This window comes from Agrobacterium tumefaciens (assembly GCA_025560025.1).
GTDB lineage: Bacteria > Pseudomonadota > Alphaproteobacteria > Rhizobiales > Rhizobiaceae > Agrobacterium.
Map to the genome: position 1 here is coordinate 171,134 of CP048485.1, position 57,482 is coordinate 228,615.

General features: G+C 59.1%; 59 protein-coding genes and 1 tRNA gene (2 of these 60 running past the window's edge). 28 read left to right on the forward strand and 32 right to left on the reverse strand.

Annotated features, from left to right (window positions below; all coding sequences use genetic code 11):
- The 3 genes from FY152_00850 to FY152_00860 all read right to left on the reverse strand — a co-directional run.
- Positions 1-279 carry the 5' portion of a Na+/H+ antiporter subunit C gene (locus FY152_00850; protein ID UXS30705.1) on the reverse strand. The gene continues 57 nt to the left of window position 1, outside the view, so 279 of the gene's 336 nt are visible here — the first part of the coding sequence; the start codon lies at positions 277-279; its stop codon lies beyond the left edge, outside the window.
- Positions 279-3,197 carry a monovalent cation/H+ antiporter subunit A gene (locus FY152_00855; GenBank protein ID UXS30706.1) on the reverse strand — a complete coding sequence of 973 codons (2,919 nt, stop codon included), beginning with the start codon at positions 3,195-3,197 and terminating at the stop codon, positions 279-281. The genes FY152_00850 and FY152_00855 overlap by 1 nt, the downstream gene beginning before the upstream one ends.
- A 106-nt stretch (positions 3,198-3,303) precedes the next feature.
- Positions 3,304-3,681: a hypothetical protein gene (locus FY152_00860; protein ID UXS33171.1), complete on the reverse strand. Its 378-nt coding sequence runs from the start codon at positions 3,679-3,681 to the stop codon at positions 3,304-3,306.
- Positions 3,682-4,249: 568 nt separating this feature from the next.
- Between FY152_00860 and FY152_00865 the strand changes: the two genes are divergently transcribed.
- From FY152_00865 to FY152_00925, 13 genes are all read left to right on the forward strand, one after another.
- The gene (locus FY152_00865) at positions 4,250-5,794 is read left to right on the forward strand and encodes a globin-coupled sensor protein (protein UXS33172.1); all 1,545 of its coding nucleotides are present in this window, start codon (positions 4,250-4,252) and stop codon (positions 5,792-5,794) included.
- Entirely contained in the window at positions 5,794-6,093 is a 300-nt protein-coding gene (locus tag FY152_00870) for an STAS domain-containing protein (GenBank protein ID UXS30707.1), read from the forward strand. The genes FY152_00865 and FY152_00870 overlap by 1 nt, the downstream gene beginning before the upstream one ends.
- Positions 6,090-6,455, forward strand: a complete 366-nt coding sequence (locus tag FY152_00875) for a response regulator (protein UXS30708.1) — start codon at positions 6,090-6,092, stop codon at positions 6,453-6,455. The genes FY152_00870 and FY152_00875 overlap by 4 nt, the downstream gene beginning before the upstream one ends.
- Positions 6,456-6,471: 16 nt before the next feature.
- The gene (locus FY152_00880; GenBank protein UXS30709.1) at positions 6,472-8,739 is read left to right on the forward strand and encodes a chemotaxis protein CheA; all 2,268 of its coding nucleotides are present in this window, start codon (positions 6,472-6,474) and stop codon (positions 8,737-8,739) included.
- 13 nt (positions 8,740-8,752) lie between these two features.
- Complete coding sequence (locus tag FY152_00885; GenBank protein UXS30710.1) at positions 8,753-9,661, forward strand: protein-glutamate O-methyltransferase; 909 nt, start codon at positions 8,753-8,755, stop codon at positions 9,659-9,661.
- Positions 9,658-10,713 carry a chemotaxis response regulator protein-glutamate methylesterase gene (locus FY152_00890; protein ID UXS30711.1) on the forward strand — a complete coding sequence of 352 codons (1,056 nt, stop codon included), beginning with the start codon at positions 9,658-9,660 and terminating at the stop codon, positions 10,711-10,713. The genes FY152_00885 and FY152_00890 overlap by 4 nt, the downstream gene beginning before the upstream one ends.
- Positions 10,713-11,102 (forward strand): response regulator, encoded by a 390-nt coding sequence (locus FY152_00895; protein ID UXS30712.1) that lies wholly within the window; start codon positions 10,713-10,715, stop codon positions 11,100-11,102. Before FY152_00890 ends, FY152_00895 begins: the two co-directional genes overlap by 1 nt.
- Complete coding sequence (gene cheD / locus FY152_00900) at positions 11,099-11,644, forward strand: chemoreceptor glutamine deamidase CheD (protein UXS30713.1); 546 nt, start codon at positions 11,099-11,101, stop codon at positions 11,642-11,644. Before FY152_00895 ends, cheD begins: the two co-directional genes overlap by 4 nt.
- Positions 11,645-11,658: 14 nt before the next feature.
- A complete protein-coding gene (locus FY152_00905) occupies positions 11,659-12,042 on the forward strand; it encodes a hypothetical protein (protein ID UXS30714.1) in 384 nt (127 codons plus the stop codon).
- A 129-nt stretch (positions 12,043-12,171) separates the two neighbouring features.
- Positions 12,172-13,854 (forward strand): flagellar M-ring protein FliF, encoded by a 1,683-nt coding sequence (fliF, locus tag FY152_00910; GenBank protein UXS30715.1) that lies wholly within the window; start codon positions 12,172-12,174, stop codon positions 13,852-13,854.
- 371 nt (positions 13,855-14,225) lie between these two features.
- Positions 14,226-14,957, forward strand: coding sequence for a helix-turn-helix transcriptional regulator (locus FY152_00915; GenBank protein UXS30716.1), 732 nt, complete (start codon positions 14,226-14,228; stop codon positions 14,955-14,957).
- A 52-nt stretch (positions 14,958-15,009) separates the two neighbouring features.
- On the forward strand, positions 15,010-15,711 hold the full coding sequence (locus FY152_00920) for a helix-turn-helix transcriptional regulator (GenBank protein ID UXS33173.1): 702 nt from the start codon (positions 15,010-15,012) through the stop codon (positions 15,709-15,711).
- A gap of 145 nt (positions 15,712-15,856) precedes the next feature.
- Complete coding sequence (locus FY152_00925; GenBank protein ID UXS30717.1) at positions 15,857-17,704, forward strand: HAMP domain-containing protein; 1,848 nt, start codon at positions 15,857-15,859, stop codon at positions 17,702-17,704.
- Between the two features lie 52 nt (positions 17,705-17,756).
- Here the strand turns inward: FY152_00925 and FY152_00930 are convergent, their stop codons facing one another.
- Positions 17,757-21,266 carry a hybrid sensor histidine kinase/response regulator gene (locus FY152_00930; protein UXS30718.1) on the reverse strand — a complete coding sequence of 1,170 codons (3,510 nt, stop codon included), beginning with the start codon at positions 21,264-21,266 and terminating at the stop codon, positions 17,757-17,759.
- Between the two features lie 283 nt (positions 21,267-21,549).
- Between FY152_00930 and mscL the strand changes: the two genes are divergently transcribed.
- The 3 genes from mscL (at position 21,550) to galE (ending at position 24,645) form a co-directional block, all read left to right on the forward strand.
- Positions 21,550-21,978 (forward strand): large conductance mechanosensitive channel protein MscL, encoded by a 429-nt coding sequence (gene mscL / locus FY152_00935; protein UXS30719.1) that lies wholly within the window; start codon positions 21,550-21,552, stop codon positions 21,976-21,978.
- 153 nt (positions 21,979-22,131) lie between these two features.
- Positions 22,132-23,298, forward strand: coding sequence for a pyridoxal phosphate-dependent aminotransferase (locus FY152_00940; GenBank protein ID UXS30720.1), 1,167 nt, complete (start codon positions 22,132-22,134; stop codon positions 23,296-23,298).
- A gap of 315 nt (positions 23,299-23,613) precedes the next feature.
- Positions 23,614-24,645, forward strand: coding sequence for a UDP-glucose 4-epimerase GalE (gene galE / locus FY152_00945; protein UXS30721.1), 1,032 nt, complete (start codon positions 23,614-23,616; stop codon positions 24,643-24,645).
- 12 nt (positions 24,646-24,657) lie between these two features.
- Here galE and FY152_00950 read toward each other — a convergent pair whose 3' ends face one another.
- The 10 genes from FY152_00950 to FY152_00995 all read right to left on the reverse strand — a co-directional run bounded on the left by FY152_00950 (position 24,658) and on the right by FY152_00995 (position 31,512).
- A complete protein-coding gene (locus FY152_00950; protein UXS30722.1) occupies positions 24,658-25,494 on the reverse strand; it encodes a hypothetical protein in 837 nt (278 codons plus the stop codon).
- A 151-nt stretch (positions 25,495-25,645) separates the two neighbouring features.
- A complete protein-coding gene (gene yacG / locus FY152_00955) occupies positions 25,646-25,873 on the reverse strand; it encodes a DNA gyrase inhibitor YacG (protein UXS30723.1) in 228 nt (75 codons plus the stop codon).
- Between the two features lie 3 nt (positions 25,874-25,876).
- Complete coding sequence (locus tag FY152_00960) at positions 25,877-26,500, reverse strand: Maf-like protein (GenBank protein ID UXS30724.1); 624 nt, start codon at positions 26,498-26,500, stop codon at positions 25,877-25,879.
- A gap of 33 nt (positions 26,501-26,533) precedes the next feature.
- Positions 26,534-26,752 carry a translation initiation factor IF-1 gene (infA, locus tag FY152_00965; GenBank protein UXS30725.1) on the reverse strand — a complete coding sequence of 73 codons (219 nt, stop codon included), beginning with the start codon at positions 26,750-26,752 and terminating at the stop codon, positions 26,534-26,536.
- Between the two features lie 143 nt (positions 26,753-26,895).
- Complete coding sequence (locus FY152_00970; GenBank protein UXS30726.1) at positions 26,896-27,384, reverse strand: low molecular weight phosphatase family protein; 489 nt, start codon at positions 27,382-27,384, stop codon at positions 26,896-26,898.
- Positions 27,385-27,386: 2 nt separating this feature from the next.
- Complete coding sequence (locus tag FY152_00975) at positions 27,387-27,860, reverse strand: UPF0262 family protein (GenBank protein ID UXS30727.1); 474 nt, start codon at positions 27,858-27,860, stop codon at positions 27,387-27,389.
- Positions 27,861-27,863: 3 nt separating this feature from the next.
- Positions 27,864-29,162 carry a histidinol dehydrogenase gene (gene hisD / locus FY152_00980; protein ID UXS30728.1) on the reverse strand — a complete coding sequence of 433 codons (1,299 nt, stop codon included), beginning with the start codon at positions 29,160-29,162 and terminating at the stop codon, positions 27,864-27,866.
- A gap of 134 nt (positions 29,163-29,296) precedes the next feature.
- Positions 29,297-29,737: a DUF2948 family protein gene (locus tag FY152_00985; protein UXS30729.1), complete on the reverse strand. Its 441-nt coding sequence runs from the start codon at positions 29,735-29,737 to the stop codon at positions 29,297-29,299.
- Between the two features lie 113 nt (positions 29,738-29,850).
- Positions 29,851-31,143, reverse strand: coding sequence for a UDP-N-acetylglucosamine 1-carboxyvinyltransferase (gene murA, locus FY152_00990; protein UXS30730.1), 1,293 nt, complete (start codon positions 31,141-31,143; stop codon positions 29,851-29,853).
- Positions 31,144-31,245: 102 nt separating this feature from the next.
- Positions 31,246-31,512 carry a hypothetical protein gene (locus FY152_00995; GenBank protein ID UXS30731.1) on the reverse strand — a complete coding sequence of 89 codons (267 nt, stop codon included), beginning with the start codon at positions 31,510-31,512 and terminating at the stop codon, positions 31,246-31,248.
- Positions 31,513-31,667: 155 nt separating this feature from the next.
- On the opposite strand from FY152_00995, the gene FY152_01000 reads away from it, so the two are divergent.
- Positions 31,668-31,742: transfer RNA gene (locus FY152_01000), tRNA-Thr, on the forward strand.
- Here the strand turns inward: FY152_01000 and FY152_01005 are convergent.
- The 18 genes from FY152_01005 to FY152_01090 form a co-directional block, all read right to left on the reverse strand.
- On the reverse strand, positions 31,721-31,888 hold the full coding sequence (locus FY152_01005) for a hypothetical protein (protein ID UXS30732.1): 168 nt from the start codon (positions 31,886-31,888) through the stop codon (positions 31,721-31,723). The two genes, FY152_01000 and FY152_01005, sit on opposite strands and share 22 nt — an antisense overlap.
- Before the next feature lie 60 nt (positions 31,889-31,948).
- A complete protein-coding gene (locus tag FY152_01010; GenBank protein UXS30733.1) occupies positions 31,949-33,280 on the reverse strand; it encodes a flagellar hook associated protein in 1,332 nt (443 codons plus the stop codon).
- A 259-nt stretch (positions 33,281-33,539) separates the two neighbouring features.
- Positions 33,540-34,730: a flagellin gene (locus tag FY152_01015; protein ID UXS30734.1), complete on the reverse strand. Its 1,191-nt coding sequence runs from the start codon at positions 34,728-34,730 to the stop codon at positions 33,540-33,542.
- A 402-nt stretch (positions 34,731-35,132) separates the two neighbouring features.
- Complete coding sequence (locus FY152_01020; protein UXS30735.1) at positions 35,133-36,323, reverse strand: flagellin; 1,191 nt, start codon at positions 36,321-36,323, stop codon at positions 35,133-35,135.
- Between the two features lie 372 nt (positions 36,324-36,695).
- Complete coding sequence (gene fliP / locus FY152_01025) at positions 36,696-37,433, reverse strand: flagellar type III secretion system pore protein FliP (protein UXS30736.1); 738 nt, start codon at positions 37,431-37,433, stop codon at positions 36,696-36,698.
- Positions 37,430-37,936, reverse strand: coding sequence for a flagellar basal body-associated FliL family protein (locus FY152_01030; protein ID UXS30737.1), 507 nt, complete (start codon positions 37,934-37,936; stop codon positions 37,430-37,432). The genes fliP and FY152_01030 overlap by 4 nt, the downstream gene beginning before the upstream one ends.
- Positions 37,937-37,964: 28 nt before the next feature.
- Positions 37,965-38,684 (reverse strand): flagellar basal body L-ring protein FlgH, encoded by a 720-nt coding sequence (locus FY152_01035; GenBank protein ID UXS30738.1) that lies wholly within the window; start codon positions 38,682-38,684, stop codon positions 37,965-37,967.
- Positions 38,681-39,217, reverse strand: coding sequence for a MotE family protein (locus FY152_01040; protein UXS30739.1), 537 nt, complete (start codon positions 39,215-39,217; stop codon positions 38,681-38,683). The genes FY152_01035 and FY152_01040 overlap by 4 nt, the downstream gene beginning before the upstream one ends.
- Positions 39,214-40,335, reverse strand: a complete 1,122-nt coding sequence (locus tag FY152_01045) for a flagellar basal body P-ring protein FlgI (protein UXS30740.1) — start codon at positions 40,333-40,335, stop codon at positions 39,214-39,216. The genes FY152_01040 and FY152_01045 overlap by 4 nt, the downstream gene beginning before the upstream one ends.
- A complete protein-coding gene (gene flgA, locus FY152_01050; protein ID UXS30741.1) occupies positions 40,332-40,832 on the reverse strand; it encodes a flagellar basal body P-ring formation protein FlgA in 501 nt (166 codons plus the stop codon). The genes FY152_01045 and flgA overlap by 4 nt, the downstream gene beginning before the upstream one ends.
- 20 nt (positions 40,833-40,852) lie before the next feature.
- Positions 40,853-41,641 (reverse strand): flagellar basal-body rod protein FlgG, encoded by a 789-nt coding sequence (gene flgG, locus FY152_01055; protein ID UXS30742.1) that lies wholly within the window; start codon positions 41,639-41,641, stop codon positions 40,853-40,855.
- 18 nt (positions 41,642-41,659) lie between these two features.
- On the reverse strand, positions 41,660-41,995 hold the full coding sequence (gene fliE / locus FY152_01060) for a flagellar hook-basal body complex protein FliE (protein UXS30743.1): 336 nt from the start codon (positions 41,993-41,995) through the stop codon (positions 41,660-41,662).
- Positions 41,992-42,411 (reverse strand): flagellar basal body rod protein FlgC, encoded by a 420-nt coding sequence (gene flgC / locus FY152_01065; GenBank protein ID UXS30744.1) that lies wholly within the window; start codon positions 42,409-42,411, stop codon positions 41,992-41,994. The genes fliE and flgC overlap by 4 nt, the downstream gene beginning before the upstream one ends.
- A gap of 3 nt (positions 42,412-42,414) precedes the next feature.
- A complete protein-coding gene (flgB, locus tag FY152_01070; GenBank protein UXS30745.1) occupies positions 42,415-42,807 on the reverse strand; it encodes a flagellar basal body rod protein FlgB in 393 nt (130 codons plus the stop codon).
- A gap of 254 nt (positions 42,808-43,061) precedes the next feature.
- The gene (locus tag FY152_01075; GenBank protein UXS30746.1) at positions 43,062-43,625 is read right to left on the reverse strand and encodes a hypothetical protein; all 564 of its coding nucleotides are present in this window, start codon (positions 43,623-43,625) and stop codon (positions 43,062-43,064) included.
- Between the two features lie 3 nt (positions 43,626-43,628).
- On the reverse strand, positions 43,629-45,035 hold the full coding sequence (fliI, locus tag FY152_01080; GenBank protein ID UXS30747.1) for a flagellar protein export ATPase FliI: 1,407 nt from the start codon (positions 45,033-45,035) through the stop codon (positions 43,629-43,631).
- Between the two features lie 11 nt (positions 45,036-45,046).
- The gene (gene flgF, locus FY152_01085) at positions 45,047-45,781 is read right to left on the reverse strand and encodes a flagellar basal-body rod protein FlgF (protein UXS30748.1); all 735 of its coding nucleotides are present in this window, start codon (positions 45,779-45,781) and stop codon (positions 45,047-45,049) included.
- Between the two features lies 1 nt (position 45,782).
- The gene (locus tag FY152_01090; GenBank protein UXS33174.1) at positions 45,783-46,562 is read right to left on the reverse strand and encodes a DUF1217 domain-containing protein; all 780 of its coding nucleotides are present in this window, start codon (positions 46,560-46,562) and stop codon (positions 45,783-45,785) included.
- 185 nt (positions 46,563-46,747) lie between these two features.
- Here FY152_01090 and motA point away from each other — a divergent pair, with 185 nt between their 5' ends.
- From motA to FY152_01145, 11 genes are all read left to right on the forward strand, one after another.
- Positions 46,748-47,620, forward strand: coding sequence for a flagellar motor stator protein MotA (gene motA, locus FY152_01095; protein UXS30749.1), 873 nt, complete (start codon positions 46,748-46,750; stop codon positions 47,618-47,620).
- Positions 47,617-48,576 carry a flagellar motor switch protein FliM gene (locus FY152_01100; GenBank protein ID UXS30750.1) on the forward strand — a complete coding sequence of 320 codons (960 nt, stop codon included), beginning with the start codon at positions 47,617-47,619 and terminating at the stop codon, positions 48,574-48,576. Before motA ends, FY152_01100 begins: the two co-directional genes overlap by 4 nt.
- Positions 48,577-48,641: 65 nt before the next feature.
- Positions 48,642-49,181 (forward strand): flagellar motor switch protein FliN, encoded by a 540-nt coding sequence (gene fliN / locus FY152_01105; GenBank protein UXS30751.1) that lies wholly within the window; start codon positions 48,642-48,644, stop codon positions 49,179-49,181.
- 27 nt (positions 49,182-49,208) lie between these two features.
- Positions 49,209-50,252 (forward strand): flagellar motor switch protein FliG, encoded by a 1,044-nt coding sequence (fliG, locus tag FY152_01110; GenBank protein UXS30752.1) that lies wholly within the window; start codon positions 49,209-49,211, stop codon positions 50,250-50,252.
- 126 nt (positions 50,253-50,378) lie between these two features.
- Positions 50,379-51,461, forward strand: coding sequence for a flagellar biosynthesis protein FlhB (gene flhB / locus FY152_01115; GenBank protein UXS30753.1), 1,083 nt, complete (start codon positions 50,379-50,381; stop codon positions 51,459-51,461).
- Between the two features lie 5 nt (positions 51,462-51,466).
- Positions 51,467-51,904, forward strand: a complete 438-nt coding sequence (locus tag FY152_01120) for a hypothetical protein (GenBank protein UXS30754.1) — start codon at positions 51,467-51,469, stop codon at positions 51,902-51,904.
- A gap of 306 nt (positions 51,905-52,210) precedes the next feature.
- On the forward strand, positions 52,211-53,503 hold the full coding sequence (locus FY152_01125) for a flagellar protein FlaD (GenBank protein UXS30755.1): 1,293 nt from the start codon (positions 52,211-52,213) through the stop codon (positions 53,501-53,503).
- 310 nt (positions 53,504-53,813) lie between these two features.
- On the forward strand, positions 53,814-54,464 hold the full coding sequence (locus FY152_01130) for a hypothetical protein (protein UXS30756.1): 651 nt from the start codon (positions 53,814-53,816) through the stop codon (positions 54,462-54,464).
- A complete protein-coding gene (locus FY152_01135) occupies positions 54,461-55,744 on the forward strand; it encodes a MotB family protein (GenBank protein UXS30757.1) in 1,284 nt (427 codons plus the stop codon). Before FY152_01130 ends, FY152_01135 begins: the two co-directional genes overlap by 4 nt.
- Positions 55,741-57,018 (forward strand): chemotaxis protein, encoded by a 1,278-nt coding sequence (locus tag FY152_01140; protein UXS30758.1) that lies wholly within the window; start codon positions 55,741-55,743, stop codon positions 57,016-57,018. Before FY152_01135 ends, FY152_01140 begins: the two co-directional genes overlap by 4 nt.
- A protein-coding gene (locus FY152_01145) for a flagellar hook-length control protein FliK (GenBank protein UXS30759.1) crosses the window boundary here: on the forward strand, positions 57,015-57,482 show its start. 885 nt of this gene lie beyond the right edge of the window; 468 of the gene's 1,353 nt are visible here — the first part of the coding sequence; the start codon lies at positions 57,015-57,017; the stop codon falls past the right edge of the window. Before FY152_01140 ends, FY152_01145 begins: the two co-directional genes overlap by 4 nt.

Genomic DNA, 57,482 nt, shown 5'->3' on the forward strand with positions numbered 1-57,482 from the left:
CAGCACGACGAGGAACAATGCGGTGGTGGCGAAGCCGATGACGATGGCCGTCAGCACCAGCGCCTGCGGCACGGGGTCGGCGAGTGTCGAACTGTCGACGCCGTTGACCAGCACCGGCGGCGCATTGGTCTTGATGCCGCCGACGCCGAAGATGAACAGGTTGACGGCGTAAGACAAAAGCGAAAGTCCGACAATGACCTGATAGGTACGCGGGCGCAGGATAAGCCACACGCCGGAGCCGGTCATGATGCCGATGCCGATTGCAAGAATGAGTTCCATTACACGTCCTCCGCTTTTGCGGCTTCAGGCGTGCGAACGCGGTAGTTACGCAACGATTGGTGTGCCAGTGCTATCAGGATAAGAACGGTGGAGCCGACGACCAGCGAGAAGACGCCGAGGTCGAACAGCAGGGCCGATGCCGTCGGCATTTTGCCGATATAGGGTATCTCCGTATACTGGAAATAGGAGGTCAGGAACGGGTAACCGAAATACCAGGAGCCGATACCCGTTGACGCCGCCATCAAAAGGCCGAAGCCCATCCAGCGCAGCGGCAGGATGCGAATGCGGTCTTCCGCCCAGCGCGCCCCGCCGGCAAGATATTGCAGCAGGAAGGCGATCGCCATGGTGATGCCGGCTGCAAAGCCGCCGCCCGGCATGTCATGGCCGCGCATGAACAGGAAGATCGAGAAGGTGATGATGACGGGGAACATCCACTGCATCACGATCGATGGCACATAAAGATAGTCGCGGACCGTATCGCCCTTGCTACGGTCCGGCCGTTCGGCATCGAAGGCGTTTTGCATCTGCTGCTGTTCCGGCACCCCGATGCTTTCATGGGCGGGGCGGAAACGGCGAAGCAGCGCAAAGACGGTGAGCGCCACGATGGCCAGCACCGCGATTTCCCCGAAGGTATCGAAGCCGCGGAAATCGACGAGGATGACGTTAACGACATTGGTGCCGCCGCCTTCGGTATAGGCGCGTTCGAGGAAGTAGGTCGCAATCGCGTTCGGCACCGGCAGGGTCATCACGGCATAGGCAATGACGGACATGCCGATACCGCTTGCTGCGGCGAGCAAAAAGTCACGCGCGCGGCGAAGCTGTGCGGGCAGCTCATCGCTGCTGTCAACCTTCTCGAAGCGTTTCGGCAGCCATCTGAGGCCGAGCAGGATGAGAACCGTGGTGACGATTTCGACCAGCAGCTGGGTAATGGCGAGATCCGGCGCGGAAAGCCAGACGAAGGTAAGGCAGGTGACCAGGCCCGAGACGCCGAGCATGACGAGGGCGGCGAGGCGGTGATATTTCGCCTGCCAGGCCGCACCCATGGCCGCGATCATGCCGATCAGCCACAGGATGGCAAAGATCGGGTCGAAGGTCGTGACGCGCGGCAGCGACAGGGAGAATTCCGAAAGGAACAGGGGCGAGAAACCGGCAAGAAGCGCCACGAGGATGAGAAGTCTCAGCTGCGGCTGCAGACGCCGCGTGCCGAGCGTGCTTTCCAGCCACCGCGCCCACTTCCAGGACACGGTGACGAGAATGCGCTCGAAGATGCGCTGGCCCCGCAAATGCCGGAAGACCGGCGGGCCATCATCGCAGCGCGAGAAATAACCGCCGAGCAGAACATAGATCGTAACCCCGCCGATCAGCGCCGCGATACTCATGATCAGCGGCAGATTGAAACCGTGCCAGATCGACAGGCTGTAAACCGGCGTTTGCGCACCAAGCACGGAAAGCACGGCCGAATGCAGGAAGGGACCGATGGAAAGGCTCGGAACGATGCCAACGATCAGGCAGGCGAAGACGAGGAATTCAATGGGGAAACGCATCCAGCGCGGCGGCTCGTGCGGATGCGGGTTCGGCAGATCGACGGGCTTGGGGCCGAAGAACACCGTATGGATGAAGCGCAGCGAATAGGCGACGGCAAATGCGCCCGATAGCGTCGCGACATAGGGCAGCGCCCGGTCCAGCAGTGAATCGGCATGGGTTTCGACGGCCTCGGCAAAGAACATTTCCTTGGAAAGGAAGCCGTTGAACAGCGGCACCCCAGCCATGGCCGCACTCGCCGCCATGGCGAGTGTCGCGGTCGCCGGCATATAGGTGTAAAGCCCGCTTAAGCGCCGCATGTCGCGCGTGCCGGTTTCATGGTCGATGATACCGGCCGCCATGAACAGCGACGCCTTGAAGGTGGCGTGGTTGACCATGTGGAAGATGGCCGCAACTGCCGCAAGCGGGCTGCCGAGGCTGAGCAGCGTGGTGATGAGCCCGAGATGGCTGATGGTGGAATAGGCGAGCAGGCCCTTCAGGTCCTGCTGGAACATGGCGAAATAGGCGCCGAGCAGCAGGGTGATGATGCCTGCCGCACCCACCAGCCAGAACCATTCCTGCGTGCCCGCCAGCACCGGCCAGAACCGGACAAGCAGAAATACGCCGGCCTTCACCATGGTGGCGGAATGCAGATAGGCGGAAACGGGCGTGGGCGCCGCCATGGCGTTAGGCAGCCAGAAATGGAATGGAAACTGCGCGCTCTTCGTCAGCGCGCCGCCGAGAATGAGAATAAGTGCAGGCAGATAGAGCGAATGGGCGCGGATATCGGCGCCGGCCTCGATGATCTTGTCGAGATCGTAACTTCCCGCCATATGGCCGAGGATCAGCAGGCCCGCCAGCAGGCTGAAGCCGCCGATGCCGGTCACGGTCAGCGCCATGCGCGCACCGTCGCGCGCACCGGCGTTCTGGTGCCAGTAGCCGATCAGCAGGAACGAGAAGATGCTGGTCATTTCCCAGAAGATCGACAGCAGGATCACGTTGCCGGACAGAACCACGCCGAGCATCGAGCCCATGAAGGCGAGCAGGAAGGCGAAGAAACGCGGGATCGGGTCTTCGGCCGACATGTAATAGCGGGCATAGAGCACCACCAAAAGGCCGATACCGGTAATGAGGATCGCAAAAATCCAGGCAAATCCATCCAGCCGCAGGGTGAAGTTGAGGCCGAGCTGCGGCAGCCATTCCACATCATATTTCAGCACGCCGCCGCCGCTGACGGTCGAATAAAGGAAGATGCTGCTGACGAGACCGAAAAGGGCGACGGCGCCCGCAACGGAGGCCGGACCGGCGGCCGCACCGTCGCGCGGCATGAATGCCGTCAGGAGGGCGCCGACAAAGGGCAATGCGACAATGAATGGAAGAATGGTTGCAAGTGTCATATGCGGCGGCGGTTTTCTCTCTGGAATTGGAGCCTACGGCGGGTTTCCGACGACTCCGATCCCTCAAGGTTCATGATGAACCGAATGATGAGGACCGCCGGAATAACTAATAGATAATATGCGGGGGCGCTCTTGGAACCACGCTCGCGAAGTCTCGGAAAGCTTGTGGCACGACGGCAACAGGTGTGACGGCCGGCCTCACCTCAGCTGTTATCCGCAGGGTGGATGAAGCGAAATCGCTGGGGCGAAAGCCAGAACCGGCCTCGCCAGCCTTGCAGCCGAAATCATCGCCGTTTGTGCATTCTTTATCGCGAAGAGAAAGGGATCGGCTAAGATCCACTGTCTGCAAACGCTCCAGACGGCTGGCCTTCGAGACGGCCTTGACGCCGGAAGGAGACTGGAAGCCGATCATGACGAGCAGGCTTGCGACCACGAGGCCGATCAACACTTGCGGATGGCGCCCTGAACAGCGGCATTTCTCCATCCATAACAAGTTGGCATCTCCTTGATCGTAAAGGTCTCTTTAAAGCATCACCGTGCAGCGAATATCCCGTTGATTTGTTTTAGGGGAAGGCGGACACGCTTGTCCAGCGCACAGGCCGGAAAAACCGCCCGCAGCGTCTGATTCCTTTTCGTTTTCGCCCGTTTGCGGCAAAGTAAGGGCAACAATCGCTAAAAGCTTTTACAAATTTTACCGTTTGACGCCGGTGCTTATGTTTCTTAACTTTCAAGCAAGGAATTAACCATAAAGATTGATGGTATTTCCACGGCGGAATGGGGTTCTCTCCCCTTCCAGGCATGACGCCGCACTGCCGTACCGGTGCCGATCCGGTATTTCGTTTCTTGGTTCAAGAAGGTCTGGCAGGCGTCGATGCCGCATCGTCCGCGATGGGTATGTTCGTTCAAAAATCCCCTTAAGGGTGCTGGCGTTCTGAACCTTGGCCAATTTGGCCGGGTTTTACCGGCCGTCATGTTGTTGGGGACGTCGGTTGGGGCAGGATTTGCCATCAGATCAAGCGCGCAGATCGGCAGGCGGAAGCCTGGCGGGACGGTTGCGCTTTGCCGGCCTCGATGAGACGCAATCCGATTTCCTGCGCAATTATCGCAGCATGCTAGAGCCTTACGTCAAGGCTGGCCTGCGGGACGTGATGACCCGTTTCCAGTCCATGCCGGACTGTTCTCCGTCCTTCGAAAGCGAAAATCAGCTCGACCGCCTGCACGATCTGCAATCCTCGCACTGGAGCGTTCTGACCGATGCGCGTTTCGATGCGCTCTACGCTGAGCGGGTGAAGGTTCTTTCCGACAATGCCAGCCGCATGGGTCTCGATCCGCGCTGGCAGATCGCCAGCCACGCGGTGGTTCTGGAACATCTCGTCGGCGGGCTGGTGGCTGAACATGCACCGCGCTCCATCCTTCCGGGCAACCGCAAGAAAACCCGTGAACTGGCGGAAGCCGTCAAGAATGTCGTCCGTCTCGTGATGGTCGATACCGAAATCGCGGTTTCGCTGCGCTTCAACGAATTGCGCCTGCGCCATGGCCGCGAACTGGCGGAACAGCGTGACAATGACCGCTCGGAAGCGGCGAAGTTGCTGGGCACGGCACTGACGGCCTTTGCCGCGGGCGATTTGCAGGCCCGCATCGGCGGTGAAGTGCCGGAAGCCTATCGCGATGTTGCAGCTTCCTTCAACACGGCTCTGGAAACGATCGGCGCATCGCTGATCGCGGCGCAAAACAGCATCGGCGAGGCTGAAGCGCTCGGCTCGCGTTTTGCCGATATGGGCCGCTCTATCGCCGAACGCTCCCGCCAGCAGGCCGAAGCGCTTGCCGAAACCTCCCGCGCCATCCAGGCGATGATCGGGAACGTTGCTGAAAACGGCGCGCGTATAGCGGCCACGGAAACGGCTGTTTCCCGTGCTCGCGAGGCGGCTGTCGAGAGCGGCCGGGCGATCGGCGAGGCCATTGACGCCATGTCTGACATCGAACAATCCGCCGAACAGATCGGCAGGATCATCGGCACGATTGACGAGATCGCCTTTCAGACAAACCTTCTTGCCCTCAATGCCGGCATTGAGGCGGCGCGCGCGGGTGAAAGCGGACGTGGTTTCGCTGTCGTCGCGCAGGAGGTCCGGGCGCTCGCCCAGCGTTCCGCCGATGCTGCAAGAGAAATCAAGAGCCTTGTCGGCACCACCAAGACGCAGGTCGAGGGCGGCGTGCGCATGGTCAACCGCACGCAGGACGCAATCGGCGGTGTCGTCCGGCAGGTCTCGGGCATCAACGACATGATCGCGGAAGTCTCCCGGCATACGGCCGAGCAGGCCGGCGAACTGCAATCGGTCGCCGCCGATATCGGCGAGCAGCAAAGGCAGGCCGGCCGGAACGCCGTCGATATCAGCGCGAGCGCTTCCGAGGCCGACGCGCTTCATACCGTTATTCTGGAACTCGGCCGCACCATCCGCGAATTCCGCATTGCCCGTCAGGTGCAGGCGAAAGCGGTATCCGGTGCGGACCGGCAGGACACTTCATTTATGGCCCGTGCGGATAATCGCTCGGATTACGGCCAGGATTACCAACAATTCAGACGTCAGGGAGTCATGTAATGGCAGCCAGAAAAGCAGCTGAGGCGACGCTGAAACTGTCACCGGTGCTGGATCTCAACGAAGCATCGGCCCTGCACGGCAAGCTGATGACGCTGAGAGGAGCACCTTTGTCGGTCGATGCGTCAGAGGTTGAGCGTATTGGCGCGCTTTGCGCTCAGGTTCTGATGGCCGGCGCGAAATCCTGGGAAGAGGACGGCAAGCGGTTCGGTTTTGCCAGGGTGTCCGATGCATTCGACAAGACGATGAAACTGATAGGCGTCGATATTGACCATTTGCTCCCTAAGGAGATGCAAAAGTGAAGAAAAAAGTTCTTACCGTGGATGATTCCCGGACGATCAGGAACATGCTCCTGGTCACCCTTAACAATGCCGGTTTCGAAACCATTCAGGCCGAAGATGGCATTGAGGGCCTCGAAGTGCTCGAGCAGAGCAACCCCGATGTCATCGTGACCGATATCAACATGCCCCGTCTTGATGGTTTCGGCTTCATCGAGGGTGTACGGCGCAACGAAAAGTATCGCGCGATCCCGATCCTGGTCCTGACGACGGAAAGCGATGCGGAAAAGAAGAACCGCGCCCGTCAGGCCGGTGCGACGGGCTGGATCGTCAAGCCGTTCGATCCTGCAAAACTCATCGATGCCATTGAACGCGTAACCGCCTGATACGGGACATTTCACGATGGATATGAACGAAATCAAGGAAATCTTTTTCCAGGAATGCGAGGAGCAGCTCGCCGAACTGGAATCGGGGCTTCTTAAATTGAATGACGGCGACCGTGATCCGGAAACCGTCAACGCCGTTTTCCGTGCCGTTCATTCCATCAAGGGCGGGGCGGGTGCCTTCGGTCTCGATGATCTCGTGGCCTTCGCCCACGTTTTTGAAACGACCCTCGACTGCGTCCGCTCCAACAAGCTGGAGCCGACACAGGATGTTCTGAAGGTCATGCTGCGCTCCGCCGACGTGCTGGCGGACCTGACCAATGCGGCCAGAGACGGCGGCAGCGTCGATGAAAGCCGCACCCGCGGCCTCGTCAAGGAACTGGAAGCGCTGGCAAACGGCGAAACCATACAGGTTTCCGCGCCGGTGGCAGCGCCAGCTGCCGTCAAGGCGCCGCAACCCGTCGCACCCAAGCCGACGGATGAGAGCGGCTTCGAGCCGATCCCGTTCTCCTTCTCGGACTTTGCCGACGAAACCACGCCGTTGATGGAAGCGCCGACCTTCCAGATCACCTTCAAGCCGCATGCATCGCTTTATTCGAAAGGCAACGAGGCTGCCCTTCTCCTGCGCGATCTTTCGCGCATCGGTGAAATGAGCATCAATTGCGACATGTCGGAGCTGCCTTCGCTCGACAAGCTCGATCCTGAAGCATCCTATCTCTCCTGGACGGTTTCGATCACGACCGAGAAGGGTGAAGAGGGTATCCGCAGCGTCTTCGAATTCGCTGAATGGGATTGCGATCTCGAAATCACCCCCGTTGTGTCGGATGCCGCCGCGGATGAGGAAGAGCTTCCGATGATCCCGGTTCCGTTCGATCTCTCGGCTCTCGATAGCGGATCGGAAGAGGAACCCGCCGTCGAAGCCATCGCGGCGGAAACGTCCTATGTTGCCGCAGCCGTCGAAACGGCCGTTGCGACGACGCAGATCGCCCAGAGCGTCAATGCCGCAATCGAAAAGCGTGAGGCGGCGGCAGCCCCTGCCGCAGCCCAGGCGAACGCCAATGCGGCGGCCAATGCCAGCGCCGGCCAGACCATCCGTGTGGACCTCGACCGTGTCGACCGCCTGATCAACCTTGTCGGTGAGCTCGTCATCAATCAGGCGATGCTGTCGCAGAGCGTCATCGAAAACGATGCGAGCGGCACCTCGGCCGTCAATATGGGCCTCGACGAGCTGCAGCAGCTGACGCGCGAAATCCAGGACAGCGTCATGGCGATCCGCGCGCAGCCGGTGAAGCCGGTGTTCCAGCGCATGTCGCGTATCGTCCGCGAAGTCGCCGACATGATCGGCAAGCAGATCCGCCTCGTCACCGAAGGTGAAAACACGGAAGTCGACAAGACGGTCATCGATAAGCTGGCCGAACCCCTGACGCATATGATCCGCAATGCCGTCGACCACGGTATCGAAACGCCGGAAAAACGCGAAGCGGCGGGCAAGAACCCGGAAGGCACCATCAAGCTTTCGGCCAAGCACCGCTCGGGCCGTATCCTGATCGAGCTTCAGGACGACGGCGCAGGCATCAACCGTGAGCGCGTTCGTCAGAAGGCAATCGACAACGATCTCATCGCCGCCGATGCGAACCTGACGGATGAAGAAATCGACAATCTGATCTTCGCACCGGGCTTCTCCACCGCCGACAAGATTTCCGACATTTCCGGCCGTGGAGTCGGCATGGATGTAGTCAAGCGCTCCATTCAGGCGCTTGGCGGCCGCATCAGCATCTCCTCGCGCCCCGGCCTTGGCTCGACTTTCACCATGAGCCTGCCGCTGACGCTCGCCGTTCTCGACGGCATGGTGGTGACCGTTGCCGGCCAGACGCTGGTGGTGCCGCTGACGGCAATCGTGGAAACCCTGCAGCCGGAGGCGAAGAACATTCACTCCTTCGGCGCGAACCAGCGGCTGATTTCCATCCGCAACTCCTTCTGCCCGCTGGTCGATGTCGGCCGCGTGCTGAACTTCCGCCCGACCCAGGCCGATCCGGTCGAAGGTGTCGCTCTTCTGGTGGAATCGGAAGGCGGCGGCCAGCGCGCCCTGATGGTCGATGCGATCCAGGGTCAGCGCCAGGTTGTCATCAAGTCGTTGGAAGCCAACTATACCCATGTTCCGGGCATTGCCGCCGCCACCATCCTCGGTGACGGACGCGTTGCGCTCATCCTGGATGTCGATGCCATCGTCAGCGCCTCGCGCGGACAGCCCCTGAAGCAGGAAATGTCGCTTGCGGCGACAGGTTGAAAGCGGATCGTTCATGGCAGCACTTAATTTCAGCGATCAGCGCCAGTCTCCCGACGATGTCCTTGCCAGCGGCGAATACCCGCTGACACGGCGCGACCTGTCGGAAATCGCGGCGATGATCTATGCCGATGCGGGCATCTATCTCAACGACACCAAGGCGTCGCTGGTCTATTCCCGCCTGTCGAAGCATATCCGCAATCTCGGCCTGTCGGGTTTCCGCGAATATTGCGCTTTGGTATCCTCGCCGGATGGCGCGCAAGCGCGGCGCGAAATGCTGTCGCACCTGACGACGAATTTCACCCGCTTCTTCCGTGAGAACCATCATTTCGAACATCTGCGTGACGAGGTCCTGCCGGGCCTCATCGCCCGGGCGAAGAGTGGCGGTCGTGTTCGCATCTGGTCGGCGGCCTGTTCCGACGGGCAGGAGCCCTATTCCATCGCACTTACCGTGCTCGCCATGTTCCCTAATGCGGCGGATTACGATTTCAAAATCCTGGCGACGGATATCGACCCGAAGATTTTGGCGCAGGCCCGGGCAGGGGTCTATGACGACAATGCGCTCGAAACCGTGTCTCCCGCCATGCGCAAGCAATGGTTCACGGAAGTCGATGCCGGTGGCCGTCGCAAGTTCCAGATCGATGACAAGGTCAAGCGCCTCATCACGTTCAACGAATTGAACCTGATGACGCAATGGCCCTTCAAGGGCAATTTCGACGTCATTTTCTGCCGCAACGTCGTCATTTATTTCGACGAGCCGACGCAGACGCGTATCTGGTCGCGTTTCGCGGGGCTGCTGCCGGAAGGCGGTCATCTTTATATCGGCCATTCCGAACGCGTCTCCGGTGATGCCAAGAACCTGTTCGACAATACCGGCATCACCACATACCGCTTCATTGGTCACGCTTCGGGGAGGAAGGCATGAGCGCGCTCGCACGGGTTCTTGTCGTTGATGATTCTCCAACGATGCGCGGCCTGATTTCGGCCGTCCTCAAGGCCGATCCGGAGGTTGAGGTGGTCGGCCAGGCCGGCAACGCCATGGAAGCGCGCGCCGCCATCAAGCAGCTCAATCCCGATGTCGTGACGCTTGATATCGAGATGCCGGAAATGAACGGCCTCGAATTCCTCGAAAAGATCATGCGCCTGCGGCCGATGCCGGTCATCATGGTCTCGTCCTTGACGCATCGCGGCGCTGACGCTTCGCTTGCCGCTCTTGAAATCGGCGCTTTCGACTGCGTCGGCAAACCCGCTCCCGGCGATGCGCGCCCCTTTGGCGATCTTGCCGACAAGGTAAAGGCAGCCGCCCGCTCGCAGCACGCGGCCTATCGCGCGGCGCGCCCGGAAACAGCAGCGGCAGTGCAGCCGACCCCGGTCAGCGATTATCGCGCCGGCCGCAAGGTCGTGGCCATCGGCTCTTCCACGGGTGGCGTCGAGGCCTTGATCGCCGTGCTTCAGAAGTTTCCTGCCAATTGCCCGCCGACCGTCATCACCCAGCATATGCCGCCGACATTCACCAAGAGTTTCGCGGAAAGGCTGAACCGCATCTGCGCACCTGTCGTGGAAGAGGCGACGGACGGCGCACGCCTGCAAACCGGCAAGATTTACCTCGCGCCGGGCGGCGAACGCCATTTGCAGATCGCCAATCGTACCGCGCCCTGCTGCCGGCTCATCGAGCGTGATCCCGTCAACGGCCATCGGCCCTCCGTCGATGTGCTGTTCGATTCCGTGGCCGAGCTTGCCGGACGCAACGCCGTCGGCGTCATTTTGACCGGCATGGGCCGCGATGGTGCAGCCGGGCTGTTGAAAATGCGCCATGCCGGTGCGCGCACCGTCGGCCAGAACGAAAAAACATGTGTCGTCTACGGCATGCCGCGTGTGGCCTATGAGCTTGGCGCCGTTGAACAGCAATTGCCGTTGGCCTCCATCGGCGAAGAAATCCTGAAACTAACCACTGCCCGTAAAGAAGGTGCTGACTAATGTCTCTCGCAGAAAAGATCAAAGTTCTGATCGTCGACGATCAGGTGACCAGCCGGCTGCTCCTCAGCGATGCGCTGACACAGCTCGGCTTCAAACAGATTACTGCCGCTGGCGATGGCGAGCAGGGATTGAAGATCATGGAGCAGCAGCCCCATCATCTCGTCATCTCCGACTTCAACATGCCGAAGATGGACGGCCTTGGTTTCCTGCACGCCGTGCGGGCCAATCCGACCACCAAGAAGGCCGCCTTCATCATCCTCACCGCGCAGGGCGACCGCGCGCTGGTGCAGAAGGCAGCACAGCTCGGCGCGAATAACGTGTTGGCCAAACCCTTCACCATCGACAAGATGCGCGCTGCCATCGAAGCGGTTTTCGGATCGCTGAAATGATTGAAGCTGCGGCCAAGCGCGTACATATCATTCAGGGCGAGTATAAGGTTGTCAACGATCCCGACGTGGTCATGACGACGATACTCGGTTCGTGCGTGGCCGCCTGTCTGAGAGACCCCGTTGCCGGCATTGGAGGCATGAACCACTTCCTGCTGCCGGGAACGGGCAATGTGACGGGGGGAGATGCAACGCGTTACGGTGTGCATCTCATGGAACTTCTGATCAACGGCCTTCTGAAGAAGGGCGCCCGCCGCGACCGGCTGGAGGCCAAGGTTTTCGGCGGCGCGAAGACGATCGCCAGCTTCTCGAATGTCGGTGAGCAGAATGCCATCTTCGCCATGCAGTTTCTGAAGGATGAAGGCATTCCGGTCATAAGCTCCTCCACGGGCGGGGAACACGGCCGCAAGATCGAATTCTGGCCGGTCTCAGGCCGTGCGCGGCAGCATCCGCTCAGCGGCGCGGAAACCCAGAAGACCGTTGCGATGGAAACGCGTCCGGTGCCGGCGCCCAAACCCGTCGCCAACGACATCGAATTTTTCTAGTCACGGAGTTTCCAATGCAGATTGCAGACCACACCGGCACCACTCCGTTCGAAGAAGCCTTGCCGGACGTTCTGATGCGCGTGGTATCGGAACTGCACGACGTCGCCTATCTTATTGAGCGCATCGAGCCACAACTGCTGGAAGTGACCAGCGGCGAATTGTCCAGCGATGGCGTCAAGCTGCTGCAGGGCATCGATCTTGCCGTTCAGAAGACCCGCGGCCTCGCAGAGTTCATCGATACCATCACAGGCTCCATTCCCGGTGACTGGATCGTGGACGTCTCGACGGCACTCAGCCTCGTCAAGCTTGCCGAAATGCAAAAGGCGCTGGGCGCTGCGTTCCGCCACGGCCATTCCCAGCCGCTCGACAAGGCCTCCGGCGACTTCGACCTGTTCTAGACCTTCCGGCTGCCATTCATCCCTCCTTCGCGGATAACGGAGAAAGGCAACGCTCGCGCAAGCTTCGCACCCTATTGTCACCACGGGGCCAAAAGGTCTCGGACTCTATGAATGACGGTGCGGAACAGAATGAATCTGTTAAATCAAATCCCTCAGGTCTTGAAGAATGTCGCGGCGCTGGGTCAGACACGGCTTCTGATGCTGGGCGGCGTGGGCGTTTTGTCCATGGCCGTTATCCTTGCAGCGGCACTCTATGTGAACCGTCCCGCTTACGAGACCCTTTATGTGGGACTTGAAAAGAGCGACCTCAACAAGATCAGCATTGCGCTTGCCGAATCGGGGCTGGACTTTCAGGTTGGAACCGATGGTGCGAGCCTCCAGGTTCCCGTCGGGCTCACCAGCAAGGCGCGTCTGCTGCTGGCCGAGCGCGGCCTGCCGGACAGCGCCAATGCCGGTTACGAGCTTTTCGACAATGTCGGCTCTCTCGGCCTGACCTCCTTCATGCAGGAAGTGACGCGGGTTCGCGCCCTTGAGGGCGAAATCAGCCGCTCCATCCAGCAGATCGACGGGGTTGCGGCCGCACGCGTCCATATCGTCATGCCTGACGTCGGCAATTTCCGCCGTGGTGAACAGAAGCCCACGGCATCAGTCATGATCCGCGCCAGTGCCACCGCCGGGCGCAAGGCCTCCGCCTCCATCCGTCACCTCGTCGCCTCGGCCGTTCCCGGCCTTGAAGTCGATGACGTGACCCTGCTTGATTCGACGGGCCAACTTCTGGCCTCCGGTGACGATGTCACCAATGCCGCCATGAACCGTTCGCTGACACTGGCGCAGAACGTTCAGCAGGAAATCACCACCAATATCGACAAGGCGCTGGCACCTTTCCTCGGCATGGACAATTTCCGCTCCAGCGTCACGGCGCAGCTCAATACTGACAGCCGCCAGATTCAGGAAACCGTCTACGATCCGGAATCACGCGTCGAGCGCTCTGTCCGCACGGTGAAAGAAGATCAGAAGTCCCAGGAAACGCAGCCCGACACGGCAGCGACCGTGGAGCAGAACGTGCCCCAGGCAGCGCCGCAGGGCGGTGCCGGTGGTCCACAGTCTTCCGACCAGTCTGCGAAGAAAGAAGAACAGACCAACTACGAGATCAATTCCAAAACGGTCGCCACCGTCAAGAACGGCTATACCGTCGAGAAGCTTTCGGTCGCCGTGGTCGTCAACAAGGGCCGCATCGCCAAGATGGTCGGTGAACCCGCCGATCAGGCCAAGATCGATGCCTATCTTGCCGAAATGCAGAAGATCGTAACCTCGGCTGCGGGCATTTCTTCCGATCGCGGTGACATGGTCACTCTGACTGCCATGGACTTCCTGGAAACGCAGCTGCTCGACGAAGCCGCAAGCGGACCGGGCATCATGGAAGTGCTCAGCCGCAATTCGGCAGGCATCATCAATTCGCTCGCCTTCGTCGCCGTCGCCTTCCTTGTCATCTGGCTCGGCGTACGTCCTCTGGTCCGCACGGTTGCCGGCAACGGTGCTGCCGCAGGCCAGCTCAGCCAGGAGGCCGCAGGTCTCGAACTGCCGGATTTCTCCCCTGGCATGGATGCGGGTGCAGGTGGACTCATGGAAGGTTTCGGAGCGGATTTCGGCTTCGACAGCACCGACGACCTTCTGGCTGGCGGCGACAGCGAAGGCACCTTCAACCGCCGGGTTCGCGAAGGACCCGAGCGCAGGCTCTCCCGCATGGTGGAAATCAGCGAGGAAAGAGCAGCCAAGATTCTTCGCAAATGGGCGGTGGAAAAAGCCGCGTGATTTTGAAAAAGGCCGGGTTTACCCGGCCTTTTGCGCATTTACGGACTTTTTGGTATGTTTGTCAGGCGCGCGGCTGCATTCTCGTTTCAGGACACTGTTTACAAAAAATTCAGCAACGATACAGTTTGCTGGGAATAGGCTGAGAATGCCGTTTATGGATTGGCCAGCTTTTCAGTATGTTTTTTTAGCAATAGACGAGCAGGGAAATACGTGGAAAGGCTGTTGTCAGGTAATGGCAAATTCCGGTCGGTTCCATAAAATGAAGTGATTCGGTCTCCGGGGGCGCGCCATCCCGTTTTGGTAAGCTTCTCGAATGGAATGATTCCATCCCGATGTATAATCTCCCACTGGGAGCAAGAGGGCGTAGGCGATTGAAAGTCGATGTTGATATCCGCAGGCTGTCTGCCAAGCCTATGGAGGGCATGGGTAAGCCCTTGCCGCGCGACCAGCTTGCCAAAAATGTCGCTGCCACGGCTGCCGCCGGTAACGTTTCAGGCGCGCTGGATCTGCTTGTGACCTATGCTGGCGCCTCGCATTATCTGCTGGCGCGGGATGATCTTCTCGAAGAAACCGGGCTGAAATTCATCGTCACATCCGATTGGCCCTTCGATCTGGTGCGCAGGCTCGGCGTCGAACTGACGAACAGCCAGAACAGATCGAGCGAAATGGAAAAATGCCTTTCGCTTCTGAGGCCCCGATTGCTTTTCCTTCCAGACGACGTTTCCGTTCCCTACGGTATCGACCGGCAATATTCGGCCCTGTCTTTCTGCGTCGGCCGCATCCGGCTGTCGCTGCTGCTGCTGTTTCCTGAAAATGCCGTTCCTTTGCCGGAGCGTCTGCGCGAAATTGCCCTGCTGACGGGTTATTGCGTCAGTTTCGGCATCGCCAGCGAAGCAAAGGCGGTGCGGGATATCGATCTCACCGAGCGTGAGCTCGAGTGCCTGTTCTGGATCGCCGAAGGCAAGACCAGTGACGAAATTGCGATGATCCTTGGCATTTCTCGCAATACGATCAATAATTACATTACAAGCGTGATGCGTAAAACCGCGACAAAAACCCGCTCGGAGGCAATCGCCTACGCCGTGCGCAACAACCTTGTATAGGCATCGAACGATGGTACAGACGAAGGACAATGAGGGTTTTGGTCAAACGGGGATGTTTCACCGCAGCCCGGTCGTGACAACCCGGTCGGACCTGTTTCCGAAACTCGTCGCCATGCAGAAGCTGGTCGGCGCGCGAAATTTCGTGGTGACGAAAGCCGCTGCTTCCGGCTTCCCCAACAAGAAGAAGATGACCTGTGAGCTGGAAAACTGGGGCATGAATGCCGCGGAACAGAGCACCCAGTTCATCCGCGCCGTCGGCGATATTCTTCTCGACCATATTGAAACGTCGCTGCTGCCGGTCATCTGGCGCAACAAGAATGCCGGCGGCTTCGCCGATCTTCCCGATGTGCCGGCTCTCTTGCGCCGGATCGAGAACGATACCTTGCCCTATGCGGGCCTGGCCCTGCCGGTGCGGCTTGGCACCATCGGCAACGGCTATATCGTTTTCTGCGGCAGCAATCTCGTTCTCGACAATGAGGTCGTCATCGAGCAGCACATCAAATGCTGCGAGATCATGGTCGATATGCTGGCGTTGGACGAGCGCAAGGCTGCACCGTCGGAAGCCTTGAGCGAGAGGGAAATTGCCTGCCTGCAACTGGCGGGTGATGGCCGTATCAGCGAAGAGATTGCGGTCAAGCTCGGGCTTTCCGTGCACACCGTCAATGCCTATCTCGGTTCGGCAACGATCAAGCTTGATTCCGTCAACCGCATTCAGGCGATCGCAAAGGCGATCCGTCTCGGTTACATCCATTGATCCTGGACGGGGCTTCCCGTCCCGCATAAGCCGGGCGGGCGCCTGCCGGCCTTGTGCAGCCCCTAAAAGGTGCTATCGACACTTCGCGTTTTTTTAACAGTTGCCTACTAGAACTTTTATAAGTTTGGCTTTGGGGAACTGTTTCATGTACAACCGGCTCTTTAAGTCCGTTGCTGGCAAGGTCGTCGCCTTGACGATCGGCCTGATCACGCTCAGCGTGGCGGCAGTTGGTTTTTCGACCTACATTCGCTTGAAGGATAACATCATCACCACCGCGCTGCGTGATACGCACAGCGCAATGCGCGGCATGGCAATCCTCTACGAGATGAAGGTCGGCGGCGTTGCCCTCGAAATGGTGGATGGCGATTTGAAGAGCGTGGGCCGCGCCAGCATCGGAACGATGCGCGACAATGATCTCGTCGATCGCACGGCAGCCGGCAACGGCGGTATCTCTACTGTTTTTGAAGCCAAGGCCGGCGAGTTCATTCGCCTGACCACCAATCTGAAGAACGAAAAGGGTGAAAGAGCAGCCGGCACCAAGCTTGCTACCGATCATCCCGCTTTCCCGAAAGTTTCCAAGGGTGAGGCCTATTTTGGCACCGCCACGCTGTTCGGCACCAGCTACATGACCGGTTATATGCCGGTTACGAACAAGACCGGCGCAACCGTCGGCATCCTGTTCGTGGGTATTCCCATGGATGTCTACGATGCGCAGATATACAGCCTGCGCGACATGATGCTGATCTGCGGCGCGCTCGCCATGCTTGGCGTCGGATTGCTCGCCTATTTCGTCATCAAGCGTACGCTTCAGCCGCTTGGCAAGCTGACCGATGCGGTGAAGTCCCTTTCGGATGGTAATCTCGATACGCCGATCCCCTATGCCACGAACAGCAACGAGTTCGGCAACATCGCCCGCGCTCTGGTGATATTCCGCGAGAATGCGCTTGAGAAGCTGGCGATCGAAGGGAAGAGCGCCGAGGAACGCTCGATGGCGGAAACGGAACGTCACCGCAACGATGCCGAGAAGCAGGAGCTGGACGGCCAGATCGAATTTGCGGTCGGTGAGATCGCCTCCGGCCTTGGCAGACTGTCGCGTGGTGATCTGAGCCGCACGATCGAGGCGCCCTTTAACGGCCGTCTGGACCGGCTTCGCACGGACTTCAACGAATCCCTTCTCAACCTGCGCGATGCGCTGGGGCAGATCCGGGAACGCACGCTCATCATCCAGCATAGCGGCTTTGAAATCGAGCAATCGTCGGTCGATCTGTCGAAGCGCACCGAAAACCAGGCAGCCTCTCTGGAAGAGACCGCCGCTGCCGTCGACGAAATCACGGTGACCGTCAGATCCTCGGCCGAGCGTGCACGGGAGGCCAATGAGGCCGTGCGCGTCACCAAGCAGAGCGCCGACAGTTCCGGTTCGGTCGTCAGCAATGCCGTTGACGCCATGGGCCGTATCGAAGGCGCCTCGCGCAAGATCGAGCAGATCATCGAGGTCATCGACGACATCGCCTTCCAGACCAACCTTCTCGCCCTCAATGCCGGCATCGAGGCGGCGCGTGCGGGTGAGGCTGGCAAGGGTTTTGCCGTCGTGGCGCAGGAAGTACGCGAGCTTGCGCAGCGTTCCGCCGATGCGGCGCGTGAAATCAAGCAGCTCATCAACCAGTCGACGCATGAAGTCAGCTCCGGTTCGAAGCTGGTGCAGGAGGCGGGCACGGTTCTTTCCGCCATCAGCCGGCAGATCGTCACCGTCAGCCAGCATGTCGAAACCATCGCGACCGCGACGCAGGACCAGTCTTCTGCGCTTCACAACGTCAACAGTTCCGTCAACCAGATGGATCAGATGACCCAGCAGAACGCCGCCCTTGCCGAACAGTCCAGCGCGGCGAGCAGGGTGCTGTCCGGTGAAGTGGAGGCGCTGCTCGATCTGGTTCAGCGGTTCCAGATGGAACAGGGCTCAGTGACCGGCAGGGATCGGTTGAGCCGCGCGGCCTGAGAGGCGCATTCAGAAAGCAAAGAACTCCCGGATCGCAAGATCCGGGAGTTTTTCATTCTGCCGCCGCGCGGGCCGTGCTGGATATCTGGTTGATATAGGCGCGCAGGGCTGCCGGCTTGACCGGTTTGTGCTGGACGGAAATTCCGTATTTTTCCGCATCGCTGCGCACTTCCGGGCTGCGGTCTGCCGTCAAAAGCAGGGCAGGGATCGTCTTGCCGTAGAAAGTCCTGATGAGACGGATAGCGCTGATGCCGTCGCCATCGTCCAGATGGTAGTCGGCAACGATCACGTCGGGTGCTGCGGTCAGCGTCAGGAACGGTTCTTCCAGCGTCGCCACCGACCCTGCGGGTAGGACCTCGCAACCCCAGCCCGACAACAGCAGCGTCATGCCCTCAAGGATTTTCGGCTCGTTGTCGATGCACAGGACCCTGATACCGTGAAGGCGATCGCTCGCCGCTGGATTGACGATTGTACCGCTGGCTTTCGCGGGTGCGATCCGGTCCGCCTCGCGCGGCAGGTGGATGCGGAAGGTCGTGCCCTTGCCGGGTGTTGAAATCAGCTGCACTGGATGGTGCAGCATGCGCGACAGCCGGTCGACGATGGAAAGGCCAAGCCCGAGGCCCGACGCTGTCTTTGCCCCTTCATCCAGCCGGGCGAACTCCTTGAACACCGTGCGGAATTTGGAGGCGGGAATACCGATGCCGGAATCCGTCACCTGAATGACGACCTCGCCGCCCCGGCGGCGCGCGCCGACGACGACTTTACCCGTCAGCGTATATTTGATGGCGTTGGAGACCAGGTTCTGTATCAGCCGCCGCAGCAGATTGGGGTCCGAGCGCACCGTCAGCGACGTGGGCATGACCACCAGATCGAGGTTCTTCTCCTGTGCCATGGGCGCAAAGTCAGTCTCGATGCGTTTTAGCAGCTCATTCAGCGGCACCGAGGTCATGCGCGCCTTCATCGAACCCGTGTCGAGGCGGGAAATATCGAGCACCGCGCCGAGAATCGTCTCGACCGATTCGAGCGCCGAATCGATATTCTGCACGAGATCGCTTTCCCCCGATGCGCCAAGCCGCTCGACGAGCGAGGAGGAATAAAGGCGGGCTGCATTCAGCGGCTGAAGAATGTCGTGACCGGCGGCGGCGAAAAACCGCGTCTTGCCGATATTCGCCTCATCGGCGGATGCCCTTGCCTCCGCCAGTTCACGATTGACGCGGGTAAGCTCGACGGTGCGTTCCGCCACACGCTGTTCCAGCGTTTCGTTCGCCTGTTTTAATGCCTGGTCGCTCGCCACCCTCTGGGTGATGTCGGTGAAAGTGGCGACGATGCCCTTGTCCGGCATGGTGTTGGAGCGCACTTCGATAATCCGCTCGCCGCCCGCAAGCACCAGCGAGAAGGGCAGGTCCATGGTCAGGAAACTGGTGATAAGCTCATTCGTGTCGCCGGCCGGCATGTCGCCGCGCTCCTGCAGCATGGAAACGATATCCGTGAGTGGCACCCCGACCTGACCGAATTGCTCGGGCAGATCCAGCAGGGTGCGGAAGCGTCGGTTCCAGATCGTCAGCTGCTGAGAACTGTCGAAAACGGCAATGCCCTGATCCATCTGCGCAAGAGCAGTCTGCAGCATGTCCTGATTATATTGCAGGGCTTCGCTCGCCTGATCGAGCAGCCAGGCCGTGTCCGCGCTGGTATCCTCCGCTTTCTGGAGAATGATCGAAAGCACGAGCCGGGCCGAGGACGAGCCGATGGCGCTGCCGAGCAATTGTTCGGAGAAATGAATGAGCGCCATATCGGCGGGCTGCTCGTCATTAAGCTTTCTGCCCGCCGTTTTTTCATAGGTCGCCAGCGAGCGCAGCATGCGCTCTTCGCCGAGATAACGGGCGATCGCGCTTTTGAGGTCGCCAACGCTGACGCGGGTTTTCCAGCCGCGCGTGGCGAATTGCGATTTCGAATGGCGCTTGACGAAGATACCGGACTGGATGCGTTCCACCGGACGCGGATTGCGCGAGAGCGAGCCAAGCACGAAAGCGAGGCTGTTGACCAGCAGGCTGAGAATGACCGCATTCACGAATGGATCGGCCTCGGGACCGTTGAAGACCGTGCTGCCCGAAAACAGGAAACCGAGAATATTCGCCGCGACCTCGGAATTATCAGGCCCGCCGAAGCTTGGCAGAAACAGCAGATAGGCCCAGACGAAAAAGCCCGAGCTGAGACCCGCAATTGCGCCGCGCGCATTGGCCCGGCGCCAGAACAAGCCGCCGAAGAGGGCAGGGGCCATCTGGGCTATGGCCGCAAATGCCAGGAGGCCGATGGAGGCAAGCCCGGTTGCACTGTCTGCGGCACGGTAATAGCCGTAGCCCAGAAGCAGGACCGCAAAGATCGCCGTTCTGCGGATGTTGAGCAGTGTTTTGGCGAAGTTGTCCCGGTGCGGCGAACGGTTCAGCAGCTTTTGCCGCAGGAAGATCGGCATGACGATGTCGTTGGAGATCATGATCGACAGTGCAACCGAGGCGACGATCACCATCGCGGTCGCGGCCGAAAATCCGCCGATAAAGGTGATCAGCGACACGACCGGCATCTGATGGGCGAGCGGCAGTTGCAAGACGTAAAGATCGGCATCGCCATTTGCGCCGAGCGTCAGAATGCCGGCCAGTGCGATCGGCAGAACGAAGATGTTGATGGCAATGAGGTAGAGCGGCAGCAGGAAGCCCGCCATGCGCAGCTCTTCCGGCGTGCGGTTTTCCACCACGGTGACGTGGAACTGACGCGGCAGAAGAATGATGGCGAAGCCGGAAAGCAGCGTCATCACGATCCAGCGGCTGATGGGCGTATGGTAGGATATGGCCTTCATGGCCTGTTCATTGCCGGAGGCAAGCTGCCACAGATGCGAGGGACCGTCGAAAAGCACAAACAGGACGTAAAAGCCGACCGTGCACATGGCGACGAGCTTGACGAGCGACTCCATCGAAATCGCCAGGATCAGCCCATCCTGATGCTCGGTGGCATCGGTGTGGCGCGTGCCGAACATGACGGCGAAGCCGGCCATGACGATGGTGACGACCAGCGGCAGATCGAGGAAATAGAGATTGCCGCTGCCGATGCCGTAATCGCCGGGATCGACCATCGTCGCCACCGAGTTGGAAACGGCTTTCAATTGCAGGGCGATATAGGGAATGGCGCCGACGAGCGCGATGATGGCGACGATCATCGCCACGGTGGAGTTCTTGCCGTAGCGGGCGGCGATGAAATCCGCAACCGATGTCAGCTTTTCCGTTTTCGCCAGTTCGACGATGCGGCGAATGATCGGCATGCCGATGGTGAAGGCGAGGATCGGCCCGGTATAGATGCCGAGGAATTCCAGCCCCCTGTCGGCGGCAAGCCCGACGCCGCCGAAATAGGTCCATGACGTGCAGTAGATCGCAAGGCTAAGCGCATAGACGAACGGTCGCCCTTTTTTCGGGGCGTTTCTTTTCCGGCTGTTCCTGTCCCCATAACTTGCAACCGCAAACAGCAGCAGGACATAAGCGAAGGCCGAACCGAATATGATCCACCCAGGAAGCACGCATCCTCCCCATGCCAGAATTCCCGAATAGGAGCATAGGCGAATTCCGTGCCGTTGAGAATGAGCGCGGTCTGATCATAAAGTTCAAGATGAGAGCATTTCCAATAAAAGTGCGCAGCGGTTTTATGCCCGGAAAATGCGTAGAAACAGAATGCTGGCGTGCAAAAAAGCTAATAAATGCAATCTTGGCGAATTCCAAATGGGGTAAGGAAGCTATATGGTTGAGCGTGTAGGGACAGTCACATAGCTTCAGCTCGCGAAGCAGGAGAGAGGGACAATCTGAATGCTTAACGAATTTAAAACCTTCATTGCCCGCGGCAATGTCATGGATCTGGCCGTGGGTGTGATTATCGGAGCGGCTTTCAGCAAGATCGTCGATTCCGTCGTCAACGATCTCATCATGCCGATCGTCGGCGCGATTTTCGGCGGTTTCGACTTCTCGAACTACTTCCTGCCTCTGAGTTCCGGCGTTACCGCCACCTCGCTCGCTGCCGCCCGCGATCAGGGCGCCGTTTTCGCCTATGGCAACTTTCTGACGGTTCTTATCAACTTCCTCATCCTGGCCTGGATCATTTTCCTGATGGTCAAGGGCGTCAACAAGCTGCGGGCCTCCGTCGAGACCAAGAAGGTCGAGGAAAAGGCGGAAGCAGCGCCGCCGCCGGAAGACGTCAAGCTTCTCACCGAAATTCGCGATCTGCTGAAGACGCGTTAAGATCGGAATTATCCCCGGCCTGGTCGCTGGCCCATGCGGGCGGCGCTCTCTGGCCGGGGATTGATCCATAAAGAAAATCCATGACCGCCTCACGGAATATCATGCATATCGGCTGCTCCATGGGATAAGAAGACACCAAACGGAGTGTCTTTAATGTCCATTTTGAACAGTCTGAGTGCACGCTCTCTGGCGGCTCCCGAGAGCGGCATTGTTGAAGTCGTGAACTATGCCCGGGGACGGGACAATCTTCTGCCGCTTTGGGTCGGTGAAGGCGATCTGCCGAGCCCGGACTTCATCAACAAGGCTGCCATCGACGGGCTCAACAATGGTGAGACCTTCTATACCTGGCAACGCGGCATTCCAGAATTGCGACAGGCGCTCAGCAGCTATTACGAGCGTCACTTTGCAGCCAGGCTTCCCCCTGAACATTTTTACGTAACAGGGTCCGGCATGCAGGCGATTGCGCTCGCCGTGCAGGCGCTGACGTCGCCGGGCGACGAGATGGTCTATCTCACGCCCACCTGGCCGAATATCGTCGCTGCCATCGGCGTGGCGGGCGCAAAGGCCGTTCCTGTTGGCATCGATTTTCACGACGGTCGCTGGGATCTGGATATCGGCAAGCTGGAAAGCGCGATCACCGGCAAGACCAGGGCGTTGTTCATCAACACGCCGTCCAACCCGACCGGCTGGACAGCGACACGCGACAATCTGCGCGATGTTCTAGCGCTTGCCCGCAAACATGATCTCTGGATCGTGGCAGATGAGATTTATGCGCTTTACCACTATGCCGGCACGCGCGCGCCGTCCTTCCTCGATGTCATGGAACCGGACGACAAGATCGTTTTTGCCAATTCCTTCTCGAAGAACTGGTCCATGACCGGCTGGCGCGTCGGCTGGCTCGTGGCGCCGCCCGCCATCGGGCAGGTGATCGAGAACCTCATTCAATATTCCACGTCCGGCGTAGCGCAGTTCATGCAGCGCGGCGCGGTTGCGGCACTCGATCACGGCGACGGGTTCGTCCGCGAGAATTACGAACGCGCTCTGACATCCAGAGATATCCTTTGCGATGCCCTGATTGCAACGAACCGTGTGGAAACCCTGAAGCCTGATGGCGCCCTTTATGCCTTCCTCAAGATAGACGGCGTGACGGACAGCCGCGCCACGGCGCTGGATATCGTCGACAAGACCGGCGTCGGCCTCGCGCCTGGCACCGCTTTTGGCGAAGGCGGGGAACTGTTCCTGCGCGCCTGCTTCCTGCGCAACCCCAAACAGATCGAAGACGCGGCCGATCGTCTGGCGTCTTACATTCTCGGCCGATAAATCTTTGCCCTGCCGCGCCGCGCATCATGCTGCGCGGCAGGTGCAAATCTGCCCCAGAAATCACGATGAGCTGCGAAAACTACAACCCCACGGCGTAGCCATCGACGTGAGCGCATTTCTATGCTATGCGCTGATTGTTCCTTTTATGAGAACATTTTCATCTAATAAATAAAAAGCACTTTATTGCGCTAACCAATCGTAAGCCACCTTTTCAGAGGGCTGAGGGTTTGATGGCGTATTCGCTGTGCAAGTAATCAATGATGAAGAATTATTGGCTTTGATGGGATCAAGAAAAGCAAACAGGGAAGTAATGTCATGGCTGTTCTTGTTACCGGTGGGGCCGGTTATATTGGAAGCCACATGGTGTGGGCTCTGCTCGACGCCGGGGAAGAGGTCGTTGTTGTCGACCGGCTTTCGACGGGATCGCGCTGGGCGATAGCACCGGCGGCGCGTTTCTATCTGGGCGATGCGGCGGATCGCACATTGCTTGGCCAGATATTCGAAGAAAACCAGATCGAGACCATTTTCCATTTCGCCGGCTCTGTCAGCGTTCCTGAATCGATCAGCCGGCCGCTCGAATATTACGAAAACAATACTGGCACGACCCGCGCCCTCGTTGCGGCAGCGGTCGGCCATGGCATTCGCAACTTCATCTTTTCCTCGACAGCAGCCGTCTACGGAAACCAGCCCTTTGATGGCCCGGTTCCGGAAACGGCGATCCTCAGCCCGGAAAATCCCTACGGCCTGTCGAAACTCGCTTCCGAAATCATGCTGCGCGATGTCGTGCAGGCGCATGATTTCAACTATGTGGCGCTGCGTTATTTCAACGTTGCGGGCGCTGACCCGCAGGGCAGGGCCGGTCCTTCCCCCACGGGCGTCGCGAACCTCATCAAGGTAGCATGCGAAGCGGCCACCGGCCGACGCGACCGGGTCGAAGTTTATGGAACCGATTATCCGACGGCAGATGGCACGGGCGTTCGCGATTATATCCATGTCAGCGATCTGATCGACGCGCATATGCTAGCCATGGCGCATCTGCGCGCCGGCGGCGGCACACGAACGCTCAATTGCGGTTATGGCGTGGGCTACTCGGTGCTGGATGTCCTCAACACGGTGCAGCGGGAATCGGGGCGGGATTTCCCGATCATCCATTGTCCGCGCCGCGCCGGCGATATTGCGACAATGGTGGCAGATTCCGGCCGTATCCAGTCTGAGTTGGGCTGGCGCCCGCGGTTTGATGATCTGACCACCATCGTTCGCACTGCGCTTCAGTGGGAAGCCAAGCGTCAGGCGCAGCAAAAGGACAGGATCCCTCCGGTCCGTCGCAAGCTGGCGGCGATAGGCTGAGCCGCCTTTGCATCAAGGATTGTGCTTTTCCTTGATGGAAGGATAGAGGGTCGGTCGGTCGGAAACGGCGGCGGGCCGAAGCCATCGGTCCCTGTCGAAAAAGCTGCGTGTCATCTTCAGTCCCGGTGATTGTTCCGTCGCCAGCAAAATCACGTTCAGACGATGCGGAGCGGTCGGCTCCGGCTTTACGGAAACGGAAATGCCGAAGTGCTGTGCCTGATAGGGCTGCATCCTGCGCGCCGGCTCCAGCATGTTGGCCAAATCACCCCAGCGGGTTTGTCCGACGATCATGGTCAGCGCATCACCAAGCCGTGTCAGAATGACGGCTCCATCCGGTGTCTCGGGTGCAACGGCCTTCATCCTGATGGAGCGAACTTCGCCCGACGCCTCGCCCCTGATCTCCAGGAATAACGATGCCCGTTCGGCAATGTCTGCTGTACTCCCGGCGGCAAGATCGGCCATACATTCAAAATTACGGATATTGACCGGGCTGGCGTGCCAGCCCTGCGGGTTTGAAAAACCCTCAGCGGTAAAGCGGTCGCAGAGATCCTTGCCGGAAAGCACGAAGTCGCGTGCAAATGATGCGCGCACGCCTGCCTGCTCGAATTTTAACAGGTGAGGCGGCAGATCGAGTTTTTTGGGGGCGGGCTTTTGCCGTTTGACGGGCTTTATCTTTTGCGGCGCTTCGGCGGAACTCGTCGCGGACGCCAGGTTGAGATAGGTCATCAGGCTTTTGAGGTGCTTTCCGTCATTGGCAAGCAGCACCGTCGCCAATATGGCGCAACAAACTGCCAGCACCGCAAATAGCAGCGCGCCATGGCTCACTCTCTTTTGCAAGCTTGCGTCCATTGCCGGACCTTAATGGCTGCCGGGGAGGGCGTCAGCCGGGTTTCAATATGGATTTTCGGGCAGTGGGTAACCCGGGAATTATATATTACGGGCGCAGGCCCTGAAAAAATATCATGCAATTCACCGCCGGAGTTTCCGGCGGTTCGGGATGTTATTCGGAGGTATTCCTGCCGGTATCCTGTCCGCCGGCGCTGCTTTCATCATCCGCGACGGGAATGGCGTAAGAGCCGTTCAGCCAGCGGGCAAGATCGAGCGAACGGCAGCGATCCGAACAGAAGGGATAGTCATCCCGGTTCGAGGGTCGCCCGCATTCCGGGCATGGCTGTGATTTCCGAAGCGGCGTGACATTTCCCACGCCTTCCTGGGATGGTTTTGCCATGATCTATCCTTCGAGCCAGCCTGACGTCACCTCAAATCCTTCGCCGGTAAGAAGCGACATTGTCTCATAAAGCGGCAGGCCGACAACATTGGTATAGGAACCCGTCAATTTCTGGACGAACGAACCGGCAATCCCCTGGATACCGTAGGCGCCTGCCTTTCCACGCCATTGCCCGGAGGCAATATAGGCATCGATCTCGCGTGTGGAGAGGCGCTTGAAGCGCACCTTGGTTTCCGCCACCTTCTGGCGGATTTTGCCGCCGGGTGTCACAAGGCAGATGCCGGTATAGACCCAGTGGCTGCGTCCCGAGAGAAGATGCAGCGCCGCCGAGGCGTCTTCAGTATATTCTGCCTTGCCGACGATACGACGACCCACGGCCACGACGGTGTCGGAACCGAGAACATAGGCGTCTTTCCATGCCTGCTCGCTTTTCAGCGCCGCATGGGCCGCCTCGGCCTTCTGCTGCGACAGGCGACGGCACAGCGTTCGCGGATGCTCGAGCTTCGCGGGCGTTTCGTCGATGTCCATCGGCATCAGACGTGCCGGCTCGACGCCGATCTGATGCAGCAGTTCCAGACGCCGCGGCGAGCCGGATGCCAGAACGAGCTTTTGTTTTGAGTTGGTCATTGCGCTGCCCGGGCGTCCGATGCCGAAAACGGATTACTTGAAGCGGTAGGTGATGCGGCCCTTGGTCAGGTCGTAAGGTGTCATTTCGACCAGCACCTTGTCGCCCGCCAGAACGCGAATACGGTTCTTGCGCATGCGGCCCGCGGTGTGGGCGATGATTTCGTGCTCATTCTCAAGCTTCACGCGGAATGTTGCGTTCGGCAGCAATTCGGTTACGATGCCCGGGAATTCAAGGACTTCTTCTTTTGTCATGTAAGGGTTTTCTTCCTGTTGATAGTGCCGGACATATCGAGTCCGGGAAAATTGCGCGGAAACTACACAATCCCGGCACATTTGTGAACCTCTAAAGCATCGGCTTGAAAATCGCGATTGATTTTAACAGGCCAAGGCAGTTTTCAGTCTTTTGAAAGCGTATCCGCCACCGGCTGCTGCCTTCTCGGCAGTCGTTCCGAGATCAGCTTTGCCAGATGGTCCCGTACCTCGCGATAGGCGTCGAGAATCTGCTCGCGCGTGCCGGTGATCACCGTTGGGTCCATGGTCGGCCAATAGACCACATCGAGCGAATTCGAGCGGGTCAGTTCCAGGGCTGCGTGGTGGGCTTCGGGTGTCAATGTAATGATCAGATCGAAAAAATCATCCTCGATCTCGTCCAGAGTGCGCGGCTTGTGCTTGCCGAGCGAAAAACCCTGTTCTTCCAGCACGGCATCCACGAAGGGATCGCGCTCGCCCGCCCGCACGCCGGCGGACTGTATATAGATACCGGGCGCCACCAGCCGTTTGGCGATGACCTCGGCCATGGGGGAACGGATGGAGTTCATGCCGCACATGAAGAGAACCGATTTGGGCGCTCGTCCCTCATTTGGCGCTGCGGCAGGATCGCTCATCTCTAACCCCGCCAATAAAGCACGCAGACAAGGGTGAAGAGGCGGCGCGCCGTATCGAAGTCCACTTTGATCTTGCCGGAAAGCCGGTCCATCAGTGTCTGCGACCCGTCATTGTGAATACCCCGCCGGCCCATGTCGATCGCCTCGATCTGGCTGGGGGTGGAAGAGCGTATCGCCTCGTAATAGCTTTCGCAGATCAGGAAATAATCCTTGATGATGCGCCGGAACGGCGTCAGCGACAGGATATGGGTCGCGACATCCTTCTCGTCTTCGGTTCGGATCGAAAAAACCAGCTTTGCGTCGACCAGCGAGATATGCAGCCGGTATGGCCCGCCGACATGGCCAAGCGGCTCGAAGGTGTTTTCCTCGATCAGGTCGAAAATGGCGACGGCGCGTTCATGCTCCACGTCGGGCGTGGACCGGCCGATGCTGTCGTCCAGTACCACGTCGCAGAGCCGGAAATCGCCTGAAGCCATCGCTTAACTTTCCGGATTGAGGCGGATTGCGACGGAACGCGCATGCGCGTCCAGCCCCTCCGAACGGGCAAGTGTGATCGCCGCCGGTGCGAGCTGGCGCAGCTGCTCGGGGCCGAGGCGCAGGATCGAGGTGCGCTTGACGAAATCCAGCACCGAAAGGCCGGAGGAGAAGCGCGCCGAGCGTGCCGTCGGCAGAACGTGGTTGGAGCCGCCGACATAATCGCCGATCACCTCAGGCGTATGGCGTCCGACGAAGATCGCGCCTGCATTGCGGATGTGGGCCATCAGCGCATCCGGGTCATCGACGGCAAGTTCCAGATGCTCGGCGGCGATGCGGTTGGCCAGCGGAATGGCGTCGGTGAGCTTGTCGACCAGAATGATTGCGCCGAAATCAGCCCAGCTTGCCGCCGCCGTCTCGGAACGTGACAGACGCTTCAGCTGCCGCTCGACAGCGGCCTCAACCGCCTTGCCGAGTTCGGCATTGTCGGTGATCAGGATGGATTGCGCGCCGCGATCGTGCTCCGCCTGGGCGAGAAGATCAGCTGCCAGCCAGTCCGGATCATTGTCCCTGTCGGCAATGACGAGCACTTCGGAGGGGCCGGCGATCATGTCGATACCGACAGTACCGAAGACCTGGCGCTTGGCGGCCGCCACATAGGCGTTACCTGGACCGACGATCTTCGCGACCGGCGCGATGCTTTCCGTGCCATAGGCAAGAGCTGCGACAGCCTGCGCGCCGCCGATGCGATAGATTTCCTCGACGCCCGCAATACGCGCCGCAGCCAGCACCGCCGGATTGACCGCGCCGCCATTTGCCGGCACGACCATGACGATGCGTTCCACACCGGCAACCTTGGCCGGCACGGCATTCATCAGCACCGAGCTTGGATAGCTGGCGGTGCCGCCGGGTACATAAAGGCCAACGGCTTCGATGGCGGTCCAGCGCGAGCCGAGACCCACGCCGATATCGTCCTCGTAAATGTCGTCCTTCGGCATCTGCCGTGCATGGTGTTTTTCGATACGCCGGGCTGCGAGTTCGAGGGCCTCGATCACGCTTGCATCGACGGCGGCAAAGGCCGCATCGATCTCATCCGCCGTCACCCGCATCGAGACCTTGGAAAAATCGATGCCGTCGAATTTCAGGGAGTAATGGGCAAGGGCCGCATCGCCGCGATGGCGGACATCGTTGATGATGTCGCGAACGGTCGCGTTGACGTCTTCGGAAACTTCTCTCTTGGTTGTCAGGAAGGCAGCGAATTTCTGTTCGAAATCAGCCGATGCCCGCTCCAGCCAGATTGCCACGCCATTACCCTTTCATTGTCCCTGCGGGCGATCCCGCAAGGTGCACGAACTTACCGCAGCAATAATTGCGGTTCTGGTATGTGGCATAAATCGAAACGGTGACGAAAGGCAACCGTTGCAGTGGTGTGGAGCGCTTATTCGCTATCGGGATGATGCGGTTTGGCGGCCGTTTCCCAGGCGCCGCTCACATCGGTCAGCTGCGCCTCGATGCATTCGACGTCAAGCGCGATTGCGCCGCCGCCCGAAAGCGTGAGCTCAACGGCTCCATCCGGCCCTTCGCCGTTCTGCACGAAGCGAATGGCGAGAAGCGAAAGCACCTGTTCCTTGTCGTCGCGGTTGATGCCGTGCGAGCGAACGGCGGAGACCCGCTTCAGGAAAACGACGCTGCGGCAGCGTTCCGGCGGCAGGGCCTTCTTGTTCGTGCTTTCCCAGACGAAACGATTGGCGGAAAGCGTGAATTGCCCGTGCTTCGGCTCGAAGGCGACATCCTTCAGCTTGAAGACGCTGTCCTGCATATGCGTTGAGATGACGGAGAGATCTTCATTATCCAGCGCGAGCAATTTCAGGCCGCTCATCGTTTTTTCCTTTTCCGCGGGCTACGGCCCGCAATGTCTATTTCTTGCTATTGAAATAGGCAGTCGCGGGCCGCTCTGCAACGGGTAGAAACGGATGTGCGGCGATGAAAGGATCAATCGCTGACGCGTTCGACCAGCGCACCGCAGCGGGTGAGCTTTTCTTCGAGGCGTTCGAAGCCGCGATCGAGGTGGTAGACGCGCGAAACCATGGTCTCGCCTTCCGCCACCAGACCGGCAATGACCAGCGACACGGAAGCGCGCAGATCGGTCGCCATGACAGGCGCACCCTTCAGGCGGGAAACACCTTCGATACGGGCCATCTGGCCGGAGAGCGAAATCTTCGCGCCGAGACGGGCCAGTTCCTGCACATGCATGAAGCGGTTTTCGAAGATCGTCTCGGTAATGTGGGAAACGCCCTGCGAGCGGGTCATCAGCGCCATGAACTGCGCCTGCAGATCGGTGGGGAAGCCGGGGAAGGGCTCGGTGACGATATCGACCGGCTGAATGCCGTTGCCGTTACGCACGACGCGCAGGCCGGTTTCCGTGTCGCTGATGCCAACACCCGCAAGCCGCAGCGTGTCGAGCGCATTGTCGAGCAAGGATGCGTGCGTGCCTTCCAGCACCACGTCACCGCCGGCCATGGCAACCGCCATGGCATAGGTGCCAGTCTCGATACGATCAGGCAGAACCCGGTGGCGGGCGCCCGAGAGCGAGGTAACACCCTCGATGGTGATGGTGGAGGTGCCGGCGCCCTCGATCTTTGCGCCCATGGCAATGAGGCACTGCGCCAGATCAACGACTTCCGGCTCGCGCGCGGCGTTGTGAATGACGGTGGTGCCTCTTGCAAGGCTCGCTGCCATCAACATCACATGTGTTGCGCCGACGGATACTTTCGGGAAGGTGTAAACCGCGCCGATCAGGCCGCCCTGGGGGGCTGTCGCGTTGATGTAACCGCCGTCGATCTCCATCGTCGCGCCGAGCGCCTCAAGACCCTCGATGAACAGGTCGACCGGGCGCGTGCCGATGGCGCAGCCGCCGGGCAGGGAAACGCGGGCGCGGCCTTCACGGGCCAGAAGCGGGCCGATGACCCAGAAGCTGGCGCGCATCTTGGAAACCAGCTCGTAAGGGGCGGTGGTGTCGACAATGGTGCGGCAGGTGAAATGCACGGTGCGGGAATAGGCCTCGCCCTGGCTCTCGCGGCGGCCATTGACGGAAATATCGACGCCATGGTTGCCGAGGATGCGGATGAGCTGCTCCACATCGGCCAGATGCGGAACGTTTTCAAGCGTCAGCGTATCGCTTGTCAGAAGCGATGCGATCATCAAAGGCAAGGCGGCGTTTTTCGCGCCGGAGATGGGAATGATGCCGTTGAGCTTGTTGCCACCCGTAATTCTGATGCGATCCATGCGTCCCTACGGGCCTTCGCCCGCCTTTCTTTATCTACCTTGCGGAAAGGCGCGTCCTTAGACGAGTTTCCGCGGCGTTTCAATTTTATGCTGATGAATTCTCTATGAGGATGATTCGTCCGTTTTTGCGGCAGGCAGGCCAATCGTGTCATCCGCATCGCCGGCACGGCGCGCACGAACCTGCTGTTTGCGCTTCATGAGGTTTTCGCGCAGCTTCTTCGCCGCCCGCGCCTTGCGTTCCGCCTCGCGCTGGCGCGCCTTCTCGCCGGGGCCAGCCTGCGCGTTGGCGTTTGCCGCCGGGGCGGACGGCTCCGCGGAAGCGCCGGGGGAAACCCCTGCCTTCGCCTGTTTGTCATGATGTTCGTTCATAAATTCAGCAATATCCGAAAAATACGTTTTTCAACAGGGGGCATGCTTTTTTGCGCCGCTTGATGAAGAATATCGTTTTGCGACTTGCGCTCGTCAAAAACCTATGGCAATAGGCCGCCACGCTTGATGCTGAAGCAAACGCTTCGGCACCGGATGCTGCTATAGCTCAGGGGTAGAGCACTCCCTTGGTAAGGGAGAGGCCGAGAGTTCAAATCTCTCTAGCAGCACCATTTTCCCCCAATGTAATCAAATATTTACGCGTGAATTTAGCTGTCGTGGCCGATGCTATTTGCGGTATCTGCGCGCCCTTTTTGCGCACGCCGGACAGCTTTCGGCAAACGGGAAAACCGCGCCTCTTGCGAAGCGCGGTTTCCATATCCGAATATTCTGTTGCTGCCAGAGCGGGACGAAACCGCCCGTAGCCAACGGGCGCCGCTTACTGGCGGAATAGCGACAGGATATTTTCGGAGCTGGTATTGGCGATGGAGAGTGACTGGATTGCCAGCTGCTGCTGTGTCTGGAGAGCCTTGAGCTTGGTGGACTCTTCGTTCATGTCCGCATCGACGAGGCGGCCGATGCCCTTGTCGATGGAGTCGGTCAGCTTCGAGACGAAATCTTCCTGCAGGTCCAGACGCATCTTGATGGAACCGAGATCGGCACTTGCGCTGATGACCGATTCCAGCTGGGTATTGACGAACTGGATCATGTTGTCGAGACCGTCATTTTCAGTCAGTGGCTGACCGCTGGCATTCGTCAATCCGCCGAGATGTTTGGTAATGTCGAGGTCGATCAGCGAGTAGTTAAGCTTCTGGGCCATCTGCGAATCCGCGGCGACGGTTTCGAGATAGATATTATTGTTGGACGAGCCGCCCGTTCCGATTGTGGTGACGGTGGTGCCGGCGGCGGGCGCAGTATTGTTGGCCTTGACATAAAGGGCTTCGCCAGCGGCGTTTTCGCCGATCTTGAAGTAGGTGCCGTTATCTTTCGTGGCGGTTGCTGCGGCAACGGTAACAAGGCCGGTCGTTGCGTCTGCAGCTGAAACCGTGGTTGTCGAGCCCGACGGGAAGGCCAGAAGCTGAGCTTCTGTAAATACCTTTGCAGTGTGGAGCGTGGTTGTGGAAACGCCTGCGGTTGTCGTCGTAATCTCGAACTGCTTCAGGACGCCGGTGTCGGAATAATAAGCGGCGCTGTCGAGAATGCCGTTCTTCGTCGTACCCGTCGAGGTGTCGAAAAGCGCCGTCTTGTTGTCGACCTGAATATCGATGGTCTTGACCGCAACATTGCCCGCGCCATCGCGGATAAAGGAGCCGACGACCTGTTTGATGATTGGCGTGAGATTGCCGGTGGCGTCGCTGATCTTGCCCTTCAGCCAGTTTTCGCCGGAGAAGGAGGCGGATTCGCCGATGCTCTTCAACTGGTCCTGAAGCTGGCTGATTTCTTCCTGGATTTTCGCCTTGTCGACGCCGGCTTCGCGGGCCGCAACCAGCTTCTTGCTGATTTCCTTGACGACATCGACTGTGGTTTCCATGGCCGAATAAGCGGTGTCGACCTTTGCTGCGCCGAGGCCGAGGGCGTCCTGAACGGCGGAAAGCGCACCATTGTCAGAGCGCATGGTGGTCGCAATCGACCAATAGGCGGCGTTGTCGGAGGCGGTCTTGACACGCAGGCCGGAGGAGACACGCGATTGCGTTTCTTCCATGCTGCTGCCGATGGCGCGAAGGGTCTGCAGGGCGGCCATTGCCGCGACGTTCGTCAAAATGCTGGTCATAATTATTTGCCCCTTGATTGGCTGAAATGAAAAGGGACATTCCGGATTGCCGCCGGGAACGATCGCGCGGCTTGATGCCTGTTAACCTCTTTTTCGTCTTGGTTAACCAATCGTTTCGATGACTAGGTTTTAGGCGGCAAATGGTTAACAAAGCCTAAATCAACGGAACGAGAAATTAAGGAACGATAATTTTTCTTAACGATAATGAAAAAAGCCGCGCTTGGAGCGCGGCTTTTCAGTCTTGAAAGGCTTTTTCCGATTAACGGAAGAGCGACAGGATGTTCTGCGAGTCGCTGTTTGCGATCGAGAGCGACTGGATTGCCAGCTGCTGCTGCGTCTGCAGGGCCTTCAGCTTGGTGGACTCTTCGTTCATCTCGGCGTCGACGAGGCGGCCGATACCGCTGTCGATCGAGTCGGACAGCTTGGAAACGAAGTTTTCCTGCAGCTTGAGGCGGGAAGACACGGCACCCAGTCCTGCGGCTGCGCTTGTTGCGCCTTCGAGCTGGTTATCGACATGCGAGATCAGCTGGTCGAGAACATCTTCGCTGGTTGCTGTCGCACCCAGGTTGAAAGCGGTCTTCATGGCGTCAAGCTTGGTGATGTCCAGGTTGAGAACCGATGTACCGGAAGCATAGACGGCTGCGGTCGTCGTCAGTGCAGCGGGAACAGCGGCATTGAGAGTTGCACCAGTGGCGTCAGTTGTCTGGAGCCACTTGTTCTCGCCAACCTGCTTGTAGAAGTCCGTGCCATCGCTCCAGACGCCGTTTGCGCCTTCGGAGAAGGTCGCACCGAGCGTCGTCGTTGCGGTGCGGAAAGTGCCGTCGGTCCATTTTGCGACGTCGGCGCGCAGTGCGTCCGCATCGAGAATGCCCTGCTTGTTGCCGCTGACATCGACGAGAACGTTCGAGCCGTCGAGAGTGACGTCGATGGACTGAACCTTGACGTTGCCGTCAGAGCTGCGGGTGAAGGAACCGACGATCTGCTTGTTGACGGAAACGCCGGTTGCGAGGTCGCCGGCCGTTGCGGCGGTTTTGCCGATAACGCCCTTGAGCCAGTTTTCACCGGAGAAGGAAGCCGAGTCGGTGATGGACTTCAGCTGATCCTGAAGCTGCGTGATTTCTTCCTGGATCTTGGCGCGGTCTACACCAGCTTCGCGCGAAGCGACCAGCTTGTTCTTGATTTCCTTGATGACGTCGATCGAGGATTCAAGGCCGGCATAAGCCGTATCAACCTTGGCGGCGCCGAGGCCGAGAGCGTCCTGAACGGCGGAAAGAGCGCCATTGTCCGAACGCATGGTGGTCGCGATCGACCAGTAAGCGGCGTTGTCGGAAGCCTGGCCAACGCGGAGGCCGGACGAAACACGGTCCTGAGTGGCTTCCATGTTCTGGCCGATAGAGCGCAGCGTCTGGAGAGCAGACATAGCTGCAATGTTGGTAAGAATGCTAGTCATGATAGATTTGCCCCTTGAATGGCTGATTAAAGAAGGGACATTCCGGTCTCACCGGGAACGGCGCACAGCATCATGCCTGCTAACCGGCTGATTTTTAAAGGTTAGCTCACCGTTTCGATGGCCTTAGCTAATCCCGCTTTGGTTAATGAAGCCCTAAGCCGGCAGCAAAATCGCACATCTTTTGATTTAATTTTTCAACCATCGCGCGCACGCGCGCGTAAAGCAAAGACCTTAAAAAACAGATAAGGCCGCATCCTTTTTAAAAAGATGCGGCCTTTGTCTGTATGGTTGGCTCAGCCTCCAACCATTTTTTCCTATCGTACCAGATGCCCGGTCAGCCCCCGTACACCTGGTCTCGATATTGGATCCCCCAGCCCCTTAAGGGCTATGAGATGCCGCCTCTTAACGGAAGAGCGACAGGATGTTCTGCGAGTCGCTGTTTGCGATCGAGAGCGACTGGATTGCCAGCTGCTGCTGCGTCTGCAGAGCCTTCAGCTTGGTGGACTCTTCGTTCATGTCGGCGTCGACGAGGCGGCCGATACCGCTTTCGAGCGAGTCGGACAGCTTGGAAACGAAGTTCTGCTGCATATCCAGTCGCGAAGATACGGCGCCCAGCTTTGCGGCTGCGCTTGTCGCTGCTTCGAGCTGGCCATCAACATGCGAGATCAGCTGGTCGAGAACGTCTTCGCTGGTTGCTGTCGCACCCAGGCCGAAATCGGTCTTCATGGCGTCAAGCTTGGTGAGATCCAGGTTGAGAACCGATGTGCCGGAAGCATAGACGGCTGCGGTCGTCGTCAGTGCAGCGGGAACAGCGGCATTGAGAGTTGCACCAGTGGCGTCAGTTGTCTGGAGCCACTTGTTTTCGCCAACCTGCTTGTAGAAGTCCGTGCCATCGCTCCAGACGCCGTTTGAGCCTTCGGAGAAGGTCGCGCCGAGCGTCGTCGTTGCGGTGCGGAACGTACCATCGGTCCATTTTGCAACGTTTGCCTTCAGGGCGTCGGCATCGAGGATACCCTGCTTGTTGCCGCTGACATCGACGAGAACGTTCGAGCCGTCGAGAGTGACGTCGATGGACTGAACCTTGACGTTGCCCTCAGAGCTACGGGTAAAGGAACCGACGATCTGCTTGTCGATGGAAACGCCGGTTGCCAGGTCGCCGGCCGTTGCGGCGGCTTTGCCGATAACGCCCTTGAGCCAGTTTTCACCGGAGAAGGAAGCCGAGTCGGTGATGGACTTCAGCTGGTCCTGGAGCTGCGTGATTTCTTCCTGGATCTTGGACTTGTCAGCCGTCGATTCCTGGGCGGTGATGAGCTTGTTCTTGATTTCCTTGATGACGTTGATCGAGGATTCAAGGCCGGAAGAGGCGGTGTCGACCTTGGCGGCGCCGAGGCCCATCGCGTCCTGTACGGAAGACAGAGCTGCATTGTCCGAACGCATGGTGGTCGCGATCGACCAGTAAGCAGCGTTGTCGGAGGCAGAGCTTACGCGCTGACCCGTCGAGATACGGCTCTGCGTGTCTTCCATGCTGGAAGAGATCGAACGCAGCGTCTGAAGAGCGGACATTGCGTTAATGTTGGTGAGAATGCTTGCCATAGTAAATGTGTCCCTTGTTTACGAGATACTGGAGTGGGGACATTCCGGACTTTGTATTACCGGTCGCAACGTTTCGGCTTCATGCCACTCGGTTCAGAAATACTTAGTTTCGGAAACCAAACCCGTTGTGTGTGGGGCAAATCTCGCAGCGAAAAATTGCCCAATGATTAATTTGAACGTTAAGAAATACTGGAAAATACTTATGGTTAGTTTTGGATTTATCTTATTGGTGAGTTTTAAATTTAAAAATATAGTTACCAATTCATCAGTAAGGCTGGTAACCAAAGCGTTAAAACGCAAAAATCCCGCAGCCTTTGGGCATGCGGGGTTAAAGAACAGGGTTAAGCGGTGTCAGTCCGGCACAGATTGCCGTTAGTTGAACGATCTGACGAGGCTGCCGACAAGCAGGTTCCAGCCGTCGATCAGCACGAAAAACAGGATCTTGAACGGCAGCGAAATGGAGGTGGGCGGCAGCATCATCATGCCCATCGCCATGGTAATGGTGGCGACGATCAGATCGATGACCAGGAAAGGCAGGATGATCAGGAAACCGATCTCGAAACCGCGCCGGATTTCCGACAGCATGAAGGCAGGAACCAGCACGCGGTAGTCAACGACGTTGTTGGTCATCACTTCCTGTCCGCGCTCGCGGGCGATATCGACGAAGAGCTTCAGATCCTTGTCACGCGTATTGGCGTTCATGAAGGTGCGGAAGGGTTCGGCGATGCGCTCTACGGCCTGCTGTTCGTTGATCTGGTTCTGCAAAAGCGGCTGCACGCCGTCCGTCCAGGCTTTGTCGAAGGTCGGCGACATGACGTAGAAGGTCATGAACATCGCCATCGACAGCAGGATCATGTTGGACGGGGTCGATGCAAGCCCCATGCCTGAGCGCAGGATCGAAAAGGCGATCACGAAGCGCGGAAAGCTCGTGACCATGATCAGAATGCCGGGCGCGACGGAGAGAACCGTCAGAAGACCGAAGGTACGGATGATCCATGCCGCGACGGATCCGTCTATCTGCGTATTGAACAGGTCGGACGGAAATTGCTGGGCATTGGCAAGACCCGGCAAGACAAGGAGGACGGCGATGGTAACAAGAAATCGAATCATTCGATGACAAAGGTCCGGAACATGACCTTGGATACGCGCCCTTGAGAGCGCAGGTCAACTCGTTCCTGAATGTCATCCTTAAGATATTGAAAGCCACGCGGCCCTTCCAGCTGCTGAAGGGAGACGGTGCGGACATAGGCCATGATATCCTGATGGATATCCTCGGCGAGACCCACTTCCACCGGCCCCTTGAACATCAGCGCCACTTCAAGCCGCACCCAGTTCGTCGCAGGGTAGGCGAGGTTGGTGGTGATGGGGTCGAGCTGGACGATGCCGTTCGCCTCGTCGGAAATTTTTTCGATGCCTTCGGCGTCTTTGCCACCCTTTTCACCGGCAGCTTCCGGCGCTTTCGCAGCCGTATCGGCGCCGGCGATCCTGGGGGCGATCATACCGCCCACAAGCCAGCCGCCGCCTGCACCGAGCAATGTGAGGATAGCAACGCCGGCGATGGTCATGACCAGCGGGGAGGACTTTTTCTTGCTCTCAGCCTGTTCGTTTTCCATGGATCAGTCCCGTTCCCGCATGCCGGCGTCAGAGGGGCGAGAACAGGTCGACGACCTGCTGACCGACCGGCGGTTGCTGCACTTCCGTCAGACGGCCGCGACCGCCATAGGAGATGCGTGCTTCGGCGATGCGCTCGTAGGAGATCATGTTCTGCGCATCGACATCCTGCGGCCTGACGATACCGCCGACATTAAGGATACGGATTTCGTGGTTGACGCGCACTTCCTGCGAACCGCTGATGATGAGGTTGCCGTTTTCGAGAATGCCGGTCACCACGGCGGCCACGAGGAGCGTCAGCTTCTCGGAGCGCTTGGTCTTGCCCTTGGCCTGGGTGTCGGTATCGGAACCGTAATTGATGCTGGAATCGGCCTTCGGGTTCCAGCCAAGGATCTCCGCATTGGCCTTCCAGTTCAGGCCGCTGGAATTCGTGCGGTTACGTTCCGTTTCATTATCGAAATCGGCCTTGTCGTTGATCTGGATGTTGACGGTCAGGATGTCGCCGATATTCAGCGCGCGCAGATCCTTGAACAGTGCTCCCTGGCTGTCGCTCCACAGCGAATAGCCGCTGGCCATGTGTTTTGGCTGCTTGGGATACATGCCCATTTGCGGCGTCTGGCTGAATTGCAGGCCGCTGCCGATCGGGCTCATCGCGGGCGCATTGCCGATTTCCTTCAGGGTCTGGTTGTTCTGGCAGCCGGCCAGCAGAGCGAGCGGCAGGAGGAGGGCCGGAAGACGACGCGTGCTCATGAAGGATCCTTCGAAGTGTTTTTGTCAGTTGCCTGCGACATGATGCCGGCGACGGTTGCGGCTTTCTGCGCATCCATTTCGCTGAGGATGAGACCGGATTGGCGCGGCGGCAGCTGCATGATGATGGCGGCGGCAATCTCCACATGCATCTTTTCAAGCTGCGGTGCGGCGGCGTCCGCCTTCATCGTCTTGTAGATGTCGACGAGATTGCTTTTTGCCTGATTGAGGAAATGCTCGCGCCGCGCCAGCCAGTCCTCATATTCCGCCTTGCGGTCTTCCAGCACGGCAATGCGCTCGTTGACATCCGACTGAAGCTTTTCAAGCTCCTGCTTCTGCATCAGATAACGCTGGTCGCGGGCGGCATCGGCGATGTTGGTGCAGAATTTCTGGATCTCATCCTGCGTACTGAGTTCCGACACCACGTTCTGCTGGCTTTCCGCGCCGGCGGCCGGCAGCAGGAAAAGCAGCGATGCCACCGCTGCGAAGCGGGCAAGGCCATTCGAGAAATGGTTTTTCTTCAGACTTTTCATCATTGCAGCACAAGCTCCGCCTGAAGGGCGCCGGCGGATTTGATGCCTTGCAGAATGGCGATGATGCCATCCGCCTTGAGCCCGATGCTGTTGAGACCGGCAACCAGCGTGCGAAGGTCAGGCCCTTCGACGATGGCGACCTTGCTGCCTTCCTGCATTGCCATGATATCCGTCTGCGGCTGCACGGCCGTCTGGCCGCGCGAGAATGGCGCCGGCTGGATGACCTGCGGCGATTCGGTCACCTGGACTGTCAGCGTTCCATAGCTTACGGCGACGCGGGAGATGCGCACATCCGCACCGATGACGATCGTGCCCGTACGCTCGTTGATCACGACCTTTGCCGGCGTATCCGTCTCCACCGTCAGGTTCTCGATTTCCGCCATCAGGCGGGTGAGATCGGCGGTGCGGGGCTTCTGCACCGCGATTTCCTGCGAATCGCGCGGCTCGGCGATCGGATCGCCGTAGCGGGCGCGCGCAAAGGCGTTGACGACATCGGCGACCCGTACTGCAGTCGAAAAATCGGGATTGCGCAGCTGAAGGACGAGATTGACCGAATCCTTGAACTTCGACGGCAGCTCACGCTCGATGATCGCGCCGTTCGGCACGCGTGCGGAGGTTGTCACGCCCTGCGTCAGCGTCGCAGCGTCGCCCTGGGCCGAAAAGCCGTTGACGATCAGCGCACCCTGCGCGACCGCATAGATCTGCCCGTCAGCACCGGAGAGCGAGGTCATGATGAGTGTACCGCCGCGCAGCGAGTTTGCGTCACCCAGCGAACTGACCGTCACGTCGACGCGGCTGCCGGGGCTGGCGAAGGGCGGCAGATTGGCCGTCACCATCACGGCGGCGATGTTCTTGGCGTTTGACTGGCCGCCCTGCGTGGTGATGCCGAGATTCTGCAGCATCGCGCGCATGGATTGCTCGGTAAACGGCGAGGACCGCAGGCTGTCGCCCGTGCCCTGCAAACCGACGACGAGACCATATCCGATCAGCTGGTTGTCCCGTCCGGCCTGCAGCGATGCGATATCCTTGATGCGGGACGTATCGGCATGGGCTGCGGGCATGGAAAGGAACGGCTGGGCTGAAAACAGAATGGCCGCGGCTATGATACGAAGCACTCTCATTTCGCCATCACCTGAATGGTTCCGTCCTTCATGACCGTGCCACTGACCATCACGCCGGAATCGATGTTGCGCACGCGTACGACCTCGCCGAGCGATCCATCGGTCATCGGCGTTCCCGAAGCCATCAGCGTCATGTTGCCGATGGTGAAGACGAGCTTGACGCTGGTGCCGCGCACGACGAGCGAGGGTTCGCGCAGGGCCGCGACGGGAATGGTGCGGCCGGGAAGCAGGGTCTGCTTGGAGATCATGCCTTCGACTTCGCTGATGTCGCTGGCATAGCCCGAGGAAATATTGGGGTTGGTCACTTCCACCGGCTTCACCTGTTCGGGCGTGATCGTCTCGCCGGGATAGATGGTACGTGTGGGAACCAGCGCCATCGGCGCCTGGGCCAGAGCCGGCACCGATGCGGGCGCAAAAACCCCCAGTGAAAAGGCAGACGCCAGGCACATACGGACGAGCGCCGTTCTGTAGCTGCTATTGTTCCGGCCAAACCTCATGTTCGCCTGCCTTTCCGTTCTTACTTCAGGTTCTTGCTGACAATCGAAGCCATTTCGTCAGCGGTGGTGATGACCTTGGAATTCATCTCATAGGCGCGCTGCGCCGTGATCAGGTCGGTGATTTCCTTGACGGCGTCGACGTTCGAGCCTTCGAGGTAGGATTGCTTGATGTAGCCGTAGCTCGGATCGTCAGGCACGCCGATGACCGCGTCGCCGGAAGCCGGCGTCTGCGCAAAGAGGTTGTCGCCGAGTGGCTTGAGGCCCGCTTCGTTGGCGAAGTTGGCGATGGTGAGCTGGCCGAGTTCGGTGAATTCAGCGGCATTGCCGATACGGGCCGTCACCTGACCCGTGCGGGTAACGGTGATGTCCTGCGCGTCGGTCGGGATATTGATGTTCGGAATGACGTTATAGCCATCGACCGTCACGAGATTGCCATCGGCATTCTTGTTGAAGGCGCCGGCGCGGCTGTAGAGCGTCGAACCGTCGGCCGCCTCGATCTGGAACCAGCCCTGTCCGATGATCGCCACATCAAGCTTGTTGCCGGTTTCGATCAGGTTGCCCTGGGTGTGGATGTTGCGCACGGCCGAAGTCTGCACGCCGAGACCGATATTGGCGCCTTCCGGCACGATCGCCTGGTTGGCCCGGTTCGGCACGCCCTGCATGCGCTCGGTCTGGTAGAGCAGATCGGTGAACTCCGCACGCGCGCGCTTGTAGCCGGTGGTGTTGATGTTGGCGATGTTGTTGGCGATGACTTCCAGATTGGTCTGCTGGGCGTCCATACCGGTGGCAGCGATTGCAAGAGCTCTCATGTCAATATTCCTGCTGGGCTAGATCTGCATCTTGGTAATGTCGAGATAGGCCGACACGATCTTGTCGCGCAGCGCGATGGCGGTCTGCAGCGACTGCTCGGCCGAAAGCACGGCATCGACCACTTCGCGCGTATTCGCCTTGCCCTGAATGCCTTCGAAGGAGGCAACTTCCGCCTTCTTCAGGTTGTTCATCGCATCGATCGATACGTTGCCGAGAACGCTTGCGAAGCTTGCACCCGTCTGCTGGGCGGGCGTCGTCTGCTGGCTGCCGAAAACGCTTTCCGTCAGCGAGGAAACGCCGCTTGCGCCGCGCGTGAGCGAAAGGGAGCTGAGTTGCTTGATGCCGTCGATCATTGCGATGCCTTCAGAAGGTCGATGGTGGATGCGACGAGGTCGCGTGTCTGGCGGATGACCTGAAGATTGGCGTCGTAGCTGCGGTTGGCTTCGCGCATGTCGGCCATTTCAATCAGGATGTTGACGTTCGGCATCTTCACCATGCCGTTGGTATCGGCGGCAGGGTTGCCGGGATCGTATTCATTGACGAAGTCGCCTCGGTCGACGCCAAGCTTCTTCACCGTCACGCGTTCCACGCCGCTGGCGCGGTCGAGCTCCGAGCCGAAGGTGACGGTCTTGCGGCGATAGGGGTCGGCGCCCGGGGTGTCGCCGGTCGATCTGGCGTTGGCGATGTTTTCGGACACGATGCGCAGTCGTGTGGACTGCACTTCCAGGCCGCTGCCCGCGATCTTGCTCGCCGCACTCAAGGGATCCATGGCTTACCTCTTTACCGTCATCAGCATCATGCGATGGAAGGATTTGACGAGATTGGCGTTCAGGTCGTACTGCCGCTTGATCTCGCCGGTCTTGGTCATTTCTTCCGCAAGCGCGACCGAATTGCCCGATTCCTGCATGCCGATCTCGTTATTGACCGGGTTGTCGCGCAGAGCGATGTTTTCGCTAAGGGCGCTTGCACCGAAATGGGCGGGATGGGTCTTCGCCATGCCGACCTGCTGGTCGGTGGCCTGCATCACGGCTTCAAAAGGGCTGACATCCTTGGCGCGGAACTTCGGTGTGTTGGCGTTGGCGATGTTGGTCGCCACTACTTCCTGCCGCACGCTCAGCCATTCCGCTTGGCGGGATGCCAGATCGAACAGTTGAATCGGTTGCATAGACTTCTCCATCTCGTATGGCCCGAACCTACGGCGCTAATCTTGCGTCAGACTTGCGGGGAGGGCGAAGATGCGGAGAAGGGGAGAATGTGATCTCGAAGGCTGTCGTGGAAACGAAAAAGGCACACCGCATATGCGGTGCGCCTTGGGATATCAAAACCTCTCCGTCATGCCGGACTAAATCCGGCATCCAGCCCGGTGTGCGGATGCTAAATCATTGCCAAATCTTACAGCAATACGCGCTGAATATTTGACTACTTCTCGGGATGATAGGTCTTCCCGGAAGAGGTCTCTATCAGCCATTGGCCGCCACGCTGCTCGATCTTCGTCAGGCGCGCATTGTCGGGCAATGTGGAGCCGACCCGCACCACATACATGCCCGATCCGTCTTCGATCAATGCGCGGCCGTTGGAAACATGCAGCAGGCGGAAGGAGGTCTGGCCGGGGAAGGGCTGGTCTTCAAGCCCGGCGGCAAGGTCGTTCTGTTTTTCCTTGCCGTTTCCGCTGACGGTCGCCGTTGTCAGCATATCCGGCAATTCCGCCGGTGGCGGCATGTCTTCCTTGTTGCGGTTGGTCATGGCCATGGGCGAAACACTGAAGACTTCACGCGGGCCGGTGTGGGGCAGGTCGCGCGTGCGATCGCCGCCTGCCACCTTTATCCCGAACTTGTCTTCGTTGAAGAACACATACCACGGAAAGAAGGCCGCAGCGGCGGCAAGCCCTATTCCGGTCCACGCCAGAATACGGTCGAGCGTGAAAAAAGGAGGCTGCGGCCGCGCATCCGCAACATCGCCATTGTCGATCTGATTCTTCTTCACGGATCAGCCTCTCATTCTCGGGTTTACCTGCGGCTGATTATTTTGCACTCCGCCACGCAGCGCAGTCGCCAGATCGGCATAGGCGTCCTGCGCCGCCGGTTCGTTCGGAAGCTGTTTCAGCGTTTCATAGATGATGGGAACCTGCTTCACCGCCATGTCGAGATCGGGGTCGGTCCCTGGACGATAGCCGCCGATCAGCCGTAGATCCCGCGTTTCCTCAAATCGGTGCACCAGCGCCTTGAGGCGCGAGACCAGCTTTTCCTGATCCGGCGTCCAGGCCTTCTTGGCCAGACGCGAGATCGAAGCGAGCGGATTGATCGGCGGATAGCGGCCTTCTTCGGCGAGGCTGCGATCCAGCACGATATGGCCGTCGAGAATACCGCGGGTCGAATCGGCAATCGGATCATTGTGATTGTCGCCGTCGACCAGAATGGAGACGATGGCGGTGATGGTGCCGGTGCCTTCGGCGCCGGGTCCGGCCCGCTCGAGAAGGCGCGGCAATTCGGTAAAGACCGAGGCTGGGTAACCGCGCGCTACCGGCGGCTCGCCCGAAGCGACCGCCACTTCCCGGATCGCATGGGCGAAACGGGTGACGCTGTCGATGATGAGAAGGACGTTGTCGCCCTGGTCGCGGAAATGTTCGGCGATGGTGACGGCGGAAAGCGGGGCCATCTTGCGCAGCATCGGGCTTTCATCGCTGGTTGCGACGACGGCGATGGATTTGCCCATGTTCTCGCCCATCGTGTCTTCGATGAATTCCCGCACTTCGCGGCCGCGCTCGCCTACCAGCCCGATGACGACCTTGTCGAACGCGTCGGCCTTGGCGAGCATCGACAGCAGCGTGGATTTACCCACACCCGAACCGGCGAAAATGCCGAGGCGCTGACCGAGGCACAGGGGCGAAAATATATCGATCGCCCGCACGCCGGTTTTAAAGGGCGTTTCCACGCGCTTGCGCGTCATCGAAGGCGGCGCATTGTTGGAAATCGAACGACGCTCAGTGCCCGAGGCAAGCGGGCCTTTACCGTCGATGGGTTCGCCAAGCGCATTGATGGTGCGCCCGCACCAGCTGTCGTCAGGCGCGACGCGGAATGCACCCTTGCGAATGACGGTGTCGTGAATGCCGATCGGTTCGCCCGGTTCGATCGGGCAGACATAGCAGATGTCCGGTTCCACCCGCACCACTTCGCCGAGATGAATGCCGGTCGCGCTGCGATGGGCGACGAATTCGCCAAGCCTCACATGCCGTGAAAGGCCGGAAACCGTATAGTGTCCGGCGGCGATGGTACGGACATGACCGCCCGGCGACACGGAAAACTCCGGATCGGCATAGTGCCCGGCAAGGCTTGCCAGCTGGGCGAGCTTCGGAGAGATCGCGTGGGCCGAGAGCATGGATTCCGGCATTGTCATCACTCAGTTCCTCAACGCGCGCCGCCAAGCGTCTTGATCCCCTCACCGAAGGTGGATTCGGTGTCGCGCATCAGCGAGGAAATGCTCTCGAAGGCCCTGTTGACCTGAATGAGCTGCGTCATCTGCGAAATGCCGTTGACGTTCGATTCTTCCAGATAACCCTGAACAACGCCGACCTCATGGTTGTTGACGACCGGTGTCGGCTGGGCAACGGGCTTTACGCCGCTATTGGGATGACGCAGGAAGCCTTGCGAGAAATCCGCCTGGAAGATGCCGAGCGTGGCGACGATGTTTTCGTTCTGCCTGATGGCGCCGTCGAGACCGACGGTGATCGGGCCGCCATTCGCATTGAGCTGGATGGGGCCGCCGCCCGCGTCAAGGACGGGATAACCGCTCGAAGAGATCAGCGCGCCGTCCGGGCGCATGGTGAAGCGGCCGTCGCGGGTCAGAATCTGGCCATCGGGCGTATCCAGCGAGAACCAGGCATCGCCCTTGATGGCGAAATCGAAGGAATTGCCGGTCTGTTCAAAAGCGCCCTGGCGGGTGGAGAGATAGTCGTTGCCCTGTGAAACGAAGGCCACCTTGGCATTCATGTCATTATGGTTCTTGGCGACCATTTCGTCGAATTTCACTTCGGAGCCGCGGAAACCGACCGTGTTCACATTCGCCATATTGTCGGAAATGGTGGTGAGACGACGCTCCAGCGCGATCTGCGAGGACAGGGCGACATATAGTCCGGATTGCATATCATTTGCCTCCGAGTTTCAGGGAGTTGATGGAGATCAGCAGGTCAGGGGAAATGCCGTAGCCGCTGGAGGAGCCGAAAACGGCAAGAGGATCGTAGGTCGTTGAGGGATTTTGCATTTCCCACATGATGGTGAAACGCTCGAGCAGCTTGCCGACCTTTTCAGGATCCTGCAGATCTTTGATATTGATGGTTTTTTCGATGAGAGCGGCCTGTTTCTCGACATCTGCTGCCGCAAATTCGTCGGGCAGGTTGTAGGCCGTGCGAAACACCTGCGCGAGCGCGTCGTCGGCCAGAAAGTCGAGGCCCGATTTGATATTCGGCGCCATGCGCTCGAAATAAAGGGCAAGACGGACGCCGTTATTGTCGTCACCCGCCTCCTGTTCAAGGGTCTGGCGTGTATATTTGCTGATGACGCCGGACTGCGCCGCCTCAGTTGCGGTCGTGGCTGCCCCGAAGCTTACAAAGTCCAGCGATTTTGCAAGATCGGCATAACGACTATCGGAAAGCTTGTTGGCAAAGGCGTCCTTGCTGGTTGTGCCTTCCGTCAGCACCTTGCGGATGAAGGCTTTCGCGTAGGCCATGTCCTCGAGGCCGTGGGCTTTCAGCGCATAATTATAGAGACGGGTGTCGGCCATGAAATCGTCGATGGATTTCACATCGCCGATTTTCGACCGGTAATATTCGGTCTCGCGCGCCACGTCGGGTTGCTTCGACACGCGCTCAAGCGACTTGCCGATGTCCTGACTGATCAGTCTGTAGCTGGTGTAGGTGGAAGTCACTGAACCGCCGCTCTCGTTTGATCCCGATCTCAAGACGCACGTCCGCCTTTGCCGGCATAGTGCCGCAGCTTGCTTGTGCGAAACTGGCTGATGGGGAAGCGAGCAGGAGGCCTCGCGGACAGGTTCACGCAAGCCACATTTTCTAGAGATGGCGGCATGGAACACTGTTCGGGCGTGGTCGATCAATGAATATTGTAATTGGACTTATAATCACTTTCGGCTGCATCATCGGCGGCTACATGGCGATGGGCGGCCATCTGGACGTGCTGGTTCAGCCGTTCGAATTGTTGATTATCGGTGGCGCCGGCCTCGGCGGCTTCATCATGGCGAACCCGATGAAGGTCGTGAAGGATTCGGGCAAGGCGCTCGGAGAGGCCTTCAAACATTCGGTGCCCAAGGAGCGAAACTATCTCGACGTGCTCGGCGTGCTTTATTCGCTGATGCGCGACCTGCGCACGAAGTCGCGCAACGAGATCGAGGCCCATATCGACAATCCAGAAGAATCCTCGATCTTCCAGAGCGCACCTTCGGTCCTGAAGAACAAGGAACTGACCTCGTTCATCTGCGACTATGTCCGCCTGATCATCATCGGCAACGCCCGCAGCCATGAAATCGAAGCGTTGATGGATGAGGAAATCGAAACCATCCTGACCGACAAGCTGAAGCCATACCACGCGATCACCACCATGGGCGATTCCTTCCCCGCCATCGGTATCGTCGCGGCGGTTCTCGGTGTCATCAAGGCCATGGGCAAGATCAACGAATCGCCGGAAGTTCTGGGTGGCCTGATCGGCGCCGCACTCGTCGGCACCATGCTCGGCATCATCCTGTCCTATTCGATCTGCAATCCGCTCGCCTCGCAGGTCAAGATCGTCCGCACCAAGCAGCACCGCCTCTACATCATCGTCAAGCAGACGCTGATCGCCTATATGAACGGCTCGGTGCCGCAGGTCGCGCTCGAATATGGCCGCAAGACTATCTCCAACTATGAGCGGCCGTCCATCGACGCCGTCGAGCAGGAGATGATGAACCCCGGCGGCGAAAACAAGGCGGCATGACGATGGCTAAAGCTGCACCCCAAAGAGCCCCCGCCATCGATACTGCCCTGCTCGCGAAACTCACGGGAGGGCTTTCCGACCGCAGGACGATCGCCAAGATCGGTTCCGATATCGGCCATCTCTACAGCGAATTCCTGCCGGACATCTTTCACAGCGAGACCGGCATTGCGATAGAGGTCGAATATCTCGGTTCCGAATCGGGGCTGATGACCGATCTCATCGCCAATGTCGGACAGAATGTCGCCGTCGCCGATTGTTCGCTGCGCAACTGGTGCCCCAATTTCATGATGGCTGTCGGCAACGGCTTCGTCATCGCGCTCATGGAGCGCATGTTGGGTGCGGCCCCTGACACCATCGGCGAGCCTGATGAGCGCAGCCTGTCCCATATCGAGCTCGACCTTGCGGCCATGGTTCTCGGACGCATCGCGGGTGTCCTGCGCTCGGGCGTCAACGCTCCTGGTGGTTTCGAGGCAACCATCGATCCGCCCTTCAACGCCAATGGAAAAAGCGCCTTCGACGAAATGATCGCCGGCCTTTACGGCGTTACCATTCGCATGAAGATCAATATCGGTAAGGTCTCGTCGGAATTTTCTCTCATCGTTCCGCAGCGGCCCCTGCTCAAGACATCCATCGTCGCTCCCAAGGCTTCAGCCCAGGCGCTGAAGAAGCAGGAAGAATGGATGGATATGATTTCGCAGCAGGTGAAAAGATCGCAGGTAACGCTAGAGGCGCGCATCAAGCTCGAAACGCTGACCCTGCGGACGATCTCCAGGCTGGTGGCCGGCGACGTCATTCCGTTTCAGGATCTGAAGCAGGACGATATCGGCGTCGAGGTCAGTGCCAACGGCTCCAAACTCTATAATTGCGAATTCGGCAAGTCCGGTGACCGCTACATGGTTCGGGTAAAGAACAATGTCAGCACGGACGACGAGATTCTGCGACATTTGATGGGTTAAATCCTGCCCCGGCCTTTTGGGGTTTTGGGCAGGTTGACGCAAGTTTCAAAGGGAATAATCAGCGCATGGCTACGAAGAAAACACCTGTGACCGATGATGCGGTACTGCCGTCGCTTGAAGACAGCGGCGACATCGACCAGGCTATCGGCGATCTGCGCGGCGTCCTCAAGACGGATGCGGAAGGTTCGCTATCCGATTTTGGTGACTTCGGCGATTTCGGAAGCGCGGACGATGCTTCCGCAGACAACGACCTTTCCGCCTTCGGTGGCGGGTCGACCGATTTTGCGATGGATGATTTTGCCGCTGCCCCGCAGGTTGCGGGCGTCAAGGCGCCGCTTGGCAGCGGATTGTCCGACAATATGGACCTGATCATGGATATCCCGATCGATGTCCAGATCGTTCTCGGCACCAGCCGGATGCTGGTCTCGGGTCTGATGAGCCTCGAGGAAGGTGCGACGATTGCGCTAGACCGCAAGATCGGCGAACCGGTTGAAATCATGGTGAATGGCCGCCGTATTGCGCGCGGTGAAATAACGGTACTTGAAGACGACGATACGCGCTTCGGCGTAAAATTGATTGAAGTAATGAGTACGAGAAAAGCCTGATCCCTGTGGGGACGGAGAGGAAAGACCATGATGGACTTCGAGGATTTCGGTAACCCCCTGGCAGGGAAGCCGTTGTCTCAGGCCGACAAGGCGGCCGCGGTGCTTCTTGCCATGGGCAAGGGCGTCGCCGGCAAGCTGCTGAAGTTTTTCACGCAGCACGAATTGCAGCTGATCATTTCCTCGGCCCAGACGCTGCGCGTCATTCCCCCGGACGAACTCGCACAGATCGTGGCGGAGTTCGAAGACCTGTTCACCGAAGGAACGGGTCTGATGGACAATGCCAAGGCGATCGAAAGCATTCTCGAAGAAGGCCTGACACCGGAGGAGGTCGACAGCCTTCTTGGCCGCCGTGCAGCCTTCCAGGCCTATGAGGCGTCGATCTGGGACCGCCTGCAGGAAGCCGAGCCGGAATTCGTCGGCAAGTTCCTGCTGCGCGAGCATCCCCAGACCATCGCCTATATCCTCTCCATGCTGCCGTCGTCCTTCGGCGCCAAGGTACTTCTCACCATTCCGGAAGAACAGCGCGCCGATATCATGAACCGTACGGTGAACATGAAGGAAGTCAGCCCCACGGCTGCGCAGATCATCGAGAAGCGTGTGGTCAACCTCATCAACGAGATCGAGGCAGAGCGCAATGCGGGCGGTTCCACCAAGGTTGCCGATCTGATGAACGAAATGGAAAAGCCGCAGGTCGACACGCTGCTCAGCTCGCTCGAAACGCTGAGCAAGGAAGCCGCCAACAAGGTCAAGCCGAAGATCTTCCTCTTCGACGACATCATGTTCATGCCGCAGCGCAGCCGCGTCCTGCTGCTCAACGATGTCTCGGCGGATGTTCTCACCATGGCCCTGCGCAGCGCCACGGCGGAAATCAAGGAATGTGTCCTGTCGAGCATCAGCCCTCGCCAGCGCCGCATGATCGAATCGGATCTCGCCGTGCCGCAGGCCTCGGTCAACACCCGCGAAGTGGCGATCGCGCGCCGCGCCGTGGCACAGGAAGCTATCCGCCTGGCCAATTCCGGCCAGATTCAGCTGAAAGAAGCCTCGACGGACGAACAATCGGCGGCGGCTTAAGCGGAAGCCGGTTGATAACCCGCACCCTTGGCAGACGCGGCCATTGCGATGGCCGACCATGGGCGCTAGTTTCGGGATGACGGCCTGCCGGGATCGGCGGGCCTTTTTTTATCCCGGGAACGTGCCTTGGCAGACGATCAGGACAAGGACAGTAAAACAGAAGCCCCGACGGAGAAAAAACTCCGCGATGCGGCCGAAAAGGGCAACCTTCCATTTTCCCGCGAAGTGCCGATCTTTGCCTCGTCGCTCGCCTTTTACTGTTATCTGGTTTTCTTTCTGCCCGATGGTGCCGGTCGCATCGGTGTCACGCTGAAGGACCTGTTCGGCCAGCCCGAGCAATGGGATCTCAGCACCAGGCCGGACGCCCTGTCGCTGCTTTATTTTCTCGGCACATCCATGGCCTATCTGCTCATGCCGGCCATGATCATGTTCATCGTCTTCGGCCTCGCTTCGTCGTTTTTGCAGAACCTGCCGTCGCCGGTGCTTGAAAGGGTGCGCCCGCAATGGTCGCGTGTCTCGCCTGCAAAGGGTTTCACACGCATCTATAGCAAGCAGGGTTTCGTTGAATTCGGCAAATCGCTGTTCAAGATATTGATCGTTTCGGTGATCATGTTCTTTGCGCTGCGCGGCGATTTCTACAGTCTCATCGACCTGATGTTTTCCGATCCGCAGGTGATTTTCGTCAGGGTTGTCGAGATCGTCAAAAAAATGATGGTGGTGATCCTGCTGTCGACCGCGCTGCTCGCCGCCGTCGACCTTTTGTGGACGCGCCACCACTGGTTCAGCCAGCTGAAAATGACGAAGCATGAGGTGAAGGAAGAGTACAAGCAGTCGCAGGGCGACCCCGTGGTCAAATCGCGGCAGCGTTCGATCGCGCGTGACCGTGCCCGCCGCCGCATGATCAACAACGTGCCGCGCGCAACGCTTGTCATCGCCAACCCCACACACTTTGCGGTGGCGTTGCGTTATGTGCGCGAAGAAAGCGACGCGCCGATCGTCGTTGCCAAGGGCCAGGACCTTATCGCATTGAAAATCCGCGAGATTGCGGAAGAAAATAATATCCCCGTTTTTGAAGACCCACCGCTCGCACGCTCCATGTTTGCGCAAGTCTCGATCGATAGTGTGATTCCACCAGCCTTTTATAAGGCTGTGGCTGAACTCGTTCATCGGGTTTACGCCATGAAGTCATCGAAAATACGGGTTCAATAAAACCAATGAAAAAATCCGCCTATTCTGAACAGCGGGAAATGATCGTCGCAGAGGCGATCAACCCGATCGCCACCGAACTACGCCTGCTAGACCCGGCCGACCTGATTTCGCTGCTCAGATTCGAGTGCAATGGCAGCATAGCTGACCTCGTCTCGTCTGCCGCGGAACTCTATTATCATCCGGGCACGATCAACTTCGGCGCGGGTGGCGAATATAAGCTCGAATGGGAAGGCGCGCCGGAGATCACTCTGGATCTGGAGCTTAAGCCGAAGGGCGCCACGGTCTATGCGCGTTTGATTCTCGCGAACGACCATGCGGCGGTCGAGATCAACCATGTCTCGTTTCAGAACCCTTCCGAAAATCCGGACGAGAATACCGAATTTCTGCGTCAGAGCCTGATGGCGGCCCGATTCGTGCCGACCCGTCAGGGTGAAGCGGCCTGAACCAGACCACCGGACATTTTGATCGATTATCCGTCGTGCCTGCGAAAATCACGGGCGCGACGGCCTCATTGGGGCATTTTTTCGCCCGAGCTTGCCTGAAGCCTGCCGGTTTATGCAAAACCGTTCTGTGAAGCCAAGGAACGCCTTGCAAATCAACGTTGTTGTTTGTTACCTATCGCATTAACGATTTGTTAACGAACGGCAGGTCGCGGTGGCCAGTTTCAGCCATTGCCGATGCGCATGATGCCCCTGCTCGTTTTCGGCGCAGCGCCGGATTTTTCTGACATTTTGAATTGGGTGGATCCCATGACCAGCATTTTGACCAATGCGGCGGCAATGGCCGCGCTGCAGACCCTGCGCATGATCGACAAGAATCTGGAAACGACACAGGCGCGGGTGTCCTCCGGTTATCGTGTCGAGACTGCGGCGGACAATGCGGCCTACTGGTCCATCTCGACGACAATGCGCTCCGACAATAATGCGCTTTCCGCGGTGCAGGATGCCCTGGGTCTGGGCGCCGCCAAGGTCGACACTGCCTATGACGCGCTTGAAAGCACGATCGAGGTTGTCAAGCAGATCAAGGCCAAGCTTGTTGCTGCCTATGGCGTTGGCGCCGATCGCAGCAAGATCCAGGATGAAATCAAGCAGCTTCAGGAGCAGCTGAAAAGCATTTCCGAATCCGCCTCCTTCTCCGGTGAAAACTGGCTGCAGGCCAGCATCAGCAACGGCGGCACGCCGCCGGCCGAAGAACCCATCACGAAGAAGGTCGTTGCATCCTTCACGCGAACGGGCTCGGGAAATGTCGGCGTCACCACCGTTGACTACAAGCTCGATGGCAGCACCGTCCTTTTCGACCTGAGCGGTGGAAAGCTCGGTATTCTCGACAAGAGCGCCGTTTTTGTCGGCAAGACGGAATATGAAGTCACCCAGACGTCGACGACCGCAGGCACGGTAACGAAGACGGGTTACGTCCTGCCGAAACTCACCGACGCGCAAATTGGCGTTCTGAATGCCGCGACGGCGGATACGAATACGGATCCAAATGTCTATAGTGGCGGGGCCGACAATTATCTCCGTCTTGCGGAAAATGTGTGGGTCAAGGTGACGGCAACAGACCCGTCGAGCGGCGGAACGACTGTTTCCTCTGCCTATCGTGACACCACTGGCAATGATTGGTTTTACGATACGAGCGGCGGCCAGACCTCCATCGCTCGTTCCCTCGGTTTTTCCGTCTCCACACTCGATCTCGGCAATCTCGATGTCGTCGCTGCGGCCATGGGCGGTTTTGCCGGCGGCGGCACCACCTATACCGATGCGGATGCCATCGATGTGATGATGTCCTTCGTGGACAAGCAGCTCGAGGCGATGACCAGCACGGCCTCCAGTCTCGGTTCGCTGCAAAGCCGCATCGACATGCAGGAAAATTTCGTGTCGAGCCTGATGGATGTGATCGACAAAGGCATTGGCCGTCTCGTCGATGCTGACATGAACGAGGAATCGACCAGGCTGAAAGCGCTGCAGACGCAGCAGCAGCTCGGCATCCAGGCGCTCTCCATCGCCAATGCCAATGCGGAAAATATCCTCCAGCTCTTCAAGTAACCGGTTTCGGCCGACCTGCGCGCGCGTGGATGAATGGGCGCAGGCTTGCTGAATGGCCCGCCTTCATCCTCGCACAAGTTTGAACACCTAACGTCGGGGCAATATGGGGCGGATCGCATGGCGTGATCCTTCCGGAAATCATGGAAGAGACGGGCAGGGTAGCAAGGATGACGGTGGTGCCGCCAAACGGCTTAGAGCATTTCCAGGAAAAGTGGATCCCGGTTTTCCATCCGGAAATGCGACAGAACGCTCTGGATCGCAGGCAACGGAACATGTCTCGCTCTTTTGGTCTGTTCTGCCGGGGGCGGGCATGAGCGCGTCAATTGCACGATATCTCAAGGATTTCGGTGATGCCCAGCCGGCAGGCGTGGCTTTCGGCGATCCGCTGGCGGATGCCGACAGTGCCTCCGGTTTTGCCGATACGACGATTGGTTTCGACGACTTCGAGACCGTCGACGTGGAGAGCGAAAAACAGGCGGCCTATGCCCGTGGTCACGAGGACGCCACCCGCGAAGTCACCGAGAAGATGCAGGCTGAGCGGAAAGAGCTGCTGGCCGCCCACGCGGCTGAGCTTGAGGACCTGCGTTCGGTCTATCTCGAAGAGATCGCCGTTTTCCTGTCCCGCGGCTTGCGTGAGGGTATCGATGCCATCGCCGCCAGCCTCAGCGAACAGACAGCCAATATTCTCGCGCCGGTTCTGACGGAAGAGCTTTCGCTCAAGGCGGTCTCGGCGCTGGCGGATGTCGTTCGTGCTTCCATGCCGGATGGCGAGGCCGTCACGCTTGTTGTGAAAGGCCCGAAAAATTTGTTCGAGCAATTAAAGACGCAGCCGGGCTTTGAAGAAGAGACGATGAAATTTACCGAGTCCACGGATATCGACCTTTCCGTCGAGGTGGGTGAAAGCGTGTTCGTCACGCGCATGTCCGCCTGGTCGTCCAGTCTTCGCAAGGTGATGAAATGAGTGAAGGCGAAAACCACCACCACGGTAAAAACGAGATCATTATCGTCAAACGCCACAAGGGCGGGCACGATGGCGCCCATGGCGGCGCCTGGAAAATCGCCTATGCCGATTTCATGACGGCCATGATGGCGTTCTTCCTCGTCATGTGGCTGGTCAACGCCGCGAACGAAGAAACCAAGGCCTCGGTCGCCAGCTATTTCAATCCGATCAAGCTGTCCGATGAGAAACCCTCGTCCAAGGGGCTGGAAAAGCCGGTGGACAAGGAAGAGGGCGTTCAGAAAAAGGACCAGTCCAACATCCAGGCTGAAAAGGTAACCAAGGGTTCCGCTGCCGCGACGGGTGAGGACCTGACCTCCCAGACTGGCGAACAGTCGAATTTCTCGGAAGCCGACTTCTTTGAGAACCCGTATTCGGTGCTGGCTGAAATCGCCCAGCAGGTCGGGCAGCAGGCCAATGTCAGCGCCAAGGGCGAGGGCGGCGCTGCCGATTCCGGTCCGGCGACGGGTGCAAGCGGTGGTGAAGCTTATCGCGATCCCTTCGATCCTGATTTCTGGACACAGCAGGTGAAGATCACCCGCGCCGACCAGCAGCAGAACCCGGTCGAGGCTCATCAGTCTGCCGAGAGCAGGCAGGATGCGGCAGCAAAGGACGGCGAAGCGGTTGAGACCGTTCAGTCGCAGACACCGGCAGATAAGGCGCAGGACGGCAAGCCGATGGAAGTCGCCGCCGTGGTGCCGCAGCAGCGCCCGGATGCCGCTGAGCAGGCAGCACTTGCGAAACCGCAGCCGGAGCAGCAGCAGGCCAGCGACGCCGAGTGGGAAAAGGCTGACACGCTGCGTGAAGAGATTGAGAAGCAGATATCCGGAATTACCGGCAAGCTCTCCGAAGGCCTGGTGGTGACGCCGGCCGAAGGCGGATTGCTGCTTACCATTTCCGATCAGACCGAAACGCCGATGTTCAATGTCGGATCGGCCGTGCCCCGGGGCGAATTGGTTCTGGCCATGGAAAAGATCGGCAAATTGCTTCAGGAGCGGGGCGGCAGCGTCGTGATCCGCGGCCATACCGATGGACGGCAGTTCAAGGGCGAGGCCAATGACAATTGGCGGCTTTCGATGGATCGCGCCCATAGCGCCTATTACATGCTGGTTCGCGGTGGCCTCTCCGAACAGCGGGTGAAGCAGGTATCGGGTTTTGCGGACCGCAGATTGCAGGTGCCGACGGACCCTCTGGCGGATGCGAACCGCCGTATCGAAATCCTGCTTGAGGCCGATCGGGGGTGAGCGTGAACAGATCCTCGAAACGCTGGCTCTTTCTTGCAGCGACGCTTTGCGGTCTCGGTGGCGAGCCGATCAAGGCGTTTTCGCAATCGCAAGACAATCTCATGCCCTATGCCATGCTGCGCTCCCTGCAATTCGTGCAGGATTCGGTCGCCATGGGAGACCATTCGGCCACCGAGATGCAGCGCTTCCTGCTCCAGACCATCGACGAACGGTTGAAGAGCGCTCCCCCGGCGATCTTCAAGGATCCGCGCAATGTCGATGCGGCGCTTATCTATGCGATGAGCGGCGGCAATCCGGCGACGCTCGAATTGCTGGTCGCGCGCGATGTGGACGGCAATTTCGACAGCCGCGTGGCCGATATCCTGCGTAAATATCTCTCCGGCAAGGGGACGCTGGTGGCGCAGAGCATCGCCGCCATGGTGCCCGAATATCGCGGCACACGGATTGGCGCCTATCTGGCGTTGATTGGCGGCAATGTGACGATCCCGCGCGATCCGCTGGCTGCCCTCGGTTTCTACGACATAGCCCGGCTCGAAGCGCCCGGCACCATCGTGGAGGAGGCCGCGCTCCGCCGCTCGCTGGCGATTGCCGTTGAAGACGGCGACGCGGGGCGGGGTGTTGACTATGCGCAGCGTTATGCGCGGCGGTTCCTGCATTCGCCCTATGCCAGCCAGTTTGCCGATCTCCTGGTTTCGCTGGTGGTCAAGCGCGCCGATTCCATCGGCGAAGAGGCGATACAGGAAACATTCGCCATGATGGACACGGAGAGGCAGAAGGAGGCCTATCTGCGTCTTTCGCGCCTTGCGGCGATCAGCGGCAAGGATTCGCTGGCGCGCATGGCGGCGCTGAAGGTTAAAGGCCTCTCACCTGCCATGCCGGACCAGCCGGAAGTGCAGGCAAATCTCTATGAAAGCCTCTCCAATATCGGCACGCCCGACGTGGTGAGCGCGATCGAGACAATCGGACAAATTCCCGAAGCGCAGCTTTCGGATCGTGACAAAGCCTTGCTGGGGGCGGCAAGGGCAATCGCCGAACAGGTGGTTCGTCCACCCTCCGCGCAGCCGGGTACGGATGCGGGGGTTACGGCAGGAGCGGGTGCCGGGCACGATGCGCCGTCAAAAGAGGCGGCCAGTGCCGAGGCGAAGAGCATATGGCGGGTTGAAACCCATAAGGCTGATGATGAGGGCGAGAACGTCCGGCAACTCGTAACGAGCGGTCGCAGCAAGCTCGATGAAATCGACAGCCTTTTAAAGAAAGGCGAGGGGGCACCATGATCGACGCAACCATCAACGCGATAGTGAACGCACCGCAGGCCGATCCACGCGCCGGCAGCGCCGGTCCGCGCGATGACGCCAGGGGCGGCAGTTTCGGCGAGGCACTTTCCACGGTTCGGGATGATCGGCCACCCCATTCGCGACAGCACCAGGAGGCGGGTTCGGCTGAAGAGCATCAGGCGCAAGCTGGCGGTGAGGCGGAAAAGATGGATGTCCCGGTCAAACGACAGGCGAATTTTCTGAATGTTATCGTCAACGAGCATGCTGGAGAAGGCCATGCCCAGGAGACGGCGGCGGAGTTTCACAATGCGGTGAAAACCGCGCGCACGTCGCCTGAAAACGGCAAGGCGGGCAAGAAGCTCAAGGATGATGCCGACAACGACGCCGAGACGACGGCAGATGTGCTCGATCCGAAGCTCGCTGAGCTGAAGATGATTGTGGCCAATGCCGGCGATATCGCGACG

Coding starts and splice junctions, on each gene's coding strand:
- murA (UXS30730.1), bottom strand. CDS start 31,143: ATGGATCGCATCAGAATTACGGGTGGCAACAAGCTCAACGGCATCATT.
- FY152_00960 (UXS30724.1), bottom strand. CDS start 26,500: ATGACCAACTCAAAACAAAAGCTCGTTCTGGCATCCGGCTCGCCGCGG.
- fliF (UXS30715.1), top strand. CDS start 12,172: ATGAATCTGTTAAATCAAATCCCTCAGGTCTTGAAGAATGTCGCGGCG.
- FY152_01030 (UXS30737.1), bottom strand. CDS start 37,936: ATGGAAAACGAACAGGCTGAGAGCAAGAAAAAGTCCTCCCCGCTGGTC.
- FY152_00975 (UXS30727.1), bottom strand. CDS start 27,860: ATGGCTTCAGGCGATTTCCGGCTCTGCGACGTGGTACTGGACGACAGC.
- FY152_00995 (UXS30731.1), bottom strand. CDS start 31,512: ATGAACGAACATCATGACAAACAGGCGAAGGCAGGGGTTTCCCCCGGC.
- FY152_00860 (UXS33171.1), bottom strand. CDS start 3,681: ATGGAGAAATGCCGCTGTTCAGGGCGCCATCCGCAAGTGTTGATCGGC.
- FY152_00925 (UXS30717.1), top strand. CDS start 15,857: ATGTACAACCGGCTCTTTAAGTCCGTTGCTGGCAAGGTCGTCGCCTTG.
- galE (UXS30721.1), top strand. CDS start 23,614: ATGGCTGTTCTTGTTACCGGTGGGGCCGGTTATATTGGAAGCCACATG.
- FY152_01125 (UXS30755.1), top strand. CDS start 52,211: ATGACCAGCATTTTGACCAATGCGGCGGCAATGGCCGCGCTGCAGACC.
- FY152_00890 (UXS30711.1), top strand. CDS start 9,658: ATGAGCGCGCTCGCACGGGTTCTTGTCGTTGATGATTCTCCAACGATG.
- flgA (UXS30741.1), bottom strand. CDS start 40,832: ATGAGGTTTGGCCGGAACAATAGCAGCTACAGAACGGCGCTCGTCCGT.
- FY152_01010 (UXS30733.1), bottom strand. CDS start 33,280: ATGACCAGCATTTTGACGAACGTCGCGGCAATGGCCGCCCTGCAGACC.
- FY152_01035 (UXS30738.1), bottom strand. CDS start 38,684: ATGAGCACGCGTCGTCTTCCGGCCCTCCTCCTGCCGCTCGCTCTGCTG.
- flgF (UXS30748.1), bottom strand. CDS start 45,781: ATGCAATCCGGACTATATGTCGCCCTGTCCTCGCAGATCGCGCTGGAG.
- FY152_01135 (UXS30757.1), top strand. CDS start 54,461: ATGAGTGAAGGCGAAAACCACCACCACGGTAAAAACGAGATCATTATC.
- fliP (UXS30736.1), bottom strand. CDS start 37,433: ATGATTCGATTTCTTGTTACCATCGCCGTCCTCCTTGTCTTGCCGGGT.
- fliE (UXS30743.1), bottom strand. CDS start 41,995: ATGATCGACGGCATCAAGCAACTCAGCTCCCTTTCGCTCACGCGCGGC.
- FY152_00970 (UXS30726.1), bottom strand. CDS start 27,384: ATGAGCGATCCTGCCGCAGCGCCAAATGAGGGACGAGCGCCCAAATCG.
- FY152_01130 (UXS30756.1), top strand. CDS start 53,814: ATGAGCGCGTCAATTGCACGATATCTCAAGGATTTCGGTGATGCCCAG.
- fliG (UXS30752.1), top strand. CDS start 49,209: ATGATGGACTTCGAGGATTTCGGTAACCCCCTGGCAGGGAAGCCGTTG.
- FY152_01120 (UXS30754.1), top strand. CDS start 51,467: ATGAAAAAATCCGCCTATTCTGAACAGCGGGAAATGATCGTCGCAGAG.
- FY152_01020 (UXS30735.1), bottom strand. CDS start 36,323: ATGGCAAGCATTCTCACCAACATTAACGCAATGTCCGCTCTTCAGACG.
- FY152_01045 (UXS30740.1), bottom strand. CDS start 40,335: ATGAGAGTGCTTCGTATCATAGCCGCGGCCATTCTGTTTTCAGCCCAG.
- FY152_01040 (UXS30739.1), bottom strand. CDS start 39,217: ATGATGAAAAGTCTGAAGAAAAACCATTTCTCGAATGGCCTTGCCCGC.
- FY152_00940 (UXS30720.1), top strand. CDS start 22,132: ATGTCCATTTTGAACAGTCTGAGTGCACGCTCTCTGGCGGCTCCCGAG.
- FY152_01100 (UXS30750.1), top strand. CDS start 47,617: ATGACGATGGCTAAAGCTGCACCCCAAAGAGCCCCCGCCATCGATACT.
- motA (UXS30749.1), top strand. CDS start 46,748: ATGAATATTGTAATTGGACTTATAATCACTTTCGGCTGCATCATCGGC.
- FY152_00920 (UXS33173.1), top strand. CDS start 15,010: ATGTTTCACCGCAGCCCGGTCGTGACAACCCGGTCGGACCTGTTTCCG.
- mscL (UXS30719.1), top strand. CDS start 21,550: ATGCTTAACGAATTTAAAACCTTCATTGCCCGCGGCAATGTCATGGAT.
- FY152_00895 (UXS30712.1), top strand. CDS start 10,713: ATGTCTCTCGCAGAAAAGATCAAAGTTCTGATCGTCGACGATCAGGTG.
- FY152_00985 (UXS30729.1), bottom strand. CDS start 29,737: ATGAGCGGCCTGAAATTGCTCGCGCTGGATAATGAAGATCTCTCCGTC.
- FY152_00885 (UXS30710.1), top strand. CDS start 8,753: ATGGCAGCACTTAATTTCAGCGATCAGCGCCAGTCTCCCGACGATGTC.
- cheD (UXS30713.1), top strand. CDS start 11,099: ATGATTGAAGCTGCGGCCAAGCGCGTACATATCATTCAGGGCGAGTAT.
- fliN (UXS30751.1), top strand. CDS start 48,642: ATGGCTACGAAGAAAACACCTGTGACCGATGATGCGGTACTGCCGTCG.
- FY152_00855 (UXS30706.1), bottom strand. CDS start 3,197: ATGACACTTGCAACCATTCTTCCATTCATTGTCGCATTGCCCTTTGTC.
- FY152_00880 (UXS30709.1), top strand. CDS start 6,472: ATGGATATGAACGAAATCAAGGAAATCTTTTTCCAGGAATGCGAGGAG.
- flgG (UXS30742.1), bottom strand. CDS start 41,641: ATGAGAGCTCTTGCAATCGCTGCCACCGGTATGGACGCCCAGCAGACC.
- FY152_00870 (UXS30707.1), top strand. CDS start 5,794: ATGGCAGCCAGAAAAGCAGCTGAGGCGACGCTGAAACTGTCACCGGTG.
- flgB (UXS30745.1), bottom strand. CDS start 42,807: ATGCAACCGATTCAACTGTTCGATCTGGCATCCCGCCAAGCGGAATGG.
- FY152_00905 (UXS30714.1), top strand. CDS start 11,659: ATGCAGATTGCAGACCACACCGGCACCACTCCGTTCGAAGAAGCCTTG.
- FY152_01005 (UXS30732.1), bottom strand. CDS start 31,888: ATGGAAACCGCGCTTCGCAAGAGGCGCGGTTTTCCCGTTTGCCGAAAG.
- FY152_00950 (UXS30722.1), bottom strand. CDS start 25,494: ATGGACGCAAGCTTGCAAAAGAGAGTGAGCCATGGCGCGCTGCTATTT.
- FY152_01015 (UXS30734.1), bottom strand. CDS start 34,730: ATGACTAGCATTCTTACCAACATTGCAGCTATGTCTGCTCTCCAGACG.
- infA (UXS30725.1), bottom strand. CDS start 26,752: ATGACAAAAGAAGAAGTCCTTGAATTCCCGGGCATCGTAACCGAATTG.
- flgC (UXS30744.1), bottom strand. CDS start 42,411: ATGGATCCCTTGAGTGCGGCGAGCAAGATCGCGGGCAGCGGCCTGGAA.
- yacG (UXS30723.1), bottom strand. CDS start 25,873: ATGGCAAAACCATCCCAGGAAGGCGTGGGAAATGTCACGCCGCTTCGG.
- fliI (UXS30747.1), bottom strand. CDS start 45,035: ATGACAATGCCGGAATCCATGCTCTCGGCCCACGCGATCTCTCCGAAG.